45 protein-coding genes (2 of these 45 only partly in view) are annotated in these 57,318 nt (G+C 67.2%); 15 read left to right on the top strand and 30 right to left on the bottom strand.

What is annotated here, in order from left to right; genetic code table 11:
- The 6 genes from D466_RS20685 to D466_RS20675 form a co-directional block, all read right to left on the bottom strand.
- Positions 1–1,084 carry the 5' portion of an anti-phage dCTP deaminase gene (locus D466_RS20685; protein WP_018912718.1) on the bottom strand. Its footprint begins 506 nt before the window's first position, so 1,084 of the gene's 1,590 nt are visible here — the first part of the coding sequence; it begins with the start codon at positions 1,082–1,084; its stop codon lies beyond the left edge, outside the window.
- A 385-nt stretch (positions 1,085–1,469) separates the two neighbouring features.
- Complete coding sequence (locus D466_RS20680; protein WP_018912717.1) at positions 1,470–1,679, bottom strand: hypothetical protein; 210 nt, start codon at positions 1,677–1,679, stop codon at positions 1,470–1,472.
- 807 nt (positions 1,680–2,486) lie between these two features.
- Positions 2,487–4,352, bottom strand: a complete 1,866-nt coding sequence (locus D466_RS0105525; RefSeq protein ID WP_018912716.1) for a TniQ family protein — start codon at positions 4,350–4,352, stop codon at positions 2,487–2,489.
- Entirely contained in the window at positions 4,346–5,374 is a 1,029-nt protein-coding gene (locus D466_RS0105520; RefSeq protein ID WP_018912715.1) for a TniB family NTP-binding protein, read from the bottom strand. The genes D466_RS0105525 and D466_RS0105520 overlap by 7 nt, the downstream gene beginning before the upstream one ends.
- The gene (locus D466_RS0105515; RefSeq protein ID WP_196803429.1) at positions 5,371–7,353 is read right to left on the bottom strand and encodes a hypothetical protein; all 1,983 of its coding nucleotides are present in this window, start codon (positions 7,351–7,353) and stop codon (positions 5,371–5,373) included. Before D466_RS0105515 ends, D466_RS0105520 begins: the two co-directional genes overlap by 4 nt.
- Complete coding sequence (locus D466_RS20675) at positions 7,346–8,131, bottom strand: hypothetical protein (RefSeq protein WP_026284925.1); 786 nt, start codon at positions 8,129–8,131, stop codon at positions 7,346–7,348. The genes D466_RS0105515 and D466_RS20675 overlap by 8 nt, the downstream gene beginning before the upstream one ends.
- Before the next feature lie 136 nt (positions 8,132–8,267).
- On the opposite strand from D466_RS20675, the gene D466_RS0105505 reads away from it, so the two are divergent.
- Entirely contained in the window at positions 8,268–9,077 is an 810-nt protein-coding gene (locus tag D466_RS0105505) for a hypothetical protein (protein WP_196803428.1), read from the top strand.
- A gap of 388 nt (positions 9,078–9,465) precedes the next feature.
- On the opposite strand, the gene D466_RS0105500 is transcribed toward D466_RS0105505, so the two are convergent.
- The 3 genes from D466_RS0105500 to D466_RS23150 form a co-directional block, all read right to left on the bottom strand.
- Positions 9,466–10,224: a hypothetical protein gene (locus D466_RS0105500; RefSeq protein WP_018912711.1), complete on the bottom strand. Its 759-nt coding sequence runs from the start codon at positions 10,222–10,224 to the stop codon at positions 9,466–9,468.
- Between the two features lie 154 nt (positions 10,225–10,378).
- Positions 10,379–11,881: a reverse transcriptase domain-containing protein gene (locus D466_RS23155; RefSeq protein WP_081629832.1), complete on the bottom strand. Its 1,503-nt coding sequence runs from the start codon at positions 11,879–11,881 to the stop codon at positions 10,379–10,381.
- A 269-nt stretch (positions 11,882–12,150) separates the two neighbouring features.
- Positions 12,151–12,858, bottom strand: a complete 708-nt coding sequence (locus D466_RS23150) for a hypothetical protein (RefSeq protein ID WP_081629831.1) — start codon at positions 12,856–12,858, stop codon at positions 12,151–12,153.
- 449 nt (positions 12,859–13,307) lie between these two features.
- Here D466_RS23150 and D466_RS24940 point away from each other — a divergent pair, with 449 nt between their 5' ends.
- The gene (locus tag D466_RS24940; RefSeq protein ID WP_255325912.1) at positions 13,308–13,433 is read left to right on the top strand and encodes a hypothetical protein; all 126 of its coding nucleotides are present in this window, start codon (positions 13,308–13,310) and stop codon (positions 13,431–13,433) included.
- Between the two features lie 186 nt (positions 13,434–13,619).
- On the opposite strand, the gene gyrB is transcribed toward D466_RS24940, so the two are convergent.
- From gyrB to dnaA, 3 genes are all read right to left on the bottom strand, one after another.
- Positions 13,620–16,121, bottom strand: a complete 2,502-nt coding sequence (gene gyrB, locus D466_RS0105490; RefSeq protein ID WP_018912709.1) for a DNA topoisomerase (ATP-hydrolyzing) subunit B — start codon at positions 16,119–16,121, stop codon at positions 13,620–13,622.
- A gap of 46 nt (positions 16,122–16,167) precedes the next feature.
- Positions 16,168–17,283 carry a DNA polymerase III subunit beta gene (gene dnaN / locus D466_RS0105485; RefSeq protein WP_018912708.1) on the bottom strand — a complete coding sequence of 372 codons (1,116 nt, stop codon included), beginning with the start codon at positions 17,281–17,283 and terminating at the stop codon, positions 16,168–16,170.
- A 230-nt stretch (positions 17,284–17,513) separates the two neighbouring features.
- Positions 17,514–18,923, bottom strand: coding sequence for a chromosomal replication initiator protein DnaA (gene dnaA, locus D466_RS0105480; protein ID WP_018912707.1), 1,410 nt, complete (start codon positions 18,921–18,923; stop codon positions 17,514–17,516).
- 378 nt (positions 18,924–19,301) lie between these two features.
- On the opposite strand from dnaA, the gene rpmH reads away from it, so the two are divergent.
- The 5 genes from rpmH to mnmE all read left to right on the top strand — a co-directional run bounded on the left by rpmH (position 19,302) and on the right by mnmE (position 23,442).
- The gene (gene rpmH, locus D466_RS0105475) at positions 19,302–19,436 is read left to right on the top strand and encodes a 50S ribosomal protein L34 (RefSeq protein ID WP_018912706.1); all 135 of its coding nucleotides are present in this window, start codon (positions 19,302–19,304) and stop codon (positions 19,434–19,436) included.
- A 23-nt stretch (positions 19,437–19,459) separates the two neighbouring features.
- Complete coding sequence (locus tag D466_RS20670) at positions 19,460–19,945, top strand: ribonuclease P protein component (RefSeq protein ID WP_018912705.1); 486 nt, start codon at positions 19,460–19,462, stop codon at positions 19,943–19,945.
- A complete protein-coding gene (yidD, locus tag D466_RS0105465) occupies positions 19,942–20,217 on the top strand; it encodes a membrane protein insertion efficiency factor YidD (RefSeq protein ID WP_018912704.1) in 276 nt (91 codons plus the stop codon). The genes D466_RS20670 and yidD overlap by 4 nt, the downstream gene beginning before the upstream one ends.
- A gap of 98 nt (positions 20,218–20,315) precedes the next feature.
- On the top strand, positions 20,316–21,977 hold the full coding sequence (gene yidC, locus D466_RS0105460; protein WP_018912703.1) for a membrane protein insertase YidC: 1,662 nt from the start codon (positions 20,316–20,318) through the stop codon (positions 21,975–21,977).
- 37 nt (positions 21,978–22,014) lie between these two features.
- Positions 22,015–23,442, top strand: a complete 1,428-nt coding sequence (gene mnmE / locus D466_RS0105455) for a tRNA uridine-5-carboxymethylaminomethyl(34) synthesis GTPase MnmE (RefSeq protein ID WP_026284923.1) — start codon at positions 22,015–22,017, stop codon at positions 23,440–23,442.
- 61 nt (positions 23,443–23,503) lie between these two features.
- Here the strand turns inward: mnmE and D466_RS0105450 are convergent, their stop codons facing one another.
- Together D466_RS0105450 and D466_RS0105445 are read right to left on the bottom strand one after the other, a co-directional pair.
- Positions 23,504–24,553 carry a Fic family protein gene (locus D466_RS0105450; RefSeq protein WP_018912701.1) on the bottom strand — a complete coding sequence of 350 codons (1,050 nt, stop codon included), beginning with the start codon at positions 24,551–24,553 and terminating at the stop codon, positions 23,504–23,506.
- A gap of 63 nt (positions 24,554–24,616) precedes the next feature.
- On the bottom strand, positions 24,617–25,633 hold the full coding sequence (locus D466_RS0105445) for a D-2-hydroxyacid dehydrogenase family protein (protein WP_018912700.1): 1,017 nt from the start codon (positions 25,631–25,633) through the stop codon (positions 24,617–24,619).
- 216 nt (positions 25,634–25,849) lie between these two features.
- On the opposite strand from D466_RS0105445, the gene D466_RS0105440 reads away from it, so the two are divergent.
- A complete protein-coding gene (locus tag D466_RS0105440; protein ID WP_018912699.1) occupies positions 25,850–26,413 on the top strand; it encodes a carbon monoxide dehydrogenase subunit G in 564 nt (187 codons plus the stop codon).
- Positions 26,414–26,453: 40 nt separating this feature from the next.
- On the opposite strand, the gene D466_RS0105435 is transcribed toward D466_RS0105440, so the two are convergent.
- The 3 genes from D466_RS0105435 to D466_RS20665 form a co-directional block, all read right to left on the bottom strand.
- The gene (locus D466_RS0105435) at positions 26,454–26,792 is read right to left on the bottom strand and encodes a helix-turn-helix transcriptional regulator (RefSeq protein ID WP_018912698.1); all 339 of its coding nucleotides are present in this window, start codon (positions 26,790–26,792) and stop codon (positions 26,454–26,456) included.
- A gap of 99 nt (positions 26,793–26,891) precedes the next feature.
- On the bottom strand, positions 26,892–27,167 hold the full coding sequence (locus D466_RS0105430) for a DUF3567 family protein (protein ID WP_018912697.1): 276 nt from the start codon (positions 27,165–27,167) through the stop codon (positions 26,892–26,894).
- A gap of 186 nt (positions 27,168–27,353) precedes the next feature.
- Complete coding sequence (locus tag D466_RS20665) at positions 27,354–28,574, bottom strand: DUF3108 domain-containing protein (RefSeq protein ID WP_018912696.1); 1,221 nt, start codon at positions 28,572–28,574, stop codon at positions 27,354–27,356.
- 204 nt (positions 28,575–28,778) lie between these two features.
- On the opposite strand from D466_RS20665, the gene D466_RS0105420 reads away from it, so the two are divergent.
- On the top strand, positions 28,779–29,480 hold the full coding sequence (locus D466_RS0105420; RefSeq protein WP_231385665.1) for a PhaM family polyhydroxyalkanoate granule multifunctional regulatory protein: 702 nt from the start codon (positions 28,779–28,781) through the stop codon (positions 29,478–29,480).
- A gap of 225 nt (positions 29,481–29,705) precedes the next feature.
- Positions 29,706–30,914, top strand: a complete 1,209-nt coding sequence (locus tag D466_RS20660; protein WP_018912694.1) for an FIST N-terminal domain-containing protein — start codon at positions 29,706–29,708, stop codon at positions 30,912–30,914.
- A 43-nt stretch (positions 30,915–30,957) separates the two neighbouring features.
- Here the strand turns inward: D466_RS20660 and D466_RS0105410 are convergent, their stop codons facing one another.
- The 4 genes from D466_RS0105410 to mnmG are packed head-to-tail and all read right to left on the bottom strand — an operon-like array spanning position 30,958 to position 35,276.
- On the bottom strand, positions 30,958–31,872 hold the full coding sequence (locus D466_RS0105410) for a ParB/RepB/Spo0J family partition protein (protein ID WP_018912693.1): 915 nt from the start codon (positions 31,870–31,872) through the stop codon (positions 30,958–30,960).
- Positions 31,869–32,675: a ParA family protein gene (locus D466_RS0105405; protein WP_018912692.1), complete on the bottom strand. Its 807-nt coding sequence runs from the start codon at positions 32,673–32,675 to the stop codon at positions 31,869–31,871. The genes D466_RS0105410 and D466_RS0105405 overlap by 4 nt, the downstream gene beginning before the upstream one ends.
- Positions 32,676–32,685: 10 nt before the next feature.
- Positions 32,686–33,348 (bottom strand): 16S rRNA (guanine(527)-N(7))-methyltransferase RsmG, encoded by a 663-nt coding sequence (rsmG, locus tag D466_RS20655; RefSeq protein WP_018912691.1) that lies wholly within the window; start codon positions 33,346–33,348, stop codon positions 32,686–32,688.
- Positions 33,345–35,276 (bottom strand): tRNA uridine-5-carboxymethylaminomethyl(34) synthesis enzyme MnmG, encoded by a 1,932-nt coding sequence (gene mnmG / locus D466_RS0105395; protein ID WP_026284919.1) that lies wholly within the window; start codon positions 35,274–35,276, stop codon positions 33,345–33,347. The genes rsmG and mnmG overlap by 4 nt, the downstream gene beginning before the upstream one ends.
- 1,075 nt (positions 35,277–36,351) lie before the next feature.
- Between mnmG and D466_RS0105390 the strand changes: the two genes are divergently transcribed.
- A complete protein-coding gene (locus D466_RS0105390) occupies positions 36,352–36,549 on the top strand; it encodes a DUF2892 domain-containing protein (protein ID WP_018912689.1) in 198 nt (65 codons plus the stop codon).
- Positions 36,550–36,851: 302 nt separating this feature from the next.
- Here D466_RS0105390 and D466_RS0105385 read toward each other — a convergent pair whose 3' ends face one another.
- The 3 genes from D466_RS0105385 to D466_RS0105375 all read right to left on the bottom strand — a co-directional run bounded on the left by D466_RS0105385 (position 36,852) and on the right by D466_RS0105375 (position 40,547).
- A complete protein-coding gene (locus tag D466_RS0105385) occupies positions 36,852–37,511 on the bottom strand; it encodes a MarC family protein (RefSeq protein WP_018912688.1) in 660 nt (219 codons plus the stop codon).
- A gap of 67 nt (positions 37,512–37,578) precedes the next feature.
- Positions 37,579–38,538 carry an AAA family ATPase gene (locus tag D466_RS0105380; protein WP_018912687.1) on the bottom strand — a complete coding sequence of 320 codons (960 nt, stop codon included), beginning with the start codon at positions 38,536–38,538 and terminating at the stop codon, positions 37,579–37,581.
- A 122-nt stretch (positions 38,539–38,660) separates the two neighbouring features.
- Entirely contained in the window at positions 38,661–40,547 is a 1,887-nt protein-coding gene (locus tag D466_RS0105375) for a potassium transporter Kup (RefSeq protein ID WP_051083682.1), read from the bottom strand.
- A gap of 173 nt (positions 40,548–40,720) precedes the next feature.
- On the opposite strand from D466_RS0105375, the gene hemN reads away from it, so the two are divergent.
- On the top strand, positions 40,721–42,115 hold the full coding sequence (gene hemN, locus D466_RS0105370; RefSeq protein ID WP_018912685.1) for an oxygen-independent coproporphyrinogen III oxidase: 1,395 nt from the start codon (positions 40,721–40,723) through the stop codon (positions 42,113–42,115).
- Positions 42,116–42,166: 51 nt separating this feature from the next.
- On the opposite strand, the gene D466_RS0105365 is transcribed toward hemN, so the two are convergent.
- Positions 42,167–42,643, bottom strand: coding sequence for an HIT family protein (locus D466_RS0105365; RefSeq protein WP_018912684.1), 477 nt, complete (start codon positions 42,641–42,643; stop codon positions 42,167–42,169).
- On the bottom strand, positions 42,640–46,650 hold the full coding sequence (locus tag D466_RS0105360; protein WP_081629835.1) for an FAD/FMN-binding oxidoreductase: 4,011 nt from the start codon (positions 46,648–46,650) through the stop codon (positions 42,640–42,642). Before D466_RS0105360 ends, D466_RS0105365 begins: the two co-directional genes overlap by 4 nt.
- Positions 46,651–46,843: 193 nt before the next feature.
- On the opposite strand from D466_RS0105360, the gene D466_RS0105355 reads away from it, so the two are divergent.
- Positions 46,844–47,911, top strand: a complete 1,068-nt coding sequence (locus D466_RS0105355; protein ID WP_018912682.1) for a homocysteine S-methyltransferase family protein — start codon at positions 46,844–46,846, stop codon at positions 47,909–47,911.
- Positions 47,895–48,329 (top strand): helix-turn-helix transcriptional regulator, encoded by a 435-nt coding sequence (locus D466_RS0105350; RefSeq protein ID WP_018912681.1) that lies wholly within the window; start codon positions 47,895–47,897, stop codon positions 48,327–48,329. Before D466_RS0105355 ends, D466_RS0105350 begins: the two co-directional genes overlap by 17 nt.
- Before the next feature lie 81 nt (positions 48,330–48,410).
- Here D466_RS0105350 and D466_RS20650 read toward each other — a convergent pair whose 3' ends face one another.
- Positions 48,411–49,001: a cyclic nucleotide-binding domain-containing protein gene (locus D466_RS20650; RefSeq protein WP_018912680.1), complete on the bottom strand. Its 591-nt coding sequence runs from the start codon at positions 48,999–49,001 to the stop codon at positions 48,411–48,413.
- Between the two features lie 93 nt (positions 49,002–49,094).
- Here D466_RS20650 and metH point away from each other — a divergent pair, with 93 nt between their 5' ends.
- On the top strand, positions 49,095–51,842 hold the full coding sequence (metH, locus tag D466_RS20645) for a methionine synthase (RefSeq protein WP_156004051.1): 2,748 nt from the start codon (positions 49,095–49,097) through the stop codon (positions 51,840–51,842).
- 73 nt (positions 51,843–51,915) lie between these two features.
- Here the strand turns inward: metH and D466_RS0105335 are convergent, their stop codons facing one another.
- The 3 genes from D466_RS0105335 to D466_RS0105325 form a co-directional block, all read right to left on the bottom strand.
- Positions 51,916–55,035 carry an efflux RND transporter permease subunit gene (locus D466_RS0105335; RefSeq protein ID WP_051083686.1) on the bottom strand — a complete coding sequence of 1,040 codons (3,120 nt, stop codon included), beginning with the start codon at positions 55,033–55,035 and terminating at the stop codon, positions 51,916–51,918.
- A 25-nt stretch (positions 55,036–55,060) separates the two neighbouring features.
- The gene (locus D466_RS0105330) at positions 55,061–56,209 is read right to left on the bottom strand and encodes an efflux RND transporter periplasmic adaptor subunit (protein ID WP_038165336.1); all 1,149 of its coding nucleotides are present in this window, start codon (positions 56,207–56,209) and stop codon (positions 55,061–55,063) included.
- 118 nt (positions 56,210–56,327) lie between these two features.
- Positions 56,328–57,318, bottom strand: partial view of an efflux transporter outer membrane subunit gene (locus D466_RS0105325; protein WP_018912676.1) — the 3' portion only. It continues 503 nt past the right edge of the window; the window shows 991 of its 1,494 coding nt (coding positions 504–1,494); its start codon lies beyond the right edge, outside the window; the stop codon is at positions 56,328–56,330.

Raw genomic sequence — 57,318 nt, 5'->3', positions numbered from 1 at the left:
CGCGCAGCTGCGGCACGGCGTCGATCACCTCATCCATGATCTGAGCCTGGACGCGCGTGTTACTACAGTATTGCTTGGTGGTAGTGCAACGCTCGTCGATGGAGGCCTCGCCACGCTCGAAAGCAAAGTCCCCGCCGTAGACTCCGCCGCCTGCCTTGGGCACTTCATTAGTGCCGGTGGCGATCACGTTGCCAGTGGCGTCCGTCAGAGCCGCACCTACTTGACGCGACAGGCAGGCGCTGCGCAGCTGCGCACCCGCTGCGTGGAACATTCCCGTTTCACTCGCCAGCGGGCGCACGATCTTCTCGCCGATCAGTACATCCAACAGGCGCCCGAGCATGTCGGGCACCACCCAATTAGGGTTTTCCCTGCCGCCGATCATGCGATCTGGCGTGTTGTCGACGAAGAAGTCGGACTGGTGGAACGTCTTTGAGACTTTCTGCCCCCAATCCTCGTCCGCGTCCTCGTCGCGCTTCATGAGTTGGAGGATCTCCATCAGGGAGGAGTCTTTGCATTTGCCACTACTAAGTCGCTTCTGACGAACTTCCTCCTCGCACACGACCCCAACAAGGCAGAAGGCCTCGCGATAGACCGTGCGCAATAGCTCCACCTCGGCGGGATGTTTCAGCGAGTCGATGATGTAGACGCGATGCGTCTCGGGTCGCTTGTCGGCGTGCAACACGCTCACGTCACCGCCATCAGGCACCTTGTCGGCCTCATCAAAGTCAGCGCGGCGAGCCTTGATCTCGGCCATCAGTAACGCGCCAACCGCGGACTCATCCGTCTTACGCAAACCATCGCCTGCGTCTTGAAGCAGCCGCGCGCGCTCCAACCGACCCATGTCTACGAGCGCATCACCCTTCAAGGTACGTTCGATGACCCCGCTGGCCTTGATTCGCACGACGTGCCGCGTGTGCAGCGCGCTGGCGGCCAACTGCTCAAGCTTCTCTGCAACCGAGGTGGTGCCGCATCCCACGGGGCCGACGACGGCAAAGATCAGCTCCTTGGATGCATGGGAGTTGACAAGCTCGCGCGTGTTGCCGGAACGCGTGAAATTCATCACCTGTTCGATTGGGACCGACATGCCCACTTCCCCGTTGCTGATGATCTCGACCCAGTCGGTTTCGTCTGGACCCGCTACTTTTGCTAGCTGTTTGCCTGTAGTGACGCCACCTGAGAGGTAGGGCTAGGCGCAAGTCTAACTTCCGCAGGCGACGATGGGACAGCATTTTTGGGATGCCGGATGCGCGGCCTGAGGCATTGCTCAATGTGAAAACGAGCGCCACTTCTTGTTGCGGTATGCCAACGGCATCAAGAGCAAGTTTGTCCGCAGTAACAGCTCCCCATTGCCTCCAATGCCCGCCCCAGCAGCCCGTGAGCCCCTTGTTGAAACCTTGCCGCCAGCCGGAGGTGAGCAAAGGTCGAGCGCGCTCGCGACCCACAGGCAAGCGCGCCGCGCGCCGAGACTCCTAGCCTACAAAGCCGGCGGCCATCGATTCGATATAGCTGATCGCGGCCTCGGTCCGTCCCTGCGCGACCATCTGAAGCAACGTCTTGCCGCCGAAAGCGGCGATGGGCTGGGTCTCGATGAAAGATTCCGCGCGCTCCCTGTCGGGCTGCACTTTCAGCGCTGCGGCGAGCACTTTGGCCAAGTCGTCGTGATGCGGTGTGGTGGACATGCTAGTCTTCCTGCGTGAGGTCGAGGTACTTCCGAGGAAACACTGCGTTTGACTCCGACTGGCCACGAATCATGCAAGCACTACGAGCCTTCCTTTGCGGCTTCCTGCGGGGCGCCAAGGAGGCGCCAGCGGGCTTCGTTGCCCCGGTTCGTTGGCTAGCAGGGCGCCACCGGCGGCGTTTGTGAACGCGATTGTCGGCCGGTTCGCACGCGCAGGGCGCCTACCTTGCTCGACCAGCGCCCGGAGTCGCATGGCGCTACCGCGGAGGTGCACCTCCGCGCTCTCGTGCCTCGGCGATTGAGATGAGTTTCGCGGAAAATGCCGCCGCCCCAAGCAGAATGACCACGGCGAGGCCATAGTCCACCGACTCGTTCCGACGCAGTCCCATCCCACAGAACGTTGCTGTCAAGATCCATGACCCGTAGCGCAGGTGCTTGGCCGCGTATCGCGCCGCTTCGGGGGAAATGCTGAATCTCACGAGCATCATCAACTCCGCTTGGCTGGAGGGGAAGGAATGGGGGCGCTTCTCTTGGACGGGCAGCAGCAATTGCTTAAGTGGATGGGCTGGCGGTTCGTGCGCTTCCGTGCACGGCTGTTCCCGGCGACGGCGTCGCTTGCGACGAACGCCAGCTGCGGTGGTGGCGCGTGTCCGGGCGGCCCAGGCTGCCAACGGAGATGTCGCCACGGCCGCGTAGTAGGCCTCCTCCGCGGTGCGGCCGCCGTGGGCGCTGTGGGGGCGGACGGCGGCCGGGCTGATGCCACTCGACGCTCTCGGGATGTGACTGGGGAAGCAATGGGCGCGCACGCTCAGCACATGGCCTCCGGCCTGCACACCTCCTGCAGCAACGCACCGAGGTTTTCAAGCGCGACGATCGACCCGAATCGACCCCTGCGTGACTCATGGTGGAACGAGTGCACCTCGCAGCCCTGACTTTCGAGGAGCTCCGCGAGATCCTTGCTCTGAGCGCCACACTCCGCCGCCATGACGGACAAGATGACGTAGCGGGTGGCGAAGCGCAGGAGGTCATCGACACGAAACAGCGTGGTCATCGTCGGACCGTTGGCAATGCGCTCGGCCTTGAGGTGTCCGTTCTCGACCCATTTGGCGACTGCCTCATGCTTCCAGCCCATCATGTCGCAGAGCTGCGTCATCGTCATGCGCGCGTCGTGCGGGTTGGGCAGCGCGACCACATTCAGCTCGTCCTCGTCGAACACGAGGCGATTCAGACCGACCGCGCCTTCCTGCCGCGCCCGAGGAACCACATCACCGCGCAAGATGGCCTGGTAGGCCCGAAGCACGTAGTCCTCGCCTCGCCCGCGAACGGCTGTGATATCCGACAGGGTGATCGCTGCGCCGTGGCGCGGCGACGGCGAGGGCTGAAGGCGCGACTCGATGCGCTGCATGAGCTCGTGCAGTTCTTCCTCGAGGAAGGGCGCATCGACCAGGCTAGGGCGGTCGGCGGGCTCCCGGTGGGTCACGCCGCCGGCGTCGATCAGGCGCTTGAGTTGACGCTTGGTGACGTCCAGGAGGGCCATGGCACGACGAGCATCGACGTAGCGCGCACGACGCGCCCGGATTTCCTCCACAACGTGCCGACGGAGGAAGCAAAAATCCCTGTCAGCTCCACCGCGGCGCACCTCTCCGTCCACGTCGCCGGCGCGAAGCGCATGACGCAGCCGTTCCGGCGCAATGCCGATGGCGCGCGCCGCCTCTGCCACCGAAAGCCAGCCCTTGATCTGCCCAAAGCATTTCGGGATGCGGCTGACGCGGTCGTTGATCGTTAGGACCATGTGGCTGGCGATGAACTGCGCCACCTCGTCGTGCAGCCATTGGAACCGATCCTGGCCGAAATTGCGGTGGAGCACCCGGTACCAGTTGCCGAGCTGCTTTCCGATGCCGGAACTCTGGCTTGGCGAAGCCGCATCGATCCGAGTCAGCAGTTGCTGCATCCCCTCTGGCCAGTTGCTAAGGATTGGCTGAAGGCTCTCCTCAAGCAGCGCGATCGCCTCGTCGGTGTCGACGGGCCGCGGGCGTTTCATGACCTTGGCACCGCCAGGGTCCGCGCCGTGACAGGCCAAAAACCACGCCAGATGATCCCGCTGTTCCTGCCCTGGGGCGACGAATGCTACCGGCAGCAGTTGGCTCAGCTCGGTCGGCACGCTGACGCCGTGGATCGCGCAGCTCAGTGCGTGTGAGAAGGCCGGCGCAGGGGCTGCGGCGGTTTCAGCCACGCCCGCGCCGCACATGCACATGCTCAGCGATGCACGACGCCATGTAAACGGCTCACCGCATTCGCCGCAGCGGTCTACCAGGCAAACGCCGTGCCGCGTACAGACTGGCGTCATGATGTTGAGCCAGGAGCGCCGGATCACGGGCTCCTCGGCGAAGCACAGCGGGCAGACCGGAAGCCGCGACGCCGGCGCGAACTGAGCATTCACGTCCGGGCGAGCCGTTCGTGAGGCAACGAGGTTCGCCTGTACCAGAGGGCTTCGATCGACGCACAGCATGTTGGCGATCCGGCCCACCTGCTCGGGGCTGTAACTGGCGCGCGGCTTGATCGCCAGCGGCTCGAGCAGCTGCTGAATGCTGCCCAAGCCGTTGAGCTCCGCCAAACGGAGCAGGTAACCGTTGAGCGCCTCCTCGGGCGCAATACTTGGCAGATCGATCAGCATCCGAATTTCTTCCTGGCTTTGTTTGTAGCGCTTTGCTGCTCCAACTTGAGGAAGCGCGCTGCATCGTCATTGCTACCGCCTTGCTGGCGAACAGTCTTGGCCATATAGTCCAGCGAATAGCCGCTTTTGAGCATGACCTTCGTGAATGCTGCCACGGCGTCGGGCTCGGATACCTGGGCGCGAAAGGGGTTGAGGCCATCTGTCTCGCTGAGCAGCGCTTGCGAATGCGCTTTGCTCAGGACATTAGGGTCGATGCGCATGGAGTGGCGTGCGAGATCACAGGCTTCGTTCATGAGCTTCACCACCAGTCCGATGCGTCCGGCCGTGGAGATGTAGGTCCGCAGGACGAAGCCGTCGGGCAGGTTGATCTCAAAACCTACGGCTCTGAGGTGTGCAACGATGCTTTCGAGAACCTCCTCGAATTCGTCCCGCTGCCGCTTGAGAATCCAGATGTATGGCAAGAAGTGGTGCGCCGCATGGGCACGTGCCTCGATCTGGTCGTCTCCCTCGAATAGCGACCTCATCGTCGGAAGGCCCGTGAAGATGCAGGACAGTCCGGTCTCGTCGACAAAGTTCTTCACCGCATTGGCGGCATCGAGTGCACTGGCCCGTGCGCCCGCCTCGGCGTAGTGGTGAAACTCATCGATCACCAGGTAGATGACACCGAGCCGATGTACAGCGTCTCGTGCGAGGCCCGTCAGCACCTCGGGGCTGCCCTTTTGCGCCCAAGCGCGCATGCCTACCGCATTGAGGATGGCCCGCGGCAGGGAGCTCAACGATGGCGCCTGGGACATCTTGATGTACACCCACGGCACGATGCGGCGAGACCCCTCCTGACGGCTTGGGAAGCGCTGCTGGGCAGGCAGCGTGGCGAACGTCTTGCCCACGCGGGACGGGCCGCATAGCGGCAGAATGATCTGCTCCCCCCCTTGGGTGCGCCGAACGACGTCGTCCACGCGGGAGGATGCCGCCACGTAGGAGGGGTGTTGAAACAGCAGATTTTGTAGGTTGGGAGTCGTCATTTGGATCGGTTCATGGCGAAGACCGCCTTGGGGTCAAACGTGACGATTTCAGTCGGTGTCGTCGCGCTGCGTGGCCCTTCGTGGGCGGGTAGGGAGGAGACTCGGCCTGGCGTTCCGGGAGATCGGCTGGCAGGTGATGAGCGCTGCGTCGCTTCTTGGGATTGGGCTAAGGCCATCGATTGCGCTTCGGCAGCACGGTTGCGCTTGTCGGTCAGGGAGCCCCTGTTGGGGTGCTCGTTCAAGTCGTGAATCAAGCTGGCAAGCACCAAATCCACGTCGTGATCCCCTGCGCTCTTACGGCCAAGCTTCAACGCCCGAGCCCTGTCCTTCCACACCCGTGTCGGGATACCCCGCACCTCCGTCAACTTGGACTCGGCCTGCGCACTGCGGCCGCTAGCTGGATGCTTGACGATGACCTGGCTGACGTCGAGCGGAGTGCCGTAGACCTCCACAGGGCCCGGACCGACGTGCATGAAGAGTTCCGCAAGCTGCCTGGAGTGGTATTCGAGGTGGTTCAGCTTGACGCCGTGGTTACCGAGGCGCGCCTCCGCCCAGAACTCGAAGGTGGCGTTTCGAAACTCCTCGCGGGTCACGGGAAGCGTGGGCGGGTACTCGGCCGTGAGCAGGTCCCAAGCCTTTCGCGGGGTCATGTCAGGGTCGTCGAACTTGATGCGCAGCCTGTCGGAAGTGCGGCACGCATGAATATCCCAGGCGAACTCCTCGAGCACTTCGTTGAGTCGGGCCAGCGTCATACCCCCGGTACGCGTAGCCAGTTCGGGGTCGACCTTCTTCGTGCGAGCTGATTTGGTAGACCCTGCGACGCGATGCAGGAGCATGTCCTTGCAGGTGCCGTTGTAGCCTTCGACGTGCGGCTTTTTCCAGCCGGATTCTCCTTCCGCATACAGGTGCTCGTAGAGCAGTGCGTAGGCCACGGATGCAGAGAAGCTGCTTCGAAGCTCGGGGCCTAAATCCGTAAGGATTCGTTCAGGACGCCCCCATGGCGGTATCCACCCGTCGGCTCGCGGAGCCTTCGGGAAGAACAGACACTGATAGAAGTCCAGCAGCGGCTCCACTCCAGGCGGCATCGCATAGCCCTTGCTGAACAGGCAAAGACCGGTTGCCACGTCTACCGCGTTATAGATAGTGGGCTGTCCCAGGTCCACGCCGTCGGGGGTGAAGATGTGGAATTCGGGAATCATCGCGTCGATTTCGACGACCTCCAGCGCCCGTTCGGCATCCATGATCTTCCCGGCAATTCGGGTAATGGCACGGAAAGCACGCTTCGTGAGGTAGCCTCGTAAGTCTTCGCCCCACGCGGCGCGGACTGCGAGGAACTCCTTGAGCGTCTTGAGGCTGACGGCGTCGCCCCGATGGGCGCCATTGCTGCGCCGGTGAAGCTCAAGGTTGAGCAACCGCCGCATGGTCTCTAGATTCGTGAGTTCGCGAGTACGGTTCGCATGGAGTTCGGCGATCACGACGTCCAGTGCATCGGAGATCGATTCGGCGAAGCGCCTGCGCCCGCGGGGCCATCCCCGCTTTCCAGGAACCAGTTGCCGTCTGCGGTTCGCGTGCATCCATCGGTAGAGGGTTCGTCGTCCGGGGATCGAACCGTAGATGCTCTCTGCCAGTCGGTGCAGGCCGCTCTCGATCTCTGGCCACGTAGCCCCCTTGGCCTGCTGGGCTGTGATGTAGTCGACGATGCGCTTGCGATGGGCCAAACCCTTTTGCTGGCTTGGAGTCGGGGCCAATTCCTGAGGGCCCGCCTTCACCTCCGAAGAATCCGTGGCGGAGGTCAGGCGATATTGGCCATCGACGATCATGCGCCGGAACTCCTCCAGCGCCTCCGTCCTGGTGTAGCCCTTGTGCGTTCGCAGGGTGATCTGATTGGCGCTTGGCACCAGGGATGTGACGACCCACAACCCGTTCTGCGGGTCGACGTAGGTCTGGCCTTCCGAGAGCCTCATGGCGCGATCACGCAAGCGGCAGGATCTTGCGGGGCTCCCCAGCGGATAGGCGCACCCTCGCTTGCCTGTCGAGCCGGTCTGCGAACAGGTCCATGGCCAGCATCCCGTTGGCGACGAGCCCATAGACCTCTTCCAACCCTGCATCCGCAAGCCGGGTGAGTTCGGCGATGGTGTGCGCGCCGCCTGATAGTGCCTGCAGGATCCGGCTCTTCGTCTCCTCCGACACAGGCGTTCCCACGTAGCGCTGCAGAATGTGGAGGTTGTGCGCGAGGGTCTCGGGAAAGTGCTTATCGAGCACGAGCAGGAAGCCGACCCCGATGCGCTCACATGCAGCGCGGCGCGCCTCCAGCTCGGCTTCGACCTCAGCGGCCCGGGACTCCGGCTTGACCTCCACATACACCGGTCGAAACGCGCTCACCAGAATCAGCTCGAAGTCGATGTACCAGAGCTTGGCCTCGGATGCTGCGTATCCCTCTGAAGCGAGACGCTCCATGAGCTGTTTGCGGTCCGGCGCTGTCAGCCCGGACACAACGTCCATGACCCGGGATTGGGCGTACGCTCGTTCGACGCGATCGTCGAAACGCGTCGCAGCGACGAACTTGCTCTCCAGGACCGACTCGCAACCCAACAACCCCTCAGACTTCTCGGACGGGGCCAGGAGGGGGCCGCGGCGCTTGCGCGACGTGTACAGCGGCCGAGACGTGCGCTCGACAAAGCCTGGTCGAGCGTTCGGCTTGGTGACGGGTATGCGGCGCGGCTTGCGCGGTTTGCTACCGGAGGACGTGGAGGCCATGTTGCTGAATGACGGTGTTATTCATAGAATGCATGAAACAGCCCCGACAGTGCAGCGACACCCATGGCGTCGCGAAGGTCGAGGCTGGGACGAATCATACTTCGTATGACAGTGTTATTCAACCCCCTGTAGCGAAATGGTGACACTGCGTCCCCCCAGTCAGGAGCGGCGGCCGAACCAATCCGAGGACTGGTTCGCGTTGGCAATGCCCATCGTGGAAGAACTTCAGCGAGCTGCGGCCGGCGGCACCGTCACATCCACGCAGATCATCGCCGACGCGGCCCGCGGTCGTGGGCTCACCCCCCGCGCGCTCAGTAAACAGGTGCTAGGGGCGCAGTTCGTCATGGACACGTACCCCGCTCTCGTGCAAGGACGCCCGCTCACCGGCGGGTACAGCCAGGTGGAATACCTTGCGAAGATCCATCAGCTAGATCCCCGCCGAGCTGACCGCCTTGCCGGGCCTGTCTTGGCCGGAGAGGTGTCGATGGCCCAGATGCGCAACGCCTTCGCCGAGGTGGTCGCGGCGACCGGGGGGCCGAGCTCCAATGCGGCGAAAGCCAAACAGAGGGGCATGGCCTTCGAAACGGCCTGCGAACACGCCATTCGCCAGAACGGAGAAATTTTCGGGCTCGTGGGCGGAGCGAGCCTGGTCCAGCGCCAACGCCTGCTGGACACCACGCTCGACTTTGCCGTCGTGGAAGGCGGCCACATCAAGACGGCCATTGAGGTCAAAGTTGGAGGTCTCGCGTCCGCGAGGACTGGCGCGTTCAACTTGGCCGCATCCGCGTCGCTCATCACCCGAAAGGTGGAAGTTGCTTACGTGCTGGTGCCCCGATCCTCGGAAGACCTTGCAGAAGCCCTGGTAGCGAGCTTCCAGGCTTGGGGGGTGGACCGCGCGCGCGTCGCCATGGTCGACGAGGTTCCACCATTCGCGCTTATTTGCTAGCTGCCGGCCTCGGTGGGGTGCTAGCTAGCCATCTTGTTGCGGCCCGAGTCAGCCACGACCAGCCGACCTCTACTGCCTTAGGCCGCCTCGGCCTGCTCGCCTTCGGCGGTTAGCCTGGTACGGCTCGCTCAGTGCCCGCTCACGCCGATGCGCTGACAGACACCGGCCCTACGGCTGGAGTTCGGCCGAAGCGGGCGCTGGCTGCAACTCGGGGCAGGGGCCGCAATGCGACGGGCAGCGATCACCGAGATCACCGACAACCACAGCCCAGTCCAGTTCGAGCCGGCGCAGAATGCCTAGGCCGGTGCCCACAGAACCGGCGGCAGCCCAAACTGCGGATTCGCGGGCCAAGTGCCAGGCCGGTGCGAGTCGGCCCTAGCGAAGGGTTTCACTTCGTCGCGTCGTGGTCGATCTTTCGCAGCACGACGTGAATGGTGGACAGGTAGAAATAGAACATCCAGCTCAGCCAGATGCTGGTGTCGTAGGCAGTACGCTGCTTCTCGTTGTGGTGCCTGACGCCGAAGTTGTTGGCAATGTTGAAGAGGTCCTTCTCATCGGCGCTAGTGAGCAAGGCCTTGACCTTGGGGCGGAGGTACTCCAACACGTCCACGAGATCGCGGACCGCTTGGCGCCGATCGTCAAGCGTCGAGCCATGACGCCGGTATTGAAGAGTCGCAGCAGTGACCCGCGACAGGACGTTCTTGTCCGACGTGGGCAGATCGGCATCAAAGATCGGCTCGAATCCGGCTTCGGGTCTATGAAGAACCTCTCCATCGGGTGACAACTCGTAGCGATGCTTGTAGTGGGCCAGGACACCGTTGACCTTCTCGCGGAACTCCTTGCGGCCAACAACCTGATTGAAGGTCTCCCAGTGCATGCCGCAGCCGCCGTAGGAGTGCATCGTGCCCTCGATGGGTTTTGACACGTACTGGTACAGGAACTCAAGCACGTCGAAGAAATCGTCCTCCTGATAGGAAGCGGCCTTCTCAGGTACGGGCCAGAGCTTCTTCTTTCGAATGGCGAAAAGCATCTCCAGTTCGGGATCGCGCACTTTGCCGTCGACTTTTCCAGCGTCTACGCAGACGTAGCCAAAGGCTTCGTCGAAATACCCGTCCGCTTGCAGTTGCGTGAAGACACGAACGAACAAGTCAAGAACATCCGAGAGCGGAAGTCCTTTGACGTTCGGATTTGTTCCCTTACGCTGCGAGTAGTACTGGCGTATCAAGGCGGTGCCTGTGAAACCTAACGTCTGAATTCACCGGCCTGCGCGGCTTCTCGCGCAGTTCCGGTGGAATGATGAGTTATGCATCGCCATAACCATACTTCGACGATTCAGGATGCATGACTCTCTCGATACCGGCCTCGACGACCCCATGTTGCAAAGCCCGATAGATCAATTTGAAGCTTGGAACCTCTAGAAGAGGTTTGCCAGCGACAAGTTTCCTCCGGTATTTGGCCAAGATGTCCTTTCGCTGCACATTGAAGGGGAACGAGTGCCGTCTATCAAATCCGTGAGATAGCAACTGTCGTGATCGAGCTTGGATACATCGGTCAATTGCAGATACGAGCCAACCATCTAATGCACGAAGTTGTTCGGAATCATTAAGCAAGGGGTAGAAACTCATCACGCCCTTGAAATGAAGCGTTTTGCGTCTTCCTTTGATGTAGGCAACCATATCGCGGTGAAGGAGTCCGCCATATAGATATCGGCGAATCTGCATCATGGCTGTCAACAGTGCCTTGTCACGATTGTTGGCAGGAATCACTAGCCCTTTGAGTGGTGTGCTCTTCAGCGGCTGAACAAGGTTTCGGTAAAGAAGATAGGATACCTGCTTCTTGATACGTTGAATCGTTTTGTCTCGAACGGAAACCCGATCGACCCCAATTGCGTATCCGAGAAAATTGAACGAAGACTTTGACGCAATCTCAGCCGCTAGGCCGTCTTTAGAAAGAAGGCTGATTCCATCAGATTTTTTGATATTTATTGATACTTTTGCCTCACGCGAGAAAGCATCAACGATATTGAACGACTCACATATTGCCGGATATATTGGACTCCAAATAACCGTGTCATCCGCATACCGTGCGAATTTCAGGCCGGATTTTTCCAAAGACTTGTCAAGTTTCCAGCAAACAAGATTTGCCAAGAACAAGGAAAGAGAGGTGCCTTGTGGTATTCCTCGATCTCGGTCGTTAAGGAACGCCTTGATAATGAATTCTTCCTCTTGGCTGACAAGAAATCCATTTTCGTGAAGCTGTGAAAAAAGAAATGTGTGATCGATGGAGCCAAAGAAGTCAGAGAAATCAAACTCGGCAATGAAGGTTCGGGCGTTTTGCGCAAGGTCAACAGCTATATCCTGAATCGCAAAATGTACATTGCGATCATTTCTGTACGCGTAAGAGAACGAACTGAATCGGTGTCTGTTCTTGGCTAGTAGCCGGGAGTAGAAGTAGGTTGATACCGCAGCATCTGGAATTTGATAGACCGTCAGTTCGCGCTCGCCCCCACCCGCCTTCGGTATCTTTTTGCGGTGGGGTCCGTATGGTTTGTAGGTACGCGCCGCGATCTTTCGGGCAATGGACTTAGCGATTGCAGTTGCGTTCCGACGGACATGGAATGGATTAAATTTTGGGTCGAGCGCCCAGTACTCAGGAACCTTGACATCCTTTTCTGGCGCACCATCAATCCGATCGCGATTACGAAGCCATTCGCGGTGTAGGTGGTTATGGTAGGAGTGATGTCGGTCGATCAGCTTGTCGCACTCGGCAACAATTCGCTCTTTCAAATGTAGTTCCAGGCTCATTATTGGCCCTCAGAAAACAGAAAGCCCGAGACGAGTCTCGGGCTCACCACGGAACGAGCCTAGTAAAAGTAAGTTGTCATTTGGTTGATGAAGCTTTGACACCCCACCCCCATTGTCGCAGTCAAAGCTGCAAATTCGAGGCGTTCCGTTCTGCCTCCAAGGCAGTGATCGAAGGATAGCGCGAACTGCGATTTGTGCCAAGACCATCATCCGAGACGCATAACGCCTGAGGTGAGCGGCGGCGGAACGCCGTCCGCTTGACCGAGTTGTTAGGCCTGCGCCCACTTCAGACCCTCCGGCGCCTCTGAATCTATAAAGCTTTTGAACCATTCCCACTTCTGTCTTGCGGAAGTAGGCAGGCCCTCGTTGAGTCTTTTTTCTGCAAGCGCAGCATACTGCTTGTACGTGTGATCAATGACGCCGTGCTGCGTAGAGTTGGGAATGTAGTAGTCGAACAGGCCGTTTACGAACACCTTGCTGTCTTGCTGCAGGCACATCCGCGAATCTCCTTCCCAGCACTCCGCGGCTGACGAGGACAGAACTACAACTGGCTCTTGGCCTTGTTGCTCCAGGGCGAATGCCTCTTGGTAAGCAGGCCCGACGATATTTGAGTCGGAGTGCCATACGTTGCCTACCGAAATACCGCCACGGATGAGGTACCCAGCTCGCAGTAGGAGGTGCGATAGTTGGATGACACGCATCACGACAATCGAAAGGCCGTTGTAGCGCTTGTACGCAGGATCTTTGATTGGTGCGCTGAGAATAATGCAGTCTGAAACGTACATATGTCTCGGTATCTGCGACACCGGGACAGACTTGTCAACCGTGGCATCGAAACTCGGAATGGCTTCTGATAAGAGCGTGACCAACTCCGTCAGCGGAGCGAGGTTGCTATTGGCGTCGGCAGCATTCACCAGAGCCTTGAAGCCCAAGACGTCAACGAATGCGACGGCGCGTTTTTCGAAGGTTACAGTCATTTTGCGAAGCAGGCCTAACGCAATGTATTCTGCAGATTATGCCGGATAAACTGGGCGGTGCGGAATATTCTGGTCACGCGAATCCTCAGAAAACGCAAGTGCATCATGGACTTGCCGGCTTGTGCCTCGCCTGCATGCAAAGATAAAAAGCCATGAAACCCGGCGCCCCATCTTGTCACGCCACAAGCCCTGGTATCAAGAGTAGGAGCGCAACCCGTACCCGCACTATAAAGGTCAGATTGAAGGCGCCGTTTCGATCGTTCCACAGATTGTGAATCATAATGCCTGTGTTTGGTGTGATCGGTTCGGAGGCTGAGGCCGAAAGGCTGCACCCGGTCGAAGGAGCCGGTGCGATGGCGCTGAAAGCCGCAATCCCCGAGGCCGACGTTGCCGGTGGCTGCTGACCACACCATTGCCGTCGCTACCACTGGCAGCGCCCAATGCCCGCTTTGGCCGATCTGCCGTCGCTCACTCATCAACTGGAGGTCGTGCGGCGCAAAGTCGGCGATCCCGAACACACCAATGCGCTGCGCGCCGGATGCGGCATCCGAGGCGACACGAATGGCCTTGACTGAAATTCACACGGCCTGACGGGAACACTCTGCGCCCCCGATAAGGCCCTGCGCGAGCGCCTGGCCCTAAGCGTCGGCCGACGCCAACTTCGCTACACCTGGTAGATGCAGAAAACTAGACCACCTTCATCGGAAGGTGACATCAATTTCGTTCGGAAGTGACAACAATTTCTTCCGCCGTCAACACCCTCACACATCAATATTCGCCGCCCTCAGCGCATTCGTCTCGATGAAGTCCCTGCGCGGCTCGACCTCGTCGCCCATCAGCATGGTGAACACGCGGTCGGCTTCGATCGCGTCGTCGATCTGCACCCGCAGCAGGCGGCGCACCTGGGGGTCCATGGTGGTTTCCCACAGCTGCGCGGGGTTCATCTCGCCCAAGCCCTTGTAGCGCTGGCGCGAGACGCTGGCTTCGGCCAGGCGCAGCAGCCACCGCATGGCTTCGCGGAAATCTTCCGCGGTACCCTGCTTGGCGTTCTCGCCGGTGCCCTTGCTCACGGTGGCCCCTTCGCCCAGCAGGCCGCCGAAGGTCTGCGCGGCCTGGGCCAGCACGGCGTAGTCGGCGCCGTGGCAGAAGTCCTCGGTGATCACGCTGGAGCGCACGTTGCCGTGGTGGTGGCGGCTGACGCGCAGCAGCTGCTTGTCGGTGCGCGGGTCGGTCTCGGCGCTGACGCTGGGCACCACGCCGGAACTGTGCTGCGCCAGCAGCGCCTGCTGCAGGCGCGCGGCGGAGTCCTGGGCCTGCTCGGCCGTGTCGAGCTGCAGGGCCACGCCGCCGGCGATGGCGCGCAGCGCCGATTCGTCCATGAAGGCGGCCAGGCGCTCGATCACGCCTTCGGTGAGCATGTACTGGCGCGCCAGCTGCTGCAGGCTCTCGCCGGACAGCACGCGCGCGCCGGGCTCGCCGCGGGTGGCGATCTGCGCGTCGCGCAGCGCCACCTGCAGCACATAGGCGTCGAGTTCGTGGCCGTCCTTCAGGTACTGCTCGTCCTTGCCGTGCTTGACCTTGTACAGCGGGGGCTGGGCGATGTAGATGTGGCCGCGCTCCACGAGTTCGGGCATTTGCCGGTATAGGAAGGTCAGCAGCAGGGTGCGGATGTGGGCGCCGTCCACGTCGGCATCGGTCATGATGATGATGCGGTGGTAGCGCAGCTTGGCGACGTCGAAATCGTCCTTGCCGATTCCCGTGCCTAGAGCGGTGATCAGGGTGAGGATTTCATTGCTGCTCAGCAGCTTCTCGTAGCGCGCCTTCTCGACGTTGAGGATCTTGCCCCGCAGCGGCAGGATGGCCTGGAACTTGCGATCGCGGCCCTGTTTGGCACTGCCGCCGGCGGAGTCGCCCTCGACGATGTAGATCTCGCACAGCGCCGGGTCCTTCTCCTGGCAGTCGGCCAGCTTGCCGGGCAGGCCCATGCCGTCGAGCACGCCCTTGCGGCGCGTGAGTTCGCGCGCCTTGCGGGCGGCCTCGCGCGCCCGCGCGGCGTCGACGATCTTGCCGCAGATGATCTTGGCGTCGTTGGGGTTCTCGAGCAGGTAGTCGGTCAGGCTCTTGGCGACAACGTCCTCCACCGGCGCGCGCACCTCGCTGGACACCAGCTTGTCCTTGGTCTGGCTGGAGAACTTGGGGTCGGGCACCTTGACCGACAGCACGCAGCTCAGGCCTTCGCGCATGTCGTCGCCGCTGATCTCGACCTTGGCCTTCTTGGCCAGTTCGTTGTCCTCGATGTACTTGTTGATCACGCGGGTCATCGCCGCGCGCAGGCCGGTCAGGTGGGTGCCGCCGTCACGCTGCGGGATGTTGTTGGTGTAGCACAGCACGTTCTCGGCGTAGCCCTCGTTCCACTGCATGGCCACTTCGCTGACGATGCCTGAGCCGGCCTCGGTGGCCTTCTCGCCGCTGGCGTAGAACACGTTGGGGTGCAGCACCGTCTTGCCGCGGTTGATGTACTCGACGAAGCCCTTGACCCCGCCGGTGTAGGCGAAGTTGTCCTCCTTGCCCTGGCGTTCGTCGACCAGGCGGATTTTCACGCCGTGGTTGAGGAAGGACAGTTCACGCAGGCGCCGGGCCAGCACGTCGTAGTGGAAGTCCACGCCCTCGAAGATCTCGTCGTCGGGCAGGAAGTGCACCTCGGTGCCGCGCTTGTCGGTCTTGCCCAGCACGCGCATGGGGGAGACCTCCACGCCCTCGTGCGTTTCCAGGCGGCGGTTCTGCACCACGCCGCGCGCGAACTCGAGCACCTGCGTTTCGCCCTCGCGGCGCACGGTCAGGCGCAGCCAGCGCGACAGCGCGTTCACGCAGCTCACGCCCACGCCGTGCAGGCCGCCCGAGACCTTGTAGCTGTTCTGGTTGAACTTGCCGCCGGCGTGCAGTTCGGTCAGCGCGATCTCCGCGGCGGAGCGCTTGGGCTCGTGCTTGTCGTCCATCTTGACCCCGGTGGGAATGCCCCGGCCGTTGTCGGACACGCTGATGGAGTTGTCGCTGTGGATGGTGACCACGATGTCGTCGCAGTACCCGGCCAGCGCCTCGTCGATGGAGTTGTCCACCACCTCGAACACCAGGTGGTGCAGCCCGGTGCCGTCGGAGGTGTCACCGATGTACATGCCGGGGCGTTTGCGCACGGCTTCCAGGCCTTCGAGGATCTGGATCGACGCTTCGCTGTAGGAGGACGGATTGCTGGACGGTTCGCTCATGGCCTGGCGGAGGGTACTACGGTGAACTGCGGACGGGTCGGAAAGCTCAGATACGCATGGGCATCACGACGTACTTGAAGGAGGCGTCGTCGGGCATCGTGATCAGCACGCTGGAGTTGCCGTCCTGCAGTTCCAGGCGCACGTTCTCGCCCGGGACGTTGGACAGCACCTCGATCAGGTAGGCCACGTTGAAGCCGATCTCGATGGCGTCGCCGGCGTAGTCGACGTCGAGTTCCTCCAGCGCCTCTTCCTGCTCGGCGTTGCTGGAGGAAATGCGCAGCGCACCGGCCTCGAGCTGCAGGCGCACGCCCTTGAACTTGTCGCTGGTCAGGATGGCCACGCGCTGCAGCGCGCCCAGCAGCGAGGCGCGGCCGATCAGCAGGTGGTTGCGATGCCCCTTGGGCACCACGCGCTGGTAGTCGGGGAACTTGCCCTCGACCAGCTTGCTGACCAGCTCCATGTCGCCGAAGGACACGCGCACCTGGTTGGAGGCGAAGCGCAGCTGCACCAGCTCGGCGCTGTCGCTCAGCAGGCGGCTGAGTTCCATGACGGTCTTGCGCGGCAGGATGACCTCGCGCTTCTCGCTGGGGCCCTGGGTGGCGGCGCCGACCAGGGCGAGGCGGTGGCCGTCGGTGGCCACCAGCGTGAGCTGCGAGCCTTCGGCCACCAACAGCAGGCCGTTGAGGTAGTAGCGGATGTCGTGCTGGGCCATGGCGAAGTGCACCAGGCTCAGCATGCGCTTGAGCTGCCCCTGTTCCAGGCTCAGCGCTTGTTCGCTGTAGTCGGCGGCTTCCTTGACCAGCGGGAAGTCCTCGGCGGGCAGGGTCTGCAGTGAAAAGCGCGACTTGCCGCACTTGACCTGGAACTTGCCGTCGGCCCATTCCATCGCCGCCTGCTCGCCGGGAGCGGCGCGCAGGATGTCCATGAGCTTGCGCGCGTTGACCGTGGTGGCCTGCAGCTGGCCGGCGTCGGCGTCCTCGCCGAGGGCGCAGCGCATGCGGATCTGGATCTCCATGTCGCTGGTGGTCAGCGCCAGTTCCTGCCCCTCGGGCTGCATCAGCACATTGGCCAGAACCGGCAGGGTCTGGCGACGTTCCACGATGCCGGCAACTCCCCCGAGTCCCTTGAGCAGGGCTTCACGCGACATGCTCAGTCTGTTCATTGTGATTCTTCCTTCTCAACATAGGAGTGGTAACAGGAGACGCCGAAATTCGCGGATAAGTCTGTTTCCTGTTACCGATCAAGCACTTGGCAAGTTTCGAAGCTGGGGACAAGCAGTCCAGTTTAGGGCAGGAACATTGAACAACTCGCAAAGACCGCAGCGATGGGCCGAGTTGTCCAGAATTGCTCCACAGTCATCCCACAGTCTTGTTCCTTTCGGTCGCTGGCCGTTCAGCCCTTGAGGGTCTGTTCCAGCACGTGCAACTGCTGGTTGAGCTCCTGCATCCGGGTGCGCTCCTGGGCCACCTTGCGTACCGCGTGCAGCACCGTGGTGTGGTCGCGCCCGCCGAAGAGTTCGCCGATCTCGGGCAGGCTTTTCTGGGTGAGTTCCTTGGCCAGGTACATGGCGATCTGGCGCGGGCGCGCGATGGAGGCCGGGCGGCGCTTGGAGTACATCTCGCCCACCTTGATCTTGTAGAAGTCGGCCACGGTCTTCTGGATGTTCTCCACCGAGATCTGGCGGTTCTGCAGCGACAGCAAGTCCTTCAGCGCTTCGCGCGCCAGGCCGATGGAGATGGCTTCGCCGGAAAACCGCGCGTAGGCCAGGATCTTGCGCAGCGCGCCCTCGAGCTCGCGCACGTTGGAGCGCACGTTCTTGGCCACGAAAAAGGCCACGTCCTCGCCCAGGCTCACGAGCTCGGCGTCGGCCTTGCGCAGCAGGATGGCCACGCGCATCTCCAGCTCGGGGGGCTCGATGGCCACCGTCAGGCCGGAGTCGAAGCGCGAGGTCAGGCGCGCGTCCATCTCCTGCAGTTCCTTGGGGTAGGTATCGCTGGTGAGGATGATCTGCGAGCGCTTGGCGGTCAGCGCCTCGAAGGTGTAGAAGAACTCCTCCTGGGTCTTTTCCTTGCCGGCGAAGAACTGCACGTCGTCGATCAGCAGCAGGTCCAGCGCGTGGTAGTAGCGCTTGAATTCGTCGAAGGTCTTGCGCTGGTAGGCGCGCACCACCTCGCTGACGAACTGTTCGGCCTGCAGGTAGCGGATGCGCGCGCCGGGGCGGGCTGCCAGCAGCGCATTGCCCACCGCCTGCACCAGGTGGGTCTTGCCCAGGCCCACGCCGCCGTACAGGAACAGCGGGTTGTAGGACTTGCCGGGGTTCTCGGCCACCTGCAGCGCCGCGGCGCGGGCGAGCTGGTTGGCCTTGCCGGCGACCAGGCTGTCGAAAGTCAGGCCGGGGTTCAGGCGCGAACGCTCCAGCGCCTCGCTGGCAGCGCTGTCCGCGGCGGCCGCCTGCGCGGCCCTGTCGATGGAATCCTGCGCTGCCGCGGCTTCGGCGCTGGGTGCAGCGGCGGCGTCGTCGGACGGGCGCGCGGCGGGGCGGGAGGACGAGGCCTTGTGGATCGCGAATTCCAGCTGCACCGGGCGCCCGGCCACGGCGGCCAGGGCCAGGGAAATGCGCTCGGCGTATTGCGAGCGCAACCAGTCCATCTTGAAGCGGTTGGGAACCGACAGCGTGGCGACGGCGCCGTCGGAGCTCCAGTTGGGAGCGTGCAGGGGCTTGATCCAGGCGGCGTACTGCTGGGTCGGGATCTCAGCGGCCAGCTGTGTGCAACATGCCTGCCAGAGCGGGTCGAGGGACATGAAACGTGTGGATACGTACAAAGGTTCAGGCCCCCGGCGCGCGCCCGGCCGGCGCAGGGTTGCGCAACCGTGGCGAGGGCCTGGAACCAAAGGGAGGGCCCGCGGCACGCGGGCACGATGGCCTGTGCGACGCTTGGAATCCAGGGGGGTTGGGCGGCCCATTCTAGACCAAGCTCCCGAGTTATCCACAGCCGAGGACTGCCCGCTTGTGCTTTTCCGGATGTTGTTCTAAGACCCGCCGCGTACCCGGCAGACATTGACAGCCGGCGCGCAATTTGCTGAAATGGCATGCTTTTTTCGATCCGCGCTGCGTCTGCCGCTCCGAGCCGGCAATTTGCGCGATAGCGCGAGACTGAGCAGAACCAAGGCAGAACCGTCATGAAACGTACCTACCAGCCGTCGAAGACCCGCCGCAAGCGCACCCATGGCTTTCTCGTGCGCATGCGCACGGCCGGCGGCCGCGCGGTGATCAACGCGCGCCGCGCCAAGGGCCGCAAGCGCCTGGCCGTCTGAATCGGCTCGGGCCAGGGCGCCCGATGAGCCGGAACCACGACGAAGGCGCCGCGCCGGCTGAATTGCTGGCGCTGCTGCGGCCTGAATCCTTCGGCGCGTCCTTGCGGGCGCGTTGGGTGCAGGCCGGCGAATTCCGATTGCATTACCGCGGCGCGTCCGAGCAGGATGCGCTGAGCCCACCCACTGCCCAGGCTGCCTGCGCGGTGGGCTTCGTGCTGCCCAAGCGCCAGTGCAAGCACGCGGCGCGGCGCAACCTGATCCGGCGCGTCGCGCGCGAACGCCTGCGTGCCCACCTGCGGGAACACCCGGGCGAGCCCGGGCAGCCGCTGCCGGTGCTGGTGCTGCGCCTGCAGTCGCGCCTGGATGCGCGCTGGCGCAGCGCCCAGTCGGACGCGCTGCGGCGCTACCTGCACCAGACCCTGGGGCAGTTGCTGGCCGAGTGGGAAGTGAAACGGCGGCGGGCCGCGCAGCGGGAAGACGCGGCGGGCCGGGGGCCGCAGTCGTCATGAAGCGCCTGCTGATGCTGCTGGTGCGCGGGTACCAGCTGTTGTTCAGCACCTGGGTGGGTGGACAATGTCGCTTCACGCCCACCTGTTCCAACTACACCTTGCAGGCGTTGGATCGCTTCGGCGCCGCGCGGGGAAGCTACCTGGGGGCGCTGCGCATCGCGCGCTGCCACCCCTGGTGCCGTGGCGGCGAGGATCCGGTGCCGCGGCTGTTCCACTGGGACGCCTGGCGCGCGCGAGACACGCAGGCGCCGGCGCAGCGGGGCGACGAATGACCCTTCGCCACGCGCATGGGTTCTAATACGCGATTTGCCCGGGATGCGAATGCGCGCAGGCGCGCGGCGTCGGGAATGGTTACAACGCAGGAATTCATATGGACATTCGCCGCTCCATCTTGTGGGTGATCTTCACCGCATCGGTGATCTTTCTCTATAACTCCTGGCTGCGCTCGCACGGCGAGGCCGGGCTGTTCGGCCAGGCGCCGAGCGTCACCGCCAGCGCGCCGGCCGCCGCCGGCAGCGGCGTGCCCTCGGCGCTGGCCAGCGCCGCGTCCGGCGCCCCGGGTGCGCCCGGCGCGGCCGCCCCGGCGGGCAGCGCCTCGGCGCCCGCGGTGCTCACCGACGTGCGCACCGACCTGCTGGACCTGAAGATCTCCAGCCGCGGCGCCAGCGTGGTCTACGCCGGGCTGCTCAAGTACAAGAGCCAGGAAGACACGTCGCAGCGCATGGTGCTGTTCGACGACACGCCCTCGCGCACCTACGTGGCGCAGAGCGGGCTGGTGGGCGGGCAGTTCCCCAACCATGAAACTCCGATGACCCTGGTGCCGGGGCCGCTGGACATGGGTTCGGCGAACACGCTGACGGTGAGCTTTGCCTCGCCGGTGGAGGGAGGGCTGCAACTCACCCGCAGCTTCACCTTCCACCGCGGCAGCTATGCCATCGACGTGCGCGACACCATCGTCAACAAGGGCGAGGCCGCGGTGCAGCCCCAGCTGTACCTGCAGATCGTGCGCGACGACGACAACCCCTCCAAGGGCACGCACTTCTATCACACCTTCTACGGCGCGGCGCTGTACGACAGTTCCGCCAAGTTCCAGAAGTTCGAGTTCAAGGACTTCCACGACCAGGCCAAGACCATCCAGGCCGGCGACGGCTGGGCCGCGGTGGTGCAGCAGTACTTCGCCACCGCCTGGCTGCCGCAGCCCTTCCAGGGCTCGCGCGAGTTCTACCTGCGCAAGCTGCCGGGCGGGCTGTTCGCCACCGGCGTGATGCTGCACCTGCCCAAGATCGCCCCGGGGGCGCAGGAACAGGCCGAGCAGAAGCTGTTCGTCGGCCCCGAACTGCAGGGGCAGGTCGAGGGCCTGGCGCCGGGCTTCGAGCTGGTGCGCGACTACGGCTGGGTGACCATCATCGCCAAGCCGCTGTTCTGGGTGCTGGAGCAGGTCCACCGCCTGCTGGGCAACTGGGGCTGGTCCATCATCGGCCTGACCATCCTGCTCAAGCTGGCCTTCTTCCCGCTGACGGCGGCCAGCTACCGCTCGATGGCGCGCATGAAGGCGGTGGGCCCGCGCATGACCGCTCTACGCGAGCGCCACAAGGACGACCCGCAGGCCTTGAACGCGGCCATGGTGGAGATGTACCGCAAGGAGAAGATCAACCCGCTGGGCGGCTGCCTGCCGGTGGTGATCCAGATCCCGGTGTTCATCGCGCTGTACTGGGTGCTGCTGTCGAGCGTGGAACTGCGCGGCGCGCCGTGGCTGGGCTGGATCCACGACCTCTCGGCCAAGGACCCGTTCTACGTGCTGCCGCTGGTGATGACCGGCACCTCCTTCCTGCAGGTCAAGCTCAACCCCACGCCGCCGGACCCGATGCAGGCGCGCATGATGTGGATCATGCCCCTGGCCTTCTCGGTGATGTTCTTCTTCTTCCCCGCGGGCCTGGTGCTGTACTGGCTGACCAACAACATCTTCTCGATTGCCCAGCAGTGGTTCATCAATCGCAAGATGGGCGTGCCGGAGTTCTCTTCGGTCAAGTGACGCAGGGCCGCCGCGGCCCGGGAGGCCCGCGGTGAGCCTGCTCGCGCGCCACGCCGAGCCCATCGCCGCGGTGGCCACCGCGGGCGGGCGCGGCGCGGTGGGCATCGTGCGCGCCTCGGGGCGCGATCTGGCCGGGCTGGTGCGCGCGCTGTGCGGGCGCGCGCTGCAGCCGCGCCACGCCACGCTGCTGGAATTGCGCAACGCCGAGGGCGAGGTCATCGACGAAGGCCTGGCGCTGTGGTTTCCGGCGCCCCACTCCTACACCGGCGAGGACGTGCTGGAACTGCAGGTGCATGGCGGCCCGGCCGTGTTGCAGATGCTGCTGGGCCGCCTGCTCGAACTCGGACGGGAGCAGGGCCTGCGCGTGGCCGGGCCCGGGGAGTTCACCGAGCGGGCCTTCCACAACGGCAAGCTGGACCTGGCCCAGGCCGAGGCGGTGGCCGACCTGATCGACGCCACCACCGGAGCCGCGGTGCTGGGCGCGCAACGCGCGCTGGCCGGCGAGATGTCGCGCGAGGTGCACGCGCTGGGGCAACGGTTGCGCGAGTTGCGCGCGCTGGTCGAGGCCACGCTGGACTTCCCGGAAGAGGACATCGAGTTCGTGCGCGCGCACGCGGTGGGCGTGCGCGTGGGCGAGCTGGTCGAGGCGCTGCGCGCGCTGCTGGCGCGCACCCGCCAGGGCGCCTTGCTGCGCGAGGGGCTGCACGTGGTGCTGGCCGGGCAGCCCAACGTGGGCAAGAGTTCGCTGCTCAACGCGCTGGCCGGCGCGGAGCTGGCCATCGTGACCGAGGTGCCGGGCACCACGCGCGATCGGCTGCGCGAGTCCATCCAGATCGAGGGCGTGCCCTTGCACGTGATCGACACCGCCGGGCTGCGCGACACCGAGGACCGCGTCGAGCGCATCGGCGTTCAGCGCAGCTGGGAGGCCATCGCGCAGGCCGACGCGGTGCTGTTCGTGCATGACCTCGCGCGAGTGGCGCAGCCCTCGTACCGTGCGGAGGAAGCGCGCATCGCCGCGCGCCTGCGCGAGCATGGCGTGCCCGAGGCGCGTGTGCTGCACGTGTGGAACAAGAACGATGCGCTGGCCGCGCCCGAGGCCGAGGCGGCCGCGCGCGGCCTGGCCGCCGAGCTGGGCCTGGGCGAGGCCGCAGTCGCCGGGCCGCGGCTGTCCGCGCGCCACGGCCAGGGCCTGGAGACCCTGCGCCAGCAGTTGTTGCAGCGTTGCGGCTGGGAGGCCATGCCGGAGGGCGTGTTCCTGGCGCGCACCCGCCACGTGCAGGCGCTGCAGGCCTGCGAGCGCCACCTGGAACAGGCGGCGGCCTGGCTGGCTCAGTCCAGCCCGGCGCTGGAGCTGCTGGCCGAGGAACTGCGCCTGGGCCACGTGGAGCTGATGGGCATCACCGGCGAAGTCAGCGCCGACGAACTGCTGGGCGACATCTTCTCGCGCTTTTGCATCGGCAAGTAGCGCGACTTGCAGGGTTCATCGACTGGCCGTGGAGCGTGTCGCCGAACCCGCGCGCAAGCGCTCAACGCATCGAGTACCAGGTGCCCCGTCCGCCACCATGCTGAACCAGATGCTCCTGTTCAACCAGACTGCGCAGGTGTTGCTTGAGCGTGTTTCGATTGCTGCCGGTGAGGCGCAGCGCCTGCGCCATGGTGACGCGACCGTGCTCGCGAGCGAACTCGACGATCTGGAGGGACAGAGCCGGTAGCCTTGCGAGTACCAGGCGCTCTCGCTCTACCTTGTGTTGGAGTCGGCGCACTTGTTGAGACAGGGCCCGCAGGAAGAACAAGAGCCAGGGTTGCCAATCCGGCGCGTCGCTGCGGATGCTGCCCTGGGTCTGGCGCAGCGCCAGGTAATAGGCCTCCTTGTTCTGCTCGATCACGCTTTCGAGCGAGCTGTAGGGCGCGTACGCGTAGCCTGCCTGCAGAAGCAGCAAGGTGGTCAGGACGCGGCTCAGCCGGCCGTTGCCATCCTGAAAGGGATGGATCTCCAGAAACACGACGACCCAGATGGCGATGAGCAGCAACGGGTGCAAGCTGCCGGCGCCTCGAGCATCGTGAAACCAGTCGATCAACTCGCGCATCAGTCGCGGGGTGTCGAAGGGCGTGGCAGTGGCGAAGACCACGCCCAGGGAGCCACCACGTTCGTCGAAGGCAACCACGCTATTGGTGGACGTCTTGTAAGTGCCGCGGTGCCAGGCGTCCTTGTCGCTATGGATCAGCAGGTCACGGTGCAGTTGGCGGACGTGGTTTTCGGTCAAGGCGATGTCTTGCCAGGACGAGAAGACCATCTCCATGACCTCGGCATAGCCGGCGACCTCCTGTTCGTCGCGGGTCTGAAACGATTGAATGCGCAGGTTGGATAGCAGTTGCTCGACGTCTCGGTCCGACAGCCTGCTTCCCTCGATGCGTGTGGATGAACCGATACTCTCGATCGTCGCGACGCGGCGCAGTGCCAGAAGGCGCTCGGGGGCCAGCGCCCCCAGGGACCGCCATGCGCCCTTGAATTCGTCGATACCAGCGATCAGGCCCAGGATTTCCGGGGTGATGTGCAGGGTCTCGTATCGGATCATGACACCCGATTTTACGCCCATTTACACCCAAAACGCGGATGCGAGGTCTTTGCGCGGGCGGCCTCAGCCGGCCCAGTGGGGGTGGCGCAGGGCTTCGGGGTTGAGCACGCCTTCGCGCTCGCCGGCGGCGAAGCGGGCGAGGGCATCGAAGGCCTGGCCGAACATGTGCTCGTAGTGCATTTCGTCGACGTAGCCGACGTGGGGCGTGCAGATCGCGTTTTCCAGGCGCAGCAGGGGATTGCCGCGCATGATGGGCTCGGACTCGAACACGTCCACCGCCGCCATGCCGGGGCGGCCGCGGTTGAGCGCGGACACCAGGGCGTCCGGGGCGATGAGCTCGGCGCGGGCCGTGTTGACCAGCACCGCGTCGGGTTTCATCTGCGACAGGTCGGCCAGCGTGACCAGGCCGCGGGTGTCTTCGTTGAGCCGCAGGTGCAGCGTGAGCACGTCGCTTTGCGCGAACAGTTGCGCCCGGTCGGCGGCGGCGTCCAGGCCGGCTTCGCGCGCGGCCTGGCGCGAGGCGTCGCTGCCCCACACCAGCACGCGCATGCCGAAGGCGCGCCCGTAGCCGGCCACCATGCGCCCGATGCGCCCGTAGCCCCAGATGCCCAGGGTCTTGCCGGCCAGGCGCTGGCCGAGGCCGAAGTTGACCGGCATGGACTGCGACTTCAGGCCCGACTGCTGCCAGGCGCCCTGCTTGAGGCTGGCCACGTACTGGGGAATGCGGCGCATGGCCGCCAGGATCAGCGCCCAGGTGAACTCGGCGGTGGGCGCGGGGTCGGTGGTGCCCTGCAGCACGGCCACGCCGGCACGGGTGCAGGCGTCCACGTCCAGGTGCGCGCCGACCCGGCCCGTCTGCACCACCAGGCGCAGCTTGGGGCAGCGCGGCAGCACCGCGGCGCTCAGCGCCGTGCGTTCCCGGTTGAGCACCAGGGCCTGCGCGTCGCGCAGGCGTACGGCGAGCTGGCCGGCGCCCTTGACGTTGTTGTTGAAGACCTTGACCTCGTGGTCGGCGAGCCGCTCGAAACACGGCAGCTTGCGCACGGCGTCCTGGTAGTCGTCGAGGATCACGATGTTCATGGCCGCCTAATGTAACGCGCGCGGGGCCGCGCAGGCCGGTCTTGGGGGCGATGTCCGGGGTTTCGGGCGGAGAAGGGCCCAGGAAAGCCCTAGGGAGTATTTACCCGGAAAATGTTGCGTTGCAGCTTGATACCTTGGTGACAGCGGGTGAATATAAGTAAGTATGGATATAGCGTTGCCCATTCCGGGCGGCGCACCCGATCTGCGAGACCGACCATGGACGTTCAAGGCAAGCGCCACATCCCCCTCAGCCCCGCCCAGGCCTGGGAAGCCCTGAATTCGCCCGCGATGCTGCGCGCGTGCATTCCGGGCTGCGAGAGCATCGAGCAAAGCGCGCCCGGGCGCTTCGAGGTCGTGCAGCAGCTCGAGATCGCCGGGCACCGCACCAGCTTCACCAGCACCCTGTGGCTGCAGGATGCCAACCCTCCGCACAGCTACGTGCTGCGTTTCGAGGGCAACGGCGGCAGCGCCGGTTTCGGTGCCGGGCGTGCGCTGGTGGCGCTGCAGCCTGCGGGCGACGGCACTTCGCTGCAGTACCAGGCCAACGCCGAGGTGGGGGGCGCGATCGCGCAGATGGGCGGTGCCCTCGCCGACCAGGCGGTACGCGGGTTGATCGAGGACTTCTTCACCCGCTTCGAGCGCAGCGCGCGCGGCGAACTGGTGCTGGCGCCTCACGGCATGGCCGAACGCCTGTGGGAGATGATGCCGCCCTGGGCCTGGGCGCTGTCCACGCTGGTGGCGGTGTTCATCCTCTACTGGGGCCTGCACGGCACCTGGTGAGGCAGCGCGGCGGGTGTGCCCCCGCGCCTGCCCGCGGGGCTCAGGCGGCGTGGATCTCGCGGCACACGGCGCGTACCACGGCCTGCACCTGCGGGTTCTTCAGGCGGTAGAGCATGAAGCGCCCGTGGCGTACCGCTTCCACGATGTTCTCCGCGCGCAGGCGCGAGAGCTGCTGGGACAGCGCGGCCTGGCGCATGCCCACGCCGTGCTCGAGATCGCGCACGCACATCTCGCCGTCCAGCAGCAGGCACAGGATGGCCAAGCGCTCGCGGTGCGCCATGGCCTTGAGCACGCGCACCATCGGCTCGGCGAGGGTGCCGCCGCGCACCGCCGCGGCGGTGCGCGGCGACTCAAAGTTAGGGACGACGAGGGCATTCATGCGAACCATCGTATGGCTTCGCCATCGCGTCACCTTGACACAAGACAAGCTTTGCTTGCGTCCCCGTGGCGGACCGCGCGCGGGGGCGCGCGAGGCCTTTCAGTGGGCGTGCAGGTTCAGGCGCGACAGGGCCGAGAAGCCGTCGAGGAATTCGTCGATGTCCTCGGTGCTGGGCGAGCCTTCCATGAGGCTGCGCACGCGGGCGCGGAAACCGTCCGCCACGTGGCCCTCGAGAAAGATTTCCTTGCGCGCGAACTTGTCGACGATCTCGAAGCCACCCTGGTTCGAGGCGGCCTCGGGAACGCTGTCGGCTTCGCGGGCCCAGTCGAGCTGGAACACGCTGAAAGCGTCGGAGTCGTAGATCATGGTGTGCATGGTGATCCTCCCGGGTCATCGCGGCGGCGTCGTGGCGTGCCCGCGACCGCGTCAAGGTGCAGATGGGGACCGGGCGGAAGGAATCAAGCCCCGCGCGCCGCGGCCCCCGCTGCGTGCCTGTTGCCTTAACGCGGCAGGGCCCGCGCGTGCCGACAGCGCGGCGCGGACGCGGTCATCGGCAATGTCTCAGCGCGGGGCTGCGAGCGCGGCGGAGGCCTCGCCGGCCGGCGCCTGCTGCAACGCGCGGCGCAGCGTGAACAGCAGGAAGTCGTCGCCGCCGTGGCGCAGGCGGATCTGCACCGGCAGCCCCTGCAGCGACGGCGCCAGCCAGACCTCCGCGCCGAGGTCGTCGCGCGCCGGCGGCTCGTACACCAGGTGCCAGGTGTCCAGGCGCCCGAGGCCGGTGTCCACCGGCTCGCGTCCGGCCACCAGGAAATCCCAGATGGTGGTGCCGCTCGGGCGCGCCACCTGGAAGCGCAGGTGTGTGCCGCTCTGGAACTCGTCGGGATGGGTGCGCAGGCCTTGCGCGAGTTGCATGAACACGCTGGCGCTGTCGAGCAGGTGCGCGGGAATGGGCATCGTGGCCCCGATGGCCGAGAAGCGCAACAGCCCCGCGGCGCGGTCGAAACGCACGGTCTTGCTGCGCATCAGCACCTGTTCGACGTAGTCGTCGGGCGCCAGCCAGTCGCCGTCGATGGTGCCGGTGCTGGTGTAGGAGAAGTCGACCAGCGCCGAGCCGCCCAGGCGCAGTTCGTAGCGCCGCCCCTCGCGCCGCCATTCGAGTTCGCCGTTGCCGTGCAGCGGGCCGCGGTAGTAGCCGGTCAGCGCGTAGTCGAGGCGGGTCGGCAGCGGCCAGGCCTCGACCGTGCCGGCCGCGGCGCGTGGAGCTGTGCTGGCGGCGGAGCCAGGCGTGGAGCCAGGCGCGGAGGCAGGCGTGGAGGCAGGCGTGGAGGCAGGCGCGGCCGCGTGCGCCGGGGCATGGGCCTGCGCTGGAGCGGCGGGCGGCGCGGAGGCCGCGGCAGGCGCCGGCCCGGCCTGCGCCGCGCGGGGCGAAGTGGGCTGCGAAGCGGCGTGCGGAGCGGCGTGGGAAGCGTGCTGCGATGGTCCGCCCGAGGGCAGCGGCGGCGCCGGCAGCAGCTGCGACGGCCCGGCGTGCGCCGGCGCGCTGGGCGGGCCGTGCCCGGAAGCCGCCTCGGGCGCTACGGGCTGGGGCGCCTGCGGCAGCAGCACGCGGGTGTACAGCGCCGGCGGCAGGGCATGCGGCAGGGGTTGGCGGAAGGCCCGTCCTAGGCCCCACAGCGCGGCCAGGTGCAGCACCAGCACGGGCAGCAGCCACCACGCGGCGCGCCAGCGCGAGCGTGCCGGCAGGGCCGCGCGCGAAGGGCCAGCCGGGCGCGAAGGACTCATGGCCGCATTGTGCAGCGCGCCGCCGCGCGGGGCTTCGAATGGGGGGATGTCGGTGCGCGCGCGCAGGCGGTATGCTGGGCCGCATCGAGCCCGCGCGCCGGCGGCGCCGCAGGTGTTTCCATCGTTTTCCGAGGTTCAGGTCCTATGCAAGCCCAATCTCCCCCGGCCATGGAGTTCTTTCAATCCCTGTTGAAGGGCTCCGGCATGTCCTCGAGTTTCGCCAACTGGATGGCGCCGACCCTGGACCCCGACGAACTGGAGCGCAAGATCGTCGACTTGCGCGCGGTGCTGCAGTGGCTGGAGGCCAACGTGCGCCTGACCCAGGCCACCATCCAGGGCCTGGAAGTGCAGCGCATGACCCTGTCCACGCTGAAGACGATGAACGTGGACTTCGGCGACCTGGCCAGCCAAATGGGCTCGGCCATGCGCGCCGGCGCCGAGGCGATGGGCGCGGCCGCGCACATGGCGGAGCCCGCGCCGCCGGCCGGCGCCCAGGCGCCCGGCGCCGGTGCCGAAGCTGCGCCAGCGCCAGCGATGCCCGCCGCTGGCGACGCCAAGGGCCGCGTCAAGGACGGGGGCGAGGCGGCGCCCTTGGGCGGCATCGTCGACCCCATGCAGTGGTGGAGCACGCTGAGCGAGCAGTTCACGAAGGTGGCCAGCGAGGCCCTGCGTGACAGCGCCTGGCCCATGCCCGCCGCGGCGGCGGCGCCCGCGGGCGAATCCTCGAAGGCGTCCTCGAAGCCGTCCTCGAGTGCCTCGGCGGGGGCATCGTCCCGGTCGGCTCCCGGAACGCCGGCCACGGCCGGCAAGGCGCCCGCCGCGCGCAAGCGGCCGGCGGCGGCCGCGAAGACCGGCGCGAAGGCGGGGGCGGCCAAGCGCAAGGCGCCGGCACGCCCGCCGCGCTGAGCCGGCCACGAGCAGGCGGGCAAGCAACGGGGGCCTGGCATGGTCTCGACAGCCAAGGCGCACGGACTCCGGGGCCTTGATTCGCCTGCTACGATGGTTCGGCACATTGCGGTGCAACATGGCAGGGTGGCGCGGCATGGAGCCGCGCTTCATGCACCGGGTTCATGCTTCATGTCGTGCTTCGCGCGCGAGCCGCGCCGCGTGCGCTGAATCGGTAGCTTTCGCATGCGTTTCATCACCGCCCATTCGTCGTCTTCGAGCTGGCCCCTGGCCCTGGAGTCGCTGGCCGCCCAGGTGGCCCGCGAGCGCGCGCGCGCCGAAACCGTCACGCGGCCCAACCTGGGCCTGGTGTACGTGGACCCGCGGCATGCCGTGCTGGGCGAGGAACTGCTGGCCGGCCTGCGCGAGCGCCTGGGCGTGGCGCACTGGGTGGGCGGCGTGGTGTCGGGGGTGTTCGCTGCCGGCGAGCAGGGCATCGAGTCCTGCGGCGTGGCGGTGATGCTGATGCAGTTGGCGCAGCGTGATTTCCGCGTGTTTTCCGGGCGCAAGCCCTTGCCGCAGGCCTCGCGCGTGTGGCGCGGCGCGCACTCGGTGCTGGCCCACGGCGACGCCGAGCAGCCCGAGCTGGACGAACTGGTGCTCGAACTGGGCGAGCGCTGCGAGAACCGCGACGTGTGGGGCGGCATCGTCAGCCCCGGCTGCGGCGCGCAGTTCGCCGACGCGGTGCTGCAGGGCGGGGTGTCGGGCGTGGCCTTCTCGCCACGCCTGAGCCTGCTGGGCGGGCTCAGCCACGGGCTGCAGGCGGTGGGCCCGGCGCGCACGGTGACGCGCTGCACCGACAACGTGGTGTACGCGCTGGACGGCCAGCCCGCGCTGGGCGCGCTGCTCGACGACCTGGGCGAGCCGCGAGAGCGCCGCGAGCGCCAGCAATGGCGCGAGCTGGTGCCCAGCCTGCGCGACGTGGTCGTGGGCCTGTCGTGGCCCGAGGACGAGCTGCGCCAGGCGGCCGCCGGAGCGGCGCCGCTGCTGCGCGGCCTGATCGGCATCGACCCGGGGGCGCAGGGGGTGGCGCTGGCCGCCGAGCTCCAGCCGGGCATGCAACTGCGTTTCTGCCGGCGCGAGGCGGCGGTTTCGCTGCGCGACCTGTTGCGCCTGTGCACCGAGGTGCGCGAGGAACTCGAACAGCGTCGCGAGGCGCGGCAGGCGGCCGGCCACTGCTCGGCCGCCGGTGCCGGGCCGCCGGTGCGCGGCGCGGTGTTCGTCACCTGCGCTTCGCGTCGCGGCTCGGTACTGTCCGCGCAGTGGCAGCTTCTGCGCAGCCAGCTGGGGCCGGTGCCGCTGATCGGCTTCGAGGCCGCCGGCGAATTCTCCGGCGCGGGCCTGCAGGCCTACAGCTCGGTGCTGCGCGTGTTCGCGCAGGACGTGCCGGTGTAAGTGCTCACTGCGGAGGCGGCCCCCTGAATACCGGGCGGGCGCCTCAGGCCTGCTTGCGCAGGTAGTCGATGAGCCCGTTGAGCTCGTCCAGCGAGTGAAAGCCCAGGGTGATTTCGCCGCGCATGCGGCTGCCGTTGCCCTTGGCGCGGATGTGCACCGGCGCGGCCAGCAGTTCGCCCAGCTCGTGCTCCAGGCGTTCGAGTTCGCGGCCTTCGGCCTGTTGCGCCGCACGCGGGGCCGGCTCGGGGGCCTGCGCGCGGGCGCACAGGCGCTCGGTCTCGCGCACCGACAGGCGCCGCGCCTGCACCTGGTTGGCGGCCTGGATCTGGGCGGCGCCGTCGAGCGCGAGCAGGGCGCGGGCATGGCCCATGTCCAGGTCCCCCGCCAGCAGCATGTCCTGCACCGGGCGTGCCAGATTGAGCAGGCGCAGCAGGTTGCTGACCGCGGCGCGCGAGCGCCCGACGGCCTGCGCCGCCTGTTCGTGGGTGAAGGAGAACTCCTCGATCAGGCGCCGGATGCCCTGGGCTTCCTCCAGGGGATTGAGGTCCTCGCGCTGGATGTTCTCGATCAGAGCCATGGCCAGCGCCGACTGGTCCGGCACCTCGCGCACCAGCACCGGCACCTGCTCGAGGCCGGCCAGGCGGGCCGCGCGGCTGCGCCGTTCGCCGGCGATGATCTCGTACTTGCCGCCGGCCAGCGGGCGCACCAGGATGGGCTGCATCACGCCCTGCGCCTTGATGCTTTCGGCCAGTTCGAACAGCGCGCCTTCGTCCATGCGCGTGCGTGGCTGGTACTGGCCTGGCACCAGCACGTCCAGCGGCAGCGAGGAGGGGGCGGCGGGCGCGGCGCCGATGTCGGCGCCCTGGGCGCCCAGAAGGGCTTCCAGGCCCAGGCCCAGGCCCTTGCGCTTTTTCGGGGCCGGGGAGGCGGCGGAGGGGTTCTTGGAGGGGCTGTTCATGCTGCGGTGGCGTTGGGGCTGCGGGAGGCGGCGGCGGGGCCGCGGACGCGGCGCACCATTTCCTCGGCGAATTCCATGTAGGCCTGGGCGCCGCGGCTGGCGCGGTCGAACACCACGCCGGGCAGGCCGTAGCTCGGGGCCTCGGCCAGGCGCACGTTGCGGGGAATCACCGCATCGAACACCTTCTCGCCGAAGTGGGTCTTGAGCTGGTCGCTGACCTGTTGCTGCAGGGTGATGCGGGGGTCGAACATGACCCGCAGCAGCCCGATCAGCACCAGGTCGGGGTTGAGCTTGGCGTGCACCTGGCGCACCGTGTTGACCAGGTCGGTGAGCCCTTCCAGCGCGAAATACTCGCACTGCATGGGTACGATCACCCCCTGCGCCGCGCACAGGGCGTTGAGCGTGAGCAGGCCCAGCGCCGGAGGGGTGTCGATGAGCACGAAGTCGTACTCGCCGGCGACCGAGGCCAACAATTCCTTGAGGCGGTGTTCGCGCCGATCCTCGTCGACCAGTTCGAGTTCGGCGCCGGCCAGCTCGCGGTTGGCGCCGAGCACGTCGTAGCCGCCCTGCGGGCTGGTGCGGCGGGCTTCCTGCAGCGGGGCGATGCCCAGCAGGGCCTGGTACACGCTGGGCTTGAGCTGGCGCTTGTCCACCCCCGAGCCCATGGTGGCATTGCCCTGCGGGTCGAGGTCGACCAGCAGCACGCGTTGCCCGACCCGGGCCAGGCCCGCGGCGAGGTTGACGCTGGTGGTGGTCTTGCCGACCCCGCCCTTCTGGTTGGCGACACAAAAAACCGATGCCATCGCAAGAGTCCTAGGAATCGCCGGGCCGGCCCGCGGCCGGCGCCTGCGCGCGGTGCATCCACACCACGCAGCGCTGCGCCCGCAGCCCGGGTACGTCGAGAAATTCGATGTCGTGCACGATACCCGCGGGCAGGGCCCGGATTTCGGCCTCGGGCACGCTGCCCTTCATGGCCGCCCAGGCACCCTCGGCGAGCAGCACATGCTCGCTGATGCGCACGAGTTCGGCAAGTTCGCCCACCGCGCGGCTGGTGATGCAGTCGAATCCGGGCAGTCGCAAGCCCTCGATGCGGCCGTGCAGGACCTCCACGTTGCGCAGTTGCAGCGTAGCCGCCACCTGCTGCAGGAAGGCGCACTTCTTTTGCACCGCGTCGACCAGCACGAGTTGCCACTGCGGGCGCATGATGGCCAGCACCAGCCCGGGCAGGCCGCCGCCGGAACCCACGTCCAGCACCCGCCGCGGCGCGCGCCGGTCCAGCGCAGGCAGCAGGGACAGGCTGTCTGCCAGGTGCAGCGTGAGCATGTGCGCGGGCTCGCGCACCGCGGTCAGGTTGTAGACCGCGTTCCAGCGCTGCAGCAACTCCAGGTATTGCAGCAGTTGCCCGATCTGGGCGTCATCCGCCGGCAGGCGCAGCGCCTCCAGCACACCGGCGAGTTCCTCGCGCGCCGCGCTCATCCGGCGGCCCGGCCGGCGGCTGAGGGCGAGCGCAGGCGGCGCTTGCGCAGGTGCACCAGCAGCAGCGAAATGGCGGCGGGCGTGACCCCGGAGACGCGCGAGGCCTGGCCGAGGGTGTGGGGGCGGGCGCGTCCCAGTTTCTGGCGCACCTCGATCGACAGGCCCTGCACCACGGTGTAGTCCAGGTCCTCGGGCAGGGGCATGTGCTCGTATTCGGCGGCGCGCTGCACGTCCACCTGCTGGCGTTCGATGTAGCCGGAGTATTTCACGCCGATCTGAACCTGCTCGGCTTCGTCGGCGCGCAAGGGGTGGGCCGGCGCGTAGCGTCCGTCCAGCGCACCGACCAGCCGGGTGTAGTCGACGTCGGGCCTGCGTAGCAGGTCTTCGAGGCGGTATTCGCGCTCGATGGGCTGGCCGATGAGTTGCTGTGCGTCGGCGGGCGGCAGGGTCTGCGGCTGCACCCAGGTGTCGCGCAGGCGCTGGCGCTCGGCCTCGATGGCGTCGCGCTTGCGGCAGAAGGCGTCCCAGCGGGCGTCGTCCACCAGGCCGAGTCGCCGCCCGGCCTCGGTCAGGCGCAGGTCGGCGTTGTCCTCGCGCAGGCTGAGCCGGTACTCGGCGCGGCTGGTGAACATGCGGTAGGGCTCGCTGACCCCCTTCGTGATCAGGTCGTCGACCAGCACGCCTAGGTAGGCCTGCTCGCGGCCCGGGCACCAGGGTTCTGCGCCCCGCACCAGCAGCGCGGCATTGGCGCCGGCCAGCAGGCCTTGCGCGGCGGCTTCCTCGTAGCCGGTGGTGCCGTTGATCTGGCCGGCGAAGAACAGCCCGGCGACGTCCCGGGTCTCCAGCGAGGTCTTCAGGGCCCGCGGGTCGTAGTAGTCGTATTCGATGGCGTAGCCGGGGCGCAGCAGGTGGGCCTGCTCCAGGCCCTCGATGCTGTGCACCAGTTCGAGCTGCACGTCGAAGGGCAGGCTGGTCGAGATGCCGTTGGGGTAGTACTCGTGGGTGCTCAGGCCCTCGGGCTCGAGGAAGATCTGGTGCGCGTCCTTGCCGGCGAAGCGGTGGATCTTGTCCTCGATGCTGGGGCAGTAGCGCGGGCCCACGCCTTCGATCACCCCGGTATACATGGGGCTGCGGTCCAGCCCGGAACGGATGATGTCGTGGGTGCGCGCGTTGGTGTGGGTGACCCAGCAGGGCAGCTGGCGCGGGTGCCGGGAGGCTTCGCCGAGGAAGCTGAACACCGGCACCGGGTCGAGGTCCCCGGGCTGTTCCTGCATGCGGGAGAAGTCGATGCTGCGGCCGTCGATACGCGGCGGAGTGCCGGTCTTCAGGCGCCCCTGGGGCAGGCCGATTTCGCGCAGGCGCTGCGCCAGCGAGACCGCGGGCGGATCGCCTGCGCGCCCGCCCGAGTAGTTCTGCAGCCCGATGTGGATCTTGCCGTCCAGGAAGGTTCCGGCGGTGAGCACCACGCTGCGAGCGCGGAAGCGGATCCCGCTCTGGGTCACCGCACCGCACACGCGCTCGCCTCGGCCGTCGGATTCGAGCAGCAGGTCGTCGACGGCCTGCTGGAATAGCCACAGGCCCGGCTGGTTTTCCAGGCGGGAGCGAATCGCGGCCTTGTACAGCACCCGGTCGGCCTGGGCACGGGTGGCGCGCACTGCCGGGCCCTTGCTGCCGTTGAGAATGCGAAACTGGATGCCGCCCTCGTCGGTGGCGGCGGCCATCGCGCCGCCCAGTGCGTCGATTTCCTTGACCAGGTGGCCCTTGCCGATGCCGCCGATGGAGGGGTTGCAGGACATCTGCCCCAGGGTCTCGATGTTGTGGCTGAGCAGCAGCGTGGCCGCGCCCATGCGGGCAGCGGCCAGCGCGGCTTCCGTACCGGCGTGCCCGCCGCCGACCACGATGACGTCAAAGACCTTCGGATATTCCATGGAGTTCACCAGCTTCGAGTTCCGCATTGTAGGCGCGGCGTCGCGCGAGGCCGGGAGACGGGCCGATGTTCCACGTGGAACAATCCCCCTGCCTGGGAGCGACGGGCGGCACGGCGAGCCATGACGGTGCGGCGATGTTCCACGTGGAACGTGCAAGTCGCCCCTCACGAGCCGCCACCGTTCGCGCATGCCGAAGCGAATGGTCATGGGGCTTTGCACGACACGAGGCTTGCATCAGCCCGGAGCGGCTCTCGCACGCCAGCGGCGGCCGGGCCCCGCGCGAGCCGGATGACGGGGTGGTTGGCGCCTGCGGCGCCAACTGCGCTTGCGCTGCTCGGGCCGGAGGCGTGCGGCAGAACTCGCTTCGCGCGCTTGCGCGCGCTGCGCTCAAACAGCTGCCGCAAGCATGAGGTTGGAAGCGCGCTGACGCGCGCCGCCCCCGGCCCTGTGCTGCTCGCCACCCCGACGCCGGCCCGCGCGGGGCCCGGCCGCCGCCGTCGACCACCATCGTGGACTGCGAGCCAGCAACCAAGCCGCGGTATCGCGGTTGCTCGCCTGCTCAGCTGCGCAGCCTCCTCGATGCGCGGAGGATGAGGTGTGCGGCTGCTCGGTTGTCAGTGCTCAGGGAGGTCGGCCAAGGGCGGAAGGCGCCGGTGTGCACGGAACGCCCGCCATGCTGGTGATTGCAAGCGGTCGCGTGCGGGGCCCGGCCACCGCTCGTGCGCAGACGTCGAGTGACAGCTTCGGGTCCCGTCCCCAAGCGTGGGTCCCACTCCGCGCGCGGCGGATCCTGGCGCGAGGCGAGGCTCGAGTGCGCAGCCAGTAGCGCTGCGGGCCTGCACTCAACGCCCACGCAAGCGAAGCCAGTTCACGGGGTCATTGACTCCGCCAAGGGAGCGCGTGCGGCCTGGCTGCCGCCCATGCCCAAGCCATTGCGCATCCCATGCGGCCTCGCCGTTGCGCTTGCACGGGCCGCGATTTCACAGCCATCGCAGCAAGACATGATCGGGATCATTCCTGCCTGCTCGCATGCGCACTACATTGATATGTGGAAATTTCCATCCAGGAGCGAGCGATGAAAATCAACGAAGGCGGGCTGGATCGTGTGGTGCGCGTGGTGGTCGGACTGGTGCTGATCGCATTGGCCGCGACCGGTACGGTGGGGTGGTGGGGCTACATCGGCATCGTGCCGCTGATCACCGGAGCGGTGGGGGTGTGCCCGGCGTACTCGCTGCTGGGGCTCAACACTTGCCCGATGAAAAAATCGTCCTGAGACGGTGGCGCGTGTTCCACGTGGAACATGCGCCATGCAGCTTCCCGGCGACCGGGCATGAAAAAACGCCAGACCCCCTCGGGGGATCTGGCGCCGTTGTCTCAGCGTCTTGGCGCTGATGTTTGCCGGTACTCCACACTCGTGCGCGGGTCCGGTCGGGCTGTCTCCTCGCTACTCACTCCAGAATTCCTGTCGCAGGCAACTGGGTGCGCGACTTTGAGGATTATTGCCCCCGGCCCTTCGGCTTGCCCACAGGGGAAACCCGCTCCCCGATTCAGGGCGTCCCGCGCCGACGCACCGTTTCAGTGCCCCAGCCCGGGAAACAGCTTGAGCAGGCCTTCGCTCATCAATTCCACCGACAGCGCGGCGATCAGCAGACCCATCAGGCGGGTCATGATGTTGATGCCCGTCTTGCCGACCACGCGGGCGATGCTCTCGGCGGCGCGGAAGGTGCCGGCGATGACCAGCGCGGCCACCACGCCGTAGGCTACCAGTACCAGCAGGTAGGGCCAGTGCCGGTTCTTGTCGGCGTAGATGATCATGGTGGAAATGGTGGCCGGCCCGGTCAGCAGCGGCACGGTCAGGGGCACCACGGCGATGCTGCGGCTGCTGGCCTCGGCTTCGTCCATTTCCTCCGGCGTCGAGCGGAACGCCGTGGGGGCGGCGTTGAGCATGCCGATGCCGGTGATCAGCAGCAGCAGCCCGGCACCTACCTGGAACGAGGCCAGGGAAATGCTGAAGAACTGCAGCACCTGGGTGCCCAGCAAGGCGCTGACGGCGATGACCACGAAGGACGAGAAGGCGCAGGTGGCGATGGTGCGCTTGCGCTGGGACGGTGTGAAGCCTTCGGTGAGGGCCAGGAAGATCGGCAGGATCCCCAAGGGGTTGATGATCGCCAGCAGCGCGACGAGCGGCTTGATCAGGTGGGTGGCTTGCGGCGCCGTGCCGGCCATCAGGCTCATCGGGAGTTCTCCATGCGGGGTTTCTGGTTGAGTGGCCCAGGGACGGCCCTGCGATTCCTGGAGACCTTCATTGCACGAAGCCCATGCGCGGGCCTCGCGAGCGGATGCGGGGGAAGTCGCGCTCGAGCAGTTCGGCGCGCCCGTCGAGCTTGGCCGCACCGAAGGCCGTGGAGAGCAAGCGTCGCATTTCGCGCGGGCTGGCCTGGGCCAGTGCATCCAGCGCGCCGTCACCGATCTCGGGCGGGAAGGCGCCGCCCCAGTCGTGCCCTTCGCGCAGTTCCCGGTACAGGCGCCGGGCGATGGCTCGGCGCCCGGCTTCGTCGGGCGCGGCCACCTCGAATACGTCCAGCCGGTTGAGAATGGGCTCGGGGATGCTGGCCGGGTCGTTGGCGGTGGCCACCCACACCACGGCGCTGCAGTCGATCGGTACCTCGGCGAACTCGTCGGTGAAGTGGCGCGCGGTATCGTGCTCCAGCAGACTGTACAGCGCACCCAGCGGGTCGTATTGCGCGGCGGCGGCGGCCTTGTCGATTTCGTCGATCACCACCACCGGGTTGGCGTATTCGCCCTGCACCAGGGTTTCGAACACCTTGCCGGGGCGCGCGCCCTTCCATTGCGAGGAGGCGCCCGAGAGGATCCAGCCGGCGGTCAGCGCGTTCATCGGCGCCAGCGCCCAGGAGGTTCCCAGCATGTCGGCCACGCGCCGTGCGAAATGGGTCTTGCCGATGCCCGGCTCGCCCAGCAGCAGCATGGGTGTGAGCTCCACGGGATCGCGGCTGTCGGCGGCCAGCGCGACCGCGCGCAGCACCTGTTCCAGGGGTTCGGCGAAATTGGGCAACTCGGCCTGCAGCGCGTCGCGGTCGGGAACGGCCGCGGGCTTGATGGCCAGGCGCTGGCCTCCGGCTTCGATCATGCGGGTGTACGTGGTCCTCAGCGCGTCCTGGGCGTCGCCGCTCAGGTTCCTGAGCTTGCGTTCGACGTCCTCGACCGCATAGACGGACTTGTAGGCTGCCATCGCGATGGTCATCTCGCACCTCCTGCGCCGGCACGCCACGTGCCGGCATGCATGCATGATGCCAGAGCCGGCGCGCCTCCCGCAGGCGAGGGCGCCCGGGGCTGTTGGATTTTTACCGCGCCTCGCGGATGGGCTCAGATCTCGATCTGGGTTCCCAGTTCCACCACGCGGTTGGGCGGAATGCGGAAATAGTCGGAGGCTTCCTGGGCGTTGCGGCTCATCCAGGAAAACAGCACTTCACGCCACAGGGCCATGCCGGGGATCTTCGAGGGCACGATGGTCTGCCGGGCCAGGAAGAAGGAGGTCTCCATCAGGTGGAATTCCATCCCCGACAAGCGCTCGCAATCCTTCAACAGCTTCTGGATGTCGGGTTCATCCTTGAATCCGTAGCGAACGTGCAGCAAATAGATGCCTTCTTCCATCGGGCGCAGGTCGATGCCCTGATCCGGCCCGACATGGGGCACGTCGGCGGCCTGCGCCGACAGGAACACCACGCGTTCGTGCAGCACCTTGTTGTGCTTGAGGTTGTGCAGCAGCGCGTGCGGCACGGTGTCGGCGTTGGGCGTGAGGTAGATGGCCGTGCCCTCGACCCGCGTGGGCGGGTAGGTCGACAGGCTGTGCACGAAGTCCTTCAGGTTCAAGGCATGTTCCTGCAGCTGGCGCTTGAGCAGGCTGCGCCCGCGCTTCCAGGTCGACAGCAGGGCGTACACGGCGGCGCCGAACACCAGCGGGAACCAGCCGCCGTGGTCGATCTTCAGCGAATTCGACGCCAGGAACAGCATCTCCACCAGCGCCAGGGGCACGAACACCAGGTTGGCGCGGCGCGTGCTCCAGCCCCAGCGCTGGGGCGCCACCATCCACAGGAACACCGTGGTCGTGACCATGGTGATGTTCACGGCGATGCCGTAGGCCGCGGCCAGGTTGTCCGAGCTGCGAAAGGCCATCACCAGCGCCAGCACGAACAACAGCATGGTCCAGTTGATGAAGGGCACGTAGATCTGCCCCTGGTTGCGTTCGTTCGTGAACAGCACCCGCATGCGCGGCAGATAGCCCAGCTTGATGGCCTGGGTGGTCATCGAATATGCGCCCGAGATCACCGCCTGCGAGGCGATCACCGTGGCCAGCGTGGCCAGCACCACCAGCGGCCACAGCGCCCACGACGGCGCCATGTAGAAAAAGGGATTCTTGCCGGCGGCCGGGTTGGCCAGCACCAGCGCGCCCTGTCCGAAGTAGTTCAGCAGCAGCCCCGGCATCACCACGCCCAGCCAGGCGCGGCGGATGGGAAGGCGTCCGAAGTGCCCCATGTCGGCGTACAGCGCCTCGCCGCCGGTGAGGGTCAGGAACACCGCGCCGAGCAGGAACAGCGCCAGGCGCGGCTCGCGCAGGAACATGTCCATGCCCCACCAGGGGTCGAGGGCGCGCAGCACGTCGGGGTGGATGACGATGTGGGTCAGCCCGAGCACGCCGAGGGCGGCGAACCACAGCATCATCACCGGCCCGAAATAGGTGCCCACCAGCGCGGTGCCGCGCTTTTGCACCAGGAACAGCCCGACCAGGATGACCGCGGTGATCGGGATCACCGCGTCCTGCAGCACCGGCGTGGCCACCGCGGTGCCCTCGATGGCCGACAGCACCGAGATCGCCGGGGTGATGATGCTGTCGCCGTAGAACATGGCCGCGCCGATCAGGCCCAGCGCCACCGCCAGCACCCGCCCGCGCGACGGCGCGGCGTAGCGTCGCATGACCAGCGCCATCAGCGCCAGGATGCCGCCTTCGCCCTCGTTGTCCGCGCGCAGCGCCAGGCCCACGTACTTGACCGTCACGATGATGGTCAGGCCCCAGAAGATCAGGGACAGCACGCCGTAGATGTTGGCCGGGTTGAAACCCAGGCTGTGGGCGGGGTTGAAGGCCTCCTTGAAGGCGTACAAGGGGCTGGTGCCGATGTCTCCGTAGACCACGCCCAGCGCGCCCAGGCTGAGCGCAGCCATGGACCCCTTGTCGTGCATTTGCTCGTCTTGCATGGGTTTGGTGCCGGCCTCGGCGTGTGCTTCGGGCGGCCTTCCTGTCGCAGGGGCTGCCATCTTAGTTTGCTGCAGAGCAGCACGGGGAGTTTTTCGTTGCCCGAGGGCAACAACGGGACGCTTTGTTCCAGGTCAAAGTGCCGGGTCCTCCCCGCGCCGATGATCCGGACATCATGCAGACAGCTTCGATCAACCTCGATTTCCAGCCCGAGCTGATCCGGCGTTTCGACGTCTCCGGACCTCGGTATACCTCCTACCCCACGGCCGACCGCTTCCGCGCGGACTTTCCCGTGGCCGACTACGAGCGGGCCCTGGCCGAGCGCGGGAACGCGCCGCTTTCGCTGTACGTGCACATCCCCTTCTGCGAAACCCTGTGCTACTACTGCGGCTGCAACAAGATCCCCACGCGCAACCACTCGCGCAGCGCCCCGTACCTGGACCAGGTGGAGCAGGAGATGCGCGCCGTGGCCGCCCGGCTCGCGCAGCGTAGCGCGGCCGTGCAGCTTCACTGGGGCGGGGGAACCCCGACCTTCCTGGACGACGCCGAGGCGCAGCGCCTGATGGAGTTCACGCGCGAGCATTTCGACCTGTCCGCCGGCGGCGAATTTTCCATCGAGATCGATCCGCGCAAGGTCGGCGCCAGGCGGGTGGAGCATCTGGCGCGCCTGGGCTTCAACCGCATGAGCGTGGGGGTGCAGGACTTCGACCCCGCGGTCCAGCAGGCCGTCAACCGCATCCAGAGTTTCGAGGAAACGCGCGAGGTCATCGACGCCGCGCGCGCCAGCGGCTTCGCCTCGGTCAGCGTGGACCTGATCTACGGTCTGCCCCGGCAGAACCCCTTCAATTTCGCTGCCACGCTGGAAAAGGTGCTGGACCTGCGCCCCGACCGCGTCGCCCTGTACAGCTACGCGCACCTGCCTTCGCGCTTCACCCCGCAGCGGCGCATCGTCGAGGCCGAACTGCCGACCCCGGAGGCCAAGCTGGTGCTGCTGGGCCTGGCCATCCGCCGCCTCGCGCACGCCGGCTACCAGTACATCGGCATGGACCATTTCGCGCTGCCCGACGACGAGCTGGCGCGCGCCCAGGCAGGCGGCCGGCTGCACCGCAATTTCCAGGGCTATTCCACCCATGCCGACCTGGACCTGCTGGCCTTCGGCGTGTCGGGCATCTCCAAGCAGGGCCGGCATTACGCGCAGAACGCCAAGACCCTGGACGGCTACGGGGCCGCGCTGGCCGAGGGGCGGCTGCCGATCGAGCGCGGCATCACGCTGGACGACGACGACCTGTTGCGTCGGGACGCCATACAGCGCTTGATGTGCGATTTTTCGCTCGATCTGGATCAACTCGCGTCGCGCCATGGCGTGGCCGATGCCGAGGCCTGTTTCGCCGACGACCTGAAGCGCCTGCGCCCGCTGGCGCAGGCCGGACTGATCGAGATCGACGGGCCGCGCCTGCAGGTCACCCCGCGCGGGCGCCTGCTGGTGCGGGTGATCGCCATGCAGTTCGACCGCCGGCTGCACGACGCGGCGGCGCAGCTGCAGGCGCCGCGATATTCCCGGGTGATCTGAGCTCGGGGAACCCGCGCGCGCACGGTGCGCGCGAGGGGCGGACGAGGGCTCCTAGGTTGCGAAGCGCCGCTCCAGCACCTCGCGCAGGCGCGCGTCGATCGCCGGCAGGCTGTCGCGCAAGGCCGCCAGGCGGGCCGCGTCGGGCTCGCGCCGGGCCGGCGCCCACACCGGCTGCGGCCAGTGCGCGTCCCAGTCCCAGCGCGCGATCAGGTGCCAGTGCAGATGCGGCACCAGGTTGCCCAGCGCCGCCAGGTTGATCTTGCGCGGCCGCAGGGCCTCGCGCAGCTCGCGCTCGACCAGCACCAGCGCATCCATGCAGGCCAGGCGCCGCAACTTCGGCAGCTCGCTGAACTCGGCCACGTGTTCGTTCCACACCAGGCGCCAGGTGGCCGGGTGCAGCGGCTCGTCGGCGCGGATCAGGCGCATCCACGCCGAGGTCCACACCGGCAGGCCGCCGGCCTGCACGCACAGCGGGCAGGGGCCGGCGCCATCGGCGCCGGTGCCGCCCTGGTCCGGCGCGGCGCTCACACCAGCACCCGCTCGATGCCCCCGGCGTTGGCCGCGCGCACGTAGCCGGGCATCCACTCCTCGCCGAGGATCTTGCGCGCCATTTCGACGACGATGTAGTCGGCTTCCAGCAGGCCGTGCTGCAGGTCGTGGCGGTAGCGCGACAGGCCCTGCAGGCAGCTCGGGCAGGAGGTGAGGATCTTCAGGTCGCCGTCGTGCCCGGCGGCGCGCAAGGCCGCCTCGTCGCGGCGCAGTTCCTCGGTCTTGCGGAAGCGCACCTGGGTGGAGATGTCGGGGCGGCTGATGCCCAGCAGCCCGCTCTCGCCGCAGCAGCGCTCGGCCTTGCGCACGTCGTCGCCCAGCAGCGCGCGCACCGTCTTCATGGGCTCGCGCTGCTTCATCGGGCTGTGGCAGGGGTCGTGGTACAGGTAGCCGCCGGCCTGCGCGCCGGGCAGGGTCACGCCCTTTTCGAGCAGGAATTCGTGGATGTCCACGATGCGGCAGCCGGGGAAGATCTTCTCGAACTCGTAGCCCTGCAGCTGGTCGTAGCAGGTGCCGCAGCTGACCACCACGGTCTTGATGTCCAGGTAGTTCAGCGTGTTGGCCACGCGGTGGAACAGCACCCGGTTGTCGGTGATGATCTTCTCGGCCTTGTCGTACATGCCGCTGCCGCGCTGCGGATAGCCGCAGCACAGGTAGCCCGGCGGCAGCACGGTCTGCACCCCCACGTGCCACAGCATGGCCTGGGTGGCCAGACCGACCTGCGAGAACAGGCGCTCGGAGCCGCAGCCGGGAAAGTAGAACACCGCCTCCGAGTCCACCGTGGTGGCCGCGGGGTTGCGGATGATGGGCACGAAGTCCGGGTTCTCGATGTCCAGCAGCGCGCGCGCGGTCTTCTTGGGCAGCCCGCCGGGCATCGGCTTGTTGATGAAGTGGATCACCTGCTCGCGCAGCGGCGAGCGGCCGCTGCTGGCCGGCGGCGCCGCGGTCTGGCGCGAGCCCAGCGCGCGCAGCATGCGGTACCCCAGGTTCTGCGCCTTGAAGCCCAGGCCCACCATGGCGCTGCGCGCGGCCTTGATGGTGCGCGGGTCGGTGGCGTTGAGGAAGAACATGCCGGCGGCGCCGCCCGGGCGGAAGCTCTTCTTGCCCATCTTGCGCAACAGGTTGCGCATGTTCATCGACACGTCGCCGAAGTCGATGTCCACCGGGCAGGGCGACTCGCACTTGTGGCACACCGTGCAGTGATCGGCCACGTCCTCGAATTCTTCCCAGTGGTGCACGCTGATGCCGCGGCGGGTCTGCTCCTCGTACAGGAAGGCCTCCACCAGCAGCGAGGTGGCGAGGATCTTGTTGCGCGGCGAATACAGCAGGTTGGCGCGCGGCACGTGGGTGGCGCACACCGGCTTGCACTTGCCGCAGCGCAGGCAGTCCTTGACCGAGTCGGCGATGGCGCCGATGTCGCTTTGCTGCATGATCAGCGACTCGTGGCCCATGAGCCCGAAGCTCGGCGTGTAGGCGTTGGTCAGGTCCGCCGGCAGCGAGGCGTCGCGCAGCAGCTTGCCGCGGTTGAAGCGCCCCTGCGGGTCCACCGCCTGCTTGTATTCGCTGAAGGGGCGCAGCTCCTCCTCGCTCAGGAACTCCAGCTTGGTGATGCCGATGCCGTGCTCGCCGGAGATCACGCCGTCCAGCGAACGCGCCAGGGTCATGATGCGCGCCACCGCTTCGTGCGCGGCCTGCAGCATGCCGTAGTCGTCGGAGTTGACGGGGATGTTGGTGTGCACGTTGCCGTCGCCGGCGTGCATGTGCAGCGCCACCCACACGCGGCCCTTGAGCACGCGCTTGTGCAGCGCGTCGAGCTCGCCGCGAAGCGGCGCGAAGGCCGCCCCGGCCAGCAGGGTGTGCAGCGGGCGGCGCAGCTCGAGCTTCCACGAGGCGCGCAGGCTGTGCTCCTGCAGCAGGTTGAACAGCGCGGCGCGCGGCGCGCGGTGCAGCATCTGCATGGCCGCGGTCTGCGCGCCGCCGCCGCCCAGCAGCGGCTCGGCCAGCAGCGGCAGCAGCTGCGGCAGCGGGGTGTCGATCTGCTCGAGCAGGAAGGTCCAGCGCGCGTGCACGGCGTCCACCAGGGCCAGCGCCTGCTCGCGCAGGTGCCGGAGCTCCTCGTCGGACACGGCGGCCTCGCCCTCGCCGAGTTCCTCGTTGCGCGCCAGTGCCCACGGCGCGCGCAGCGCGCGGTCCAGCTCGGCGGCCAGCGCCAGCTTGTTGCGCAGCGACAGCTCGATGTTGATGCGCTCGATGCCGTCCACGTACTCGCCCATGCGGGGCAGCGGGATCACCACGTCCTCGTTGATCTTGAAGGCGTTGGTGTGGCGCGCGATCGCCGCGGTGCGCTTGCGGTCCAGCCAGAACTTCTTGCGGGCCTCGGGGCTGACCGCCACGAACCCCTCGCCGACGCGGGCGTTGGCCATGCGCACCACCTCGGCGGTGGCGCGCGCCACGGCGTCGTCGTCCTCGCCGACGATGTCGCCGAACAGCGCCATCTTGGGGAAGGCGCCGCGCTTGCTCTTGGGCGCGTAGCCCACGGCGCGCAGGTAGCGCTCGTCCAGGTGCTCCAGGCCGGCCAGGATGGCGCCGCCCGGACGCTGGTCGAGGAAGTCCTTGATCTCCACGATCGACGGGATGGCCTCGCGCGCCTGCCCGAAGAACTCCAGGCAGAAGGTCCGCACGCGCGGAGGCATGCGGTGCAGCACCCAGCGCGCGCTGGTGATCAGCCCGTCGCAGCCTTCCTTCTGCACGCCCGGCAGCCCGGCCAGGAATTTGTCGGTGACGTCCTTGCCCAGGCCTTCCTTGCGGAAGCGCGCACCGGGGATCTCCAGCACCCGGGTGTCCAGCGGCGTGGTGCCGTCGGGGGCGAAGGTCTTGCATTCGAAGCGCACCAGCGGGGCCTCGTGGATCTTGCCCAGGTTGTGGTCCAGCCGGGTCACCTCGATCCAGCGGCCCTGCGGGTCGACCATGCGCCACCAGGCCAGGTTGTCGATCGCGGTGCCCCACAGCACGGCCTTCTTGCCGCCGGCGTTCATCGCGATGTTGCCGCCGATGCACGAGGCCTCGGCCGAGGTGGGGTCCACCGCGAACACCAGCCCGGCCTGCTCGGCGCGGTCGGCCACGCGCTGCGTGACCACGCCGGCGCCGGTGCGGATGGTGGCCACCGGCTGCGCCACGCCGGGCAGCTCGATCCGCTCCACTTCGCCCAGGTCCTCGAGCTTCTCGGTGTTGATGACCGCGCTGTTCCACACCAGCGGCACCGCGCCTCCGGTGTAGCCGGTTCCGCCGCCGCGCGGCACGATGGTCAGGCCCAGCGCCACGCAGGCGCGCACCAGCTCGGCCATCTCGGCCTCGGTGTCCGGGCAGAGCACGACGAAGGGCACCTCGACGCGCCAGTCGGTGGCGTCGGTCATGTGCGCGGCGCGCGACAGGCCGTCGAAGCGGATGTTGTCGCGCCGCGTGTGGCGGGCCAGCTCGCGCTGCGCGCGCCGGCGCAGCGCGGCCACGGCGTCGAACCACGCCGCGAATTCCTGCACCGCCTCGCGCGCGCGCTCGAGCAGGCGCCCCACCAGCTCGTCGCGTGCCTGGGCCTGGGAATCGCCGCGGCCCTCGCGGCGTTTCTCGATTTCGCGCAGGCGGTGCCACAGCGCGTCGATCAGGGCCTGGCGCCGCTTGGACGAGCCCAGCAGGTCGTCCTGCAGGTAGGGGTTGCGCTTGACCACCCAGATGTCGCCCAGCACCTCGTAGAGCATGCGCGCACTGCGCCCGGTGCGGCGCTGCTGGCGCAGCTGGTCCAGCCATTCCCAGGCACTCGCGCCGAGCAGGCGGATCACGATCTCCCGGTCGGAGAACGAGGTGTAGTTGTAGGGAATCTCGCGCAGGCGCGCCGGCGCGTCGTCCTGCACCGGCTGGGCGGCCGTGGGCTCGAGGGCCTCGAGCGGGTCGATCGGGGCGAGCGGGGCTTGAGGGGCTTGAGGGGCGTTCATGGCATCCACCAAAAATGCCATTGTAGGAAGCGGGGGCGATTCTCGCGGCCCGCTTGCGCAAAAGGCGTCGGGTGCTTCACGGGGGCGGCTCCCGCGGAGTTTCGCATCGCACACGCCGAGCCCGAACCCGTGCCAGGCGGCCTCGGATACCCCCTCTCGAGCAGCGGGCGAGCCGGCATTTTAGAATTAGCATATGAGCAAAAACTCCGCCGCCTCGCGACGCGAATACACGCGCGCGCGCGAACTGCCCGAACTGCTGCGCCAGCGCATCCTGATCCTCGACGGCGCCATGGGCACGATGATCCAGCGCCTGCGCCTGAACGAGGAGCAATACCGGGGCGAGCGCTTCAAGGACTGGCCGCGCGACCTCAAGGGCGACAACGAACTGCTCAGCCTGACCCAGCCGCGGGTGATCCGCGACATCCACGACAGCTACTTCGCCGCCGGGGCCGACATCGTCGAGACCAACACCTTCGGCGCCACCCGCATCGCGCAGGACGACTACGGCCTGGCCGAAGTGGCCGACGAGATGAACCGCGCCTCCGCCGCGCTGGCGCTCGACAGCGCGCGGCGCCACGCCACGCCGGACAAGCCGCGTTTCGTGGCCGGCGCCATCGGGCCCACCCCGAAGACGGCCAGCATCAGCCCCGACGTCAACGACCCGGGCGCGCGCAACGTGGATTTCGAGCAGCTGCGCCAGTCCTACTACGAGCAGGCACGCGCTCTGGGCGAGGCCGGCGTCGACCTGTTCCTGGTCGAGACCATATTCGACACCCTCAACGCCAAGGCCGCGCTGTTCGCCATCGACGAATGGTTCGAGGCCAGCGGCGAGCGCCTGCCGCTGATCATCAGCGGCACCGTCACCGACGCCTCGGGGCGCATCCTGTCGGGCCAGACGGTGCCGGCCTTCTGGGCCAGCGTGCGACACGCGCGGCCGCTGGCGGTGGGGCTGAACTGCGCGCTGGGCGCGGCGCTGATGCGCCCGTACCTGCAGGAGCTGGCGCGCCAGGCGGGTGACACCTTCATCAGCTGCTACCCCAACGCGGGCCTGCCCAACCCGATGAGCGACACCGGCTTCGACGAAACCCCCGAGGTCACGTCGCGCCTGCTGCACGAATTCGCCGCCGACGGCCTGGTCAACATCGTCGGCGGATGCTGCGGCACCACGCCCCAGCACATCGCCGCGATCACCGACGCGGTGCACGACCAAAACCCGCGCGCCACCGCGCGTACAGGAGTGTTCCATGCCGATGTCGAATGAGTCGCGTGCCGCCGCCGGCCAGCGGCGCAACGCGCCCCCGCCGCGCAGCGCTGCCGTGCTCGAGGCCCCCGAGGGCGAAGCCGAGCGCGTGTTCGCCGCGGCCGCCGAATTGTTCGGCGTGTTGTCGACTCCGCTGCGCCTGCGCATCCTGAACGCCATCTGCGACCGCGAGAAGGGCGTCAACGAGATCGTCGCCGACGTGCAGTCGACCCAGCCCAACGTGTCGCAGCACCTGAAGGTGCTGTACCTGGCCGGCATCGTGTCGCGCCGGCGCACGGGCAACAGCATCCAGTACCGCGTGCAGAGCCAGCAGGCCATGCAGCTGTGCCGGGTCGTGTGCACGCAGATCGCCATCGAACTGGCCGACCCGCAGTCGGTGGGTCAGAGCGAGCGCCTGGCGCTGCGCCGCAACGACTAAGACACGTCCACCTCGCAGCTTGCAAGCTGCTCGGATTCGACGGGCGCGCGGCTGTGCGCAGGCACAGCCGCTGGTCCCGTCTCATCCACGCTGTCGGCGGGCGGCGCCGGTGAGCGAGGCGGCGTCCAGCGTGGGGTGCATGGCCGCGGTGACGGCCGACAGCGTGGACAACTTGTTCGAGGTCGAGCGCAGCTGCTCGGCCAGGCGCGAGGCGATGCCCAGCGCCAGCTTGGCCGCCGCGTGCGGCGACTGTTCCACCAGGTCCTTCAGCGCCTGGCTGCTCAGCAGGGCCAGCACCACGTCGGTGCTGGCCACGCAACTGGCCGAGCGCGGCGCGTCGTTGAGTATGCCCATCTCTCCCAGCAGCGCCCCGGGGCGCGCCAGCGAGACCACCAGGCTGTCGCCCTGCGGGCCCGAACCCTTTTTCTCGATGGCCACTTCGCCGTCGAGCAGCAGCATCATGCCGCTGCCCGGAGCCGGGTCGCCCTGGCGGATGAAGGCCGAGCCGGCCGGCATGGTGCGCACCTGCATGCGTTCGGCCACGGCCCTCGCCTCCGTGCGCGACAGCGCCAGCCACGCGGGCATCTGCAGCAGCGCGTCGACGATGCGCTCGGTCCAGGCAGCGGTCGCCGACGCGGGCTTGCGGGCACGAAAACTGCTCAACAGAGACATGGGGGCCTTGCCTAGAATGCACGTTTGCCGCATTGTCGCACCCGCCGAACCGGGACTTGCCGCCCGCGCCCGCCGATGACCCAAGCCCCCTCCATGCCGCCCATGCCTTCCATCCCTTCCGCGCCGCGGGCCCCCGTTTCCCCGCTGGTGCTGTCGGGCCTGGAGCCGCTGGTCGTCGGCCCGGACTCGCTGTTCGTCAACATCGGCGAGCGCACCAATGTCACCGGCTCGAAGGCCTTCGCCCGCATGATCCTGGCCGGCGAGTTCGACAAGGCGCTGGCCGTGGCCCGCCAGCAGGTGGAGAACGGCGCGCAGATCGTCGACGTGAACATGGACGAGGCGATGCTGGACAGCCGCGCGGCCATGGTGCGCTTCCTCAACCTGATGGCCTCCGAGCCGGACATCGCGCGCGTGCCGGTGATGATCGACTCCTCCAAGTGGGAGGTCATCGAGGCCGGGCTGCGCTGCGTGCAGGGCAAGTCGGTGGTGAATTCCATCTCCCTCAAGTCGGGCCCCGAGGATTTCATCCGCCAGGCGCGCCTGGTGCGGCGCTACGGCGCGGCCGCCGTGGTCATGGCCTTCGACGAGCAGGGCCAGGCCGACAGCTACCAGCGGCGCATCGAGGTCTGCGCGCGCGCCTACCGCATCCTGGTCGACGAGGTGGGCTTCGAGCCGCAGGACATCATCTTCGACCCCAACATCTTCGCCATCGCCACCGGCATCGAGGAGCACAACCACTACGCGGTGGACTTCATCGAGGCCACGCGCTGGATCAAGGCCAACCTGCCGGGTGCCAAGGTCTCCGGCGGCGTGAGCAACGTGAGCTTCTCCTTCCGCGGCAACGACGCCGTGCGCGAGGCCATCCACACCGTGTTCCTGTACCACGCGATCCGCGCGGGCATGGACATGGGCATCGTCAACGCCGGCCAGGTCGGCGTGTACGACGATCTCGACCCGGCCTTGCGCGAAGCGGTGGAGGACGTGGTGCTCGACCGCCGCCCCGACGCCGGCGAGCGCCTGGTGGCCATGGCCGAGCAGGTGCGCGGCAGCGCGCGCGACGAAGGCACGCGCAACGCCTGGCGCGAGCTGCCGGTGGAGCAGCGCCTGAGCCACGCGCTGGTGCACGGCATCACCGACTTCATCGTCGAGGACACCGAGGAACTGCGCGCGGGCTTCGAAGCCGCCGGCAAGCCGCCGCTATCGGTGATCGAGGGCCCGCTGATGGACGGCATGAACATCGTCGGCGACCTGTTCGGCCAGGGCAAGATGTTCCTGCCCCAGGTGGTCAAGAGCGCGCGGGTGATGAAGCAGTCGGTGGCCCACCTGATCCCCTACATCGAGGAACAGAAGCGCCGTGACCAGGCGGCGGGCGGCAGCGCGCGAGCGCGCGGGCGCATCATCATCGCCACCGTCAAGGGCGACGTGCACGACATCGGCAAGAACATCGTCACCGTGGTCCTGCAGTGCAACAACTTCGAGGTCGTGAACATGGGGGTGATGGTGCCCTGCCAGGACATCCTGGCGCGCGCCCGCGAGGAGCAGGCCGACATCGTCGGCCTGTCGGGGCTGATCACCCCCAGCCTGGAGGAGATGCAGTACGTCGCCGCGGAGATGCAGCGCGACCCGTATTTCCGCGAGCGCGCGGTACCGCTGCTCATCGGCGGCGCCACCACCAGCCGGGTGCACACCGCGGTGAAGATCGCGCCGCATTACGACGGGCCCGTGGTCTACGTGCCCGACGCCTCGCGCTGCGTGGGCGTGGCGCAGGGCCTGCTATCGGACTCCCGCGAGAAATTCCTGGGCGAGGTGGCGGCCGACTACGAGCGCATTCGCGTGCAGCACGCGAACAAGCGCCAGGTGCCGCTGCTCGGCCTGGAGCAGGCGCGCGCCAACCGGCTGCGCCTGGACTGGCCCGCCGGCATCGCGCCGGCCCCGCGCGCCCCGGGGCGGCGCGAGTTCCGCAACGTCGACCTCGCCGAGGTGGCGCGCAGCATCGACTGGGGGCCCTACTTCCAGACCTGGGACCTGGCCGGCCCCTTCCCGGCCATCCTGGACGACGCGGTGGTGGGCGCGCAGGCGCGCCAGGTCTACGCCGACGCCCAGGCCATGCTCAAGCGCATCATCGAAGGCCGCTGGCTGCAGGCCAACGCCGTGGTGGGCCTGTACCCGGCCAACAGCGTGGACGGCGAGGACATCGAGATCTATGCCGACGAATCCCGCGACCGCGTGCTGATGACCTGGCGCGGGCTGCGCCAGCAGACCGAGCGCCCGGTGGTGGACGGCGTGCGCAGGCCCAACCTGGCGCTGGCCGACTTCATCGCGCCCAAGGGGCAGGGCGCCGACCACATCGGCCTGTTCGCCGTGACCGCCGGACTCGGCGCCGACGAACGCGTGCTGCGCTTCCAGCAGGCCAACGACGACTACTCGGCCATCCTGCTCAAGGCGCTGGCCGACCGCCTCGCCGAGGCGCTGGCGGAATGGCTGCATCAGCGGGTGCGCACCGACCTGTGGGGCTACGCCGCGCAGGAGGCGCTGAGCCTGGAACAGCTGATCCGCGAGGAGTACGTGGGCATCCGCCCGGCGCCGGGCTATCCCGCCTGCCCCGAGCATTCGGTCAAGCAGGATCTGTTCGCGGTGCTGGGCGCGCAGCAGCTGGGCATGGACCTGAGCGAGAGTTGGGCCATGCTGCCGGCGGCCAGCGTCAGCGGCTTCTATTTCGCGCACCCGCAGGCACGCTACTTCCAGGTGGGCCCGGTGGGCGAGGACCAGGAGGCCGACTGGGAGGCGCGCAGCGGCCGGCGCCTGCAGGCCGTGCAACGCGCGGCCGACCGGCTGGTCTGATCGGGCGCATCGTTTCCCGCAAACAAGAAGGGCGGCCCATGGGCCGCCCTTCTCATGACGCCGCGCCGGTGACTCAGGCCCCGTGCGGTCCTTCGTGGCGCATCGCGCGCTCGGCTTCCTCGGCCTCGCGCAGGGCCTGCGCGCGGGCCTCGTGGCTGTGGTCGGCGGCCAGCATCATGTACACCGCCGGCACGACGAACAGCGTGAACAGCGTGCCGATAGCCAGGCCCGAGGCGATCACCAGGCCCATGTTGAAGCGGCTGGCGGCGCCCGCGCCGGTGGCGGTGATCAGCGGCACCACGCCCAGCACCATGGCCGCGGTGGTCATCAGGATCGGGCGCAGGCGCATGCCGGCGGCGTGCTCGATGGACTCGCGCTTGCTGCGGCCTTCACGCTGCAGGTTGTTGGCGAATTCCACGATCAGGATGCCGTGCTTGGACACCAGGCCGATCAGGGTCACCAGCCCGACCTCGCTGTAGATGTTCAGCGTGGCCCCTCCGATGCCCAGGTTGATGAACAGCAGCGCCCCCGAGATGGCCATCGGCACCGACACCAGGATGATGATCGGGTCGCGGAAGCTCTCGAACTGGGCCGCCAGGGCCAGGAAGATGATCACCAGCGCGAAGCCGAAGGTCAGCAGCAGCCCGCCGGATTCCTGCTCGTACTGGCGCGACTGACCGGCGTAGTCGAAGCTGTAGCCGGACGGCAGCGTGCGCTGCGCCAGGCTCTTCAGGTCCTGCAGCGCCTTGCCCTGCGAGACGAAGGGCATGGGCACGGCGTTCATGGTGGCCGAGTTGGCTTGCTGGAAGTGGTTGATGGTCTCCGGCTGCGCCGAGGTCTTCAGGTGCACCACGGTGGACAGAGGCACCATCGCGCCGTTGCTGGCCCGGATCTGGTAGTTCAGCAGCTGCTCGGTGGTCAGGCGGAAACGGCGCTGAACCTGCGGAATCACCTTGTAGGAACGGCCGTCCAGGTTGAAGAAGTTGACGTAGCCGCCGCCCAGCATGGCCGACAGCGCCGAGCCGATCTGCTGCATGCTCAGGCCCAGCTGCGCGGCCATGTTGCGGTCCACGATGATCGTGGTCTGCGGCAGGTCGATGCGCAGGTCGGACTGCATGAAGATGAAGTCGCCCGTGTTCAGCGCCGCGTGCAGGAACTGCTGCGACACCGTGTATAGCCGGCCCACCGGATCGCTGGTGGTGAGTACGAACTGCACCGGCAGGCCGCGCGCGCCCGGCAGCGAGGGCGGCTGGAACACCGCCACCTGCGCGCCGGCGATGTGGCCGAGCTTTTGCTGCAGCTGCGGCTGCATCTGGTTGGTAGTGAGCTTGCGCTCGTTCCAGGGCTTGAGCACCATGCCCCCGATCACCTGCGTGGGCGAGTTGATCTGGAACACGTGGTCATTCTCGGGGTAGCTCTTGTAGACGTCGTAGATCTGCCTGGTGACCTGCGCGCGCTGCTCCAGCGTGGCCGAGGGGTTGGTGAAGGCGATGGAAATGAGCACACCCTGGTCTTCCTGCGGCGCCAGTTCCGAGGTGGAACTGGTGTAGAGGAAGAAGATCGAGCCGAGCACGATGATCCCGAGCACCGCCGTCACCGGCAGGTAGTTCAGCGAGCCGTGCAGCATGCGCTCGTAGCGCCCGTGCAGGCGCTCGAAGGTGCGGTCGAGGAACAGCACCAGGCGGTCCTGCCAGTTGTGGCTCTGCGGGTCCGGCGCCTTGAGCAGGCGCGAGCACAGCATCGGCGACAGCGTCAGCGCGACGACGGCCGAGATGATCACCGTGCCCACCAGCGTGAAGGCGAACTCGGTGAACAGCGCGCCGGTCAGGCCGCTCATGAAGCCGATGGGCACGTACACCGCCACCAGCACCACGGCCATGGCCAGGATCGGGTTGGCCAGTTCGCGCGCCGCGCGCACGGCCGCGTCCTTGCGCCCCATGCCCTCCTCGAGGTGGCGGCTGATGTTCTCCACGATGATGATGGCGTCGTCCACCACCAGCCCGATGGCCAGCACGATGGCCAGCAGCGTGAGCAGGTTGATCGAGTAGCCCAGCGCCAGCATGACGGTGAAGGTGCCGATGATGGACAGCGGGATGGCCACCAGCGGCACCACCACCGAACGCAGCGAGCCGAGGAAGATGAACACCACCGCCGCGACGATCAGCACGGCCTCGATCAAGGTCTGGATCACGTCGTTGATCGACGCGTCGACGAACTTGGTCGAGTCATACACGATGTCGCCGGTCATGCCCTCGGGAAGCTGCGCCTGGATGGCGGGGAAGGCCGCGCGCACCCGCTTGACCACGTCGAGCAGGTTCGCCCCGGGCGCCACCTGGATGCCGATGAACACCGAGGCCTTGCCGTCGAAGGCCACCGTGGTGTCGTAGTCCTCCGAGCCCAGGCTCACGCGCGCCACGTCGTCCAGGCGTACCACCTTGCCGTTCACCGTCTTCACGATCAGCTTGCGGAACTGGCTCAACGAGGTCACGTTGGTGTTCGCGGCCAGGTTGATCTGCACCATCTGGCCCTTGGTGTGTCCGGCCGCGGTGATGTAGTTGTTGTTCGCCAGCGCCGTGTACACGTCGGCGGCCGTCAGGCCGTAGGCGGCCAGCTCCTTCGGGTTCAGCCAGGCGCGCAACGCGAAGTTCTTCGCGCCGATCATCTCGGCCGTCTGCACGCCGGAGATCGCCTGCAGCTTGGGCTGTACCGAGCGGGTCAGGTAGTCGGTGATCTGGTTGGGCGCGAGCACCGAGCTGTAGAACCCGATGTACATCGCGTCGATGGTCTGGCCGATGGACACCTGCAGCGTGGGTGTCTGCGACTGCGCCGGCAACTGGTTCAGCACCGCGTTGACCTTGGTGTTGATCTCGGTCAGCGCCTTGTCGGGGTCGTAGTTCAGGCGCAGGTTGATGGTGATGGTGCTGACCCCCTGCACGCTGGTGGAGGTCATGTAGTCGATGCCGTTGGCCTGCGCGATCGAGTTCTCCAGCGGCGTCGTGATGAACGATGCCACGGTGCCCGCGTCGGCGCCCGGATAGGCGGTGGTGACCGTCACCACCGCGTTCTCGGTGTACGGGTATTGCAGCACCGGCAGCAATCCTGCCGAGCGCAAGCCGAGCACCAGGATCACCAGGCTGACCACGGTGGCCAGCACCGGGCGCTCGATGAAGATGTCGGTGAATTTCTTGTTCATGCTCATGCCTGGGGCCTGGGGCGGATCAGGAGTCGGGGACGGTCGGGTCCGGGCTGTCGCTGGGCTCGACGCTGTTGTTGATCAGCAGCGGCGTGCCGTTGCGCAGCTTGAGCTGGCCGGAAGTGACCACGGTATCGCCCGGCTTCAGGCCCTTGACGATGGCCACCTGGTCGCCGCGCTGGGCGCCGGTGGTGATGAAGCGCTGCTCGGCCACCAGGCGCGGCTTGCCGTCGGCACCCTTGCCTTCATCCTTCACCAGGTACACGGTCTCGCCGTAGGGGTTGTAGATGATCGCGGCGTTGGGCAGGGTCAGGTACTGCTGCGGCTTGGAGCGGTCCAGGCGGATGCTGGCGAACACGCCGGGCAGCAGCTTCTCGCCCGGGTTGGGCACTTCGGCGCGCACGGTCAGGTTGCGCGTGGCGGTGTCCACCTGGGGCTCGATGGCGATCACCTTGGCGGCGAAGGACTTGCCCGGCACCGCGCTGGTGCTCAGCTCGGCCTTCATGCCCACGTGGATCAGCTCGATCTGGTTCTGCGGCACGTTGAAGTCGATCTGCATGGGGTCGAGCTTCTGCAGGGTCACCGCCACGCCGCCGGGAGCCAGGTACTGGCCCAGGTCGACCTGGCGCAGGCCCAGGCGTCCGGCGAAGGGCGCCGAGATGATGTGCTGGGCGAGCAGCGCCTTCTGCGCGAGGATGCCGGCCTGGTCGGCACGCAGCGTGGCCTGGTCGGTGTCCACCACGGCCTGGCTGATGGCCTGCACCTTGAGCTGGGCTTCATCGCGCTTGAGGTTGAGCTGCGCCAGCTGCTCCTGCGCCTGCAGTTGCTGCAGTTGCGCGCGCAGCGGCGCCGGGTCGAGCTCGACCAGGTCCTGGCCGGTGCGCACGTGCGCGCCCGAATCGAAGCGGATGGCCGTGACCAGCGCGCCCACCGGCGTGCTCAGGCTGGCCTGCTTGCTCGCGCGCAGCGTGCCCAGCGCTTCCACGGTGGGCTGCCAGGTCTCCAGCCTTGCCACCGCGGTGGAAACGGTCTGCGGGGGGTTGGACATCGCCTTCATGTACTTGGCGATCATGTGCCCTTTGAAGAAGTGAAACCAGGTCACGGCTCCAATGAGCACGGCGGCGATGACCAGCATGATGATCATGCGTAGGGTGGTGCGTCCTGTCGTCGACATGTGCGTATGCGTCTTGTGCTGCCAATCATCGAATCCGCGCCGCCGGGGCGGCGCAGGTCTGGGTTCGCGGGCGCGGGGCGCCCGTGGTCGGAAGTTTCGGGAACGAGGGGAAAGCGTCTCAGGAAACCGTCGCCTTCCCCTCGGCTGGAGTCTGCGTCAGCACGCCGCCGCCCATGGCCTGGTACAGCGCCGCGGTGTCGGACAGGCGCGCGGCCTGCGCGGCCAGCAGCTGGATGCGCGTGCTCTGCGCCTGCTGCTGCGCGGTCAGCAGTTGCAGGTAGCTGGCCGCTCCCAGGCTGTACTGCTGCTGCACCAGTTTGAGCGACTGCTGCGCGGCGTCGTCGGCGGCGCTTTGCGCCTGCAGGGTCTGGGCGTCGTTGTCCAGCTGGCGCAGCGCGTCGGCCACGTTGCGCAGCGCCAGCAGCACGGTTTCGCGGTAGTTGGCGCCGGCAGCCTGCAGATTGGCCTCGGCGGCATTGGCCGCCGCGTGCAGCCCGGCGTTGAACAGCGGCTGCGCCAGCGAGCCGGCCAGGCTCCACACCATCGAGCCCGGGCCGAACAGCGCGCCGGTGGTCAGCGCCTGCGTGCCCAGCGTGCCGCTGAGGTTGATCTGCGGATACAGGTTGGACACCGCCACGCCGTACTGCGCGGTGGCCGCGTGCAGCAGCGCCGTGGAGGCCTGCACGTCCGGACGCTGGCGCACCAGCTCGGAGGGCACCACCATCGGCAGGTCCGCCGGCAGGCGGAAGTCCGACAGCTCGAAGCGGGGAATGCCCCCCTGGCCGGGCGCCTCGCCCAGCAGCGCGGCCAGCAGGTGGTCGGCCTGCTCCAGCTTGTTGCGCAGCGGCGGCAGGCTGGCCAGGGTCTGCTGGTACTGGGTCTGCAGGCTCAGCACGTCCACCAGCGAGGCCGCGCCCAGGTGCAGGCGCTGGCGGGTGATGCCCAGCTCGTCGGCCTGCGCCTTGGCGATGGTCTCGGTGGCCTGGATCTGCGCGCCCAGCTGGGCCTGCGCGAAGGCCGTGGTGGCCACGTTGGAGGCCAGGGTCAGGCGCGCGCCGGCGAGCTGGTAGGCCTGGTAGTCCGCCTGCGCGGCCAGCGCCTCCAGCGCG

Origin of the sequence: Thiomonas sp. FB-6 (genome assembly GCF_000377645.1) — a bacterium.
GTDB lineage: Bacteria > Pseudomonadota > Gammaproteobacteria > Burkholderiales > Burkholderiaceae_C > Thiomonas_A.
This window is presented reverse-complemented; position numbering and strand designations above follow the sequence as displayed.

What these genes read in the sequence shown, in the direction of transcription:
- yidD (WP_018912704.1), top strand. Translation starts at nt 19,942, where the DNA reads ATGAAGCGCCTGCTGATGCTGCTGGTGCGCGGGTACCAGCTGTTGTTC.
- D466_RS20660 (WP_018912694.1), top strand. Translation starts at nt 29,706, where the DNA reads ATGCGTTTCATCACCGCCCATTCGTCGTCTTCGAGCTGGCCCCTGGCC.
- D466_RS23155 (WP_081629832.1), bottom strand. Translation starts at nt 11,881, where the DNA reads ATGAGCCTGGAACTACATTTGAAAGAGCGAATTGTTGCCGAGTGCGAC.
- D466_RS0105335 (WP_051083686.1), bottom strand. Translation starts at nt 55,035, where the DNA reads ATGAACAAGAAATTCACCGACATCTTCATCGAGCGCCCGGTGCTGGCC.
- D466_RS20680 (WP_018912717.1), bottom strand. Translation starts at nt 1,679, where the DNA reads ATGTCCACCACACCGCATCACGACGACTTGGCCAAAGTGCTCGCCGCA.
- D466_RS0105355 (WP_018912682.1), top strand. Translation starts at nt 46,844, where the DNA reads ATGAGCAAAAACTCCGCCGCCTCGCGACGCGAATACACGCGCGCGCGC.
- D466_RS0105390 (WP_018912689.1), top strand. Translation starts at nt 36,352, where the DNA reads ATGAAAATCAACGAAGGCGGGCTGGATCGTGTGGTGCGCGTGGTGGTC.
- D466_RS20670 (WP_018912705.1), top strand. Translation starts at nt 19,460, where the DNA reads ATGAGCCGGAACCACGACGAAGGCGCCGCGCCGGCTGAATTGCTGGCG.
- D466_RS20665 (WP_018912696.1), bottom strand. Translation starts at nt 28,574, where the DNA reads ATGAGTCCTTCGCGCCCGGCTGGCCCTTCGCGCGCGGCCCTGCCGGCA.
- D466_RS20650 (WP_018912680.1), bottom strand. Translation starts at nt 49,001, where the DNA reads ATGTCTCTGTTGAGCAGTTTTCGTGCCCGCAAGCCCGCGTCGGCGACC.
- dnaN (WP_018912708.1), bottom strand. Translation starts at nt 17,283, where the DNA reads ATGAACAGACTGAGCATGTCGCGTGAAGCCCTGCTCAAGGGACTCGGG.
- D466_RS0105350 (WP_018912681.1), top strand. Translation starts at nt 47,895, where the DNA reads ATGCCGATGTCGAATGAGTCGCGTGCCGCCGCCGGCCAGCGGCGCAAC.
- hemN (WP_018912685.1), top strand. Translation starts at nt 40,721, where the DNA reads ATGCAGACAGCTTCGATCAACCTCGATTTCCAGCCCGAGCTGATCCGG.
- D466_RS0105450 (WP_018912701.1), bottom strand. Translation starts at nt 24,553, where the DNA reads ATGATCCGATACGAGACCCTGCACATCACCCCGGAAATCCTGGGCCTG.
- rsmG (WP_018912691.1), bottom strand. Translation starts at nt 33,348, where the DNA reads ATGAGCGCGGCGCGCGAGGAACTCGCCGGTGTGCTGGAGGCGCTGCGC.
- D466_RS0105405 (WP_018912692.1), bottom strand. Translation starts at nt 32,675, where the DNA reads ATGGCATCGGTTTTTTGTGTCGCCAACCAGAAGGGCGGGGTCGGCAAG.
- D466_RS20675 (WP_026284925.1), bottom strand. Translation starts at nt 8,131, where the DNA reads ATGGCCTCCACGTCCTCCGGTAGCAAACCGCGCAAGCCGCGCCGCATA.
- D466_RS0105360 (WP_081629835.1), bottom strand. Translation starts at nt 46,650, where the DNA reads ATGAACGCCCCTCAAGCCCCTCAAGCCCCGCTCGCCCCGATCGACCCG.
- D466_RS0105440 (WP_018912699.1), top strand. Translation starts at nt 25,850, where the DNA reads ATGGACGTTCAAGGCAAGCGCCACATCCCCCTCAGCCCCGCCCAGGCC.
- yidC (WP_018912703.1), top strand. Translation starts at nt 20,316, where the DNA reads ATGGACATTCGCCGCTCCATCTTGTGGGTGATCTTCACCGCATCGGTG.
- D466_RS23150 (WP_081629831.1), bottom strand. Translation starts at nt 12,858, where the DNA reads ATGACTGTAACCTTCGAAAAACGCGCCGTCGCATTCGTTGACGTCTTG.
- D466_RS0105420 (WP_231385665.1), top strand. Translation starts at nt 28,779, where the DNA reads ATGTCCTCGAGTTTCGCCAACTGGATGGCGCCGACCCTGGACCCCGAC.
- D466_RS0105445 (WP_018912700.1), bottom strand. Translation starts at nt 25,633, where the DNA reads ATGAACATCGTGATCCTCGACGACTACCAGGACGCCGTGCGCAAGCTG.
- D466_RS0105525 (WP_018912716.1), bottom strand. Translation starts at nt 4,352, where the DNA reads ATGCTGATCGATCTGCCAAGTATTGCGCCCGAGGAGGCGCTCAACGGT.
- metH (WP_156004051.1), top strand. Translation starts at nt 49,095, where the DNA reads ATGCCGCCCATGCCTTCCATCCCTTCCGCGCCGCGGGCCCCCGTTTCC.
- mnmG (WP_026284919.1), bottom strand. Translation starts at nt 35,276, where the DNA reads ATGGAATATCCGAAGGTCTTTGACGTCATCGTGGTCGGCGGCGGGCAC.
- D466_RS0105410 (WP_018912693.1), bottom strand. Translation starts at nt 31,872, where the DNA reads ATGAACAGCCCCTCCAAGAACCCCTCCGCCGCCTCCCCGGCCCCGAAA.
- D466_RS0105520 (WP_018912715.1), bottom strand. Translation starts at nt 5,374, where the DNA reads ATGACGACTCCCAACCTACAAAATCTGCTGTTTCAACACCCCTCCTAC.
- D466_RS0105505 (WP_196803428.1), top strand. Translation starts at nt 8,268, where the DNA reads ATGGTGACACTGCGTCCCCCCAGTCAGGAGCGGCGGCCGAACCAATCC.
- D466_RS0105430 (WP_018912697.1), bottom strand. Translation starts at nt 27,167, where the DNA reads ATGCACACCATGATCTACGACTCCGACGCTTTCAGCGTGTTCCAGCTC.
- D466_RS0105435 (WP_018912698.1), bottom strand. Translation starts at nt 26,792, where the DNA reads ATGAATGCCCTCGTCGTCCCTAACTTTGAGTCGCCGCGCACCGCCGCG.
- dnaA (WP_018912707.1), bottom strand. Translation starts at nt 18,923, where the DNA reads ATGTCCCTCGACCCGCTCTGGCAGGCATGTTGCACACAGCTGGCCGCT.
- D466_RS0105330 (WP_038165336.1), bottom strand. Translation starts at nt 56,209, where the DNA reads ATGTCGACGACAGGACGCACCACCCTACGCATGATCATCATGCTGGTC.
- D466_RS0105375 (WP_051083682.1), bottom strand. Translation starts at nt 40,547, where the DNA reads ATGCAAGACGAGCAAATGCACGACAAGGGGTCCATGGCTGCGCTCAGC.
- D466_RS0105380 (WP_018912687.1), bottom strand. Translation starts at nt 38,538, where the DNA reads ATGACCATCGCGATGGCAGCCTACAAGTCCGTCTATGCGGTCGAGGAC.
- gyrB (WP_018912709.1), bottom strand. Translation starts at nt 16,121, where the DNA reads ATGAGCGAACCGTCCAGCAATCCGTCCTCCTACAGCGAAGCGTCGATC.
- D466_RS0105385 (WP_018912688.1), bottom strand. Translation starts at nt 37,511, where the DNA reads ATGAGCCTGATGGCCGGCACGGCGCCGCAAGCCACCCACCTGATCAAG.
- rpmH (WP_018912706.1), top strand. Translation starts at nt 19,302, where the DNA reads ATGAAACGTACCTACCAGCCGTCGAAGACCCGCCGCAAGCGCACCCAT.